The organism is Streptomyces sp. NPDC006235 (assembly GCF_040613735.1).
Classification (GTDB): domain Bacteria; phylum Actinomycetota; class Actinomycetes; order Streptomycetales; family Streptomycetaceae; genus Streptomyces.
The window spans coordinates 1-55767 of sequence record NZ_JBEXSR010000049.1; the positions used below are offsets into that span (position 1 = coordinate 1).

55 protein-coding genes and 1 pseudogene (1 of these 56 only partly in view) are annotated in these 55767 nt (G+C 72.7%); 26 read left to right on the forward strand and 30 right to left on the reverse strand.

Annotated features, from left to right (window positions below; genetic code table 11):
- Together ABZ192_RS37145 and ABZ192_RS37150 are read right to left on the reverse strand one after the other, a co-directional pair.
- On the reverse strand, nucleotides 1-611 hold a 611-nt coding region (locus ABZ192_RS37145), incomplete at its 3' end, for a maltotransferase domain-containing protein (protein WP_356928871.1).
- Nucleotides 612-905: 294 nt separating this feature from the next.
- A pseudogene (locus ABZ192_RS37150) lies at nucleotides 906-1130 on the reverse strand (DUF5133 domain-containing protein); the annotation flags it as partial.
- Nucleotides 1131-1490: 360 nt separating this feature from the next.
- Here ABZ192_RS37150 and ABZ192_RS37155 point away from each other — a divergent pair.
- Nucleotides 1491-2003, forward strand: a complete 513-nt coding sequence (locus ABZ192_RS37155) for a pep a2 (protein ID WP_356928872.1) — start codon at nucleotides 1491-1493, stop codon at nucleotides 2001-2003.
- Entirely contained in the window at nucleotides 2000-4147 is a 2148-nt protein-coding gene (gene glgX, locus ABZ192_RS37160) for a glycogen debranching protein GlgX (protein ID WP_356928873.1), read from the forward strand. The genes ABZ192_RS37155 and glgX overlap by 4 nt, the downstream gene beginning before the upstream one ends.
- Nucleotides 4148-4166: 19 nt before the next feature.
- Here the strand turns inward: glgX and ABZ192_RS37165 are convergent, their stop codons facing one another.
- Complete coding sequence (locus ABZ192_RS37165) at nucleotides 4167-4973, reverse strand: VOC family protein (RefSeq protein WP_356928874.1); 807 nt, start codon at nucleotides 4971-4973, stop codon at nucleotides 4167-4169.
- Between the two features lie 252 nt (nucleotides 4974-5225).
- Between ABZ192_RS37165 and ABZ192_RS37170 the strand changes: the two genes are divergently transcribed.
- Complete coding sequence (locus tag ABZ192_RS37170; RefSeq protein WP_174523400.1) at nucleotides 5226-5546, forward strand: ANTAR domain-containing protein; 321 nt, start codon at nucleotides 5226-5228, stop codon at nucleotides 5544-5546.
- Between the two features lie 34 nt (nucleotides 5547-5580).
- Here the strand turns inward: ABZ192_RS37170 and ABZ192_RS37175 are convergent, their stop codons facing one another.
- Complete coding sequence (locus tag ABZ192_RS37175; RefSeq protein WP_356928875.1) at nucleotides 5581-6372, reverse strand: RNA polymerase sigma factor SigF; 792 nt, start codon at nucleotides 6370-6372, stop codon at nucleotides 5581-5583.
- Between the two features lie 278 nt (nucleotides 6373-6650).
- Between ABZ192_RS37175 and ABZ192_RS37180 the strand changes: the two genes are divergently transcribed.
- From ABZ192_RS37180 to ABZ192_RS37195, 4 genes are all read left to right on the forward strand, one after another.
- Nucleotides 6651-7106: a MarR family transcriptional regulator gene (locus tag ABZ192_RS37180; protein WP_356928876.1), complete on the forward strand. Its 456-nt coding sequence runs from the start codon at nucleotides 6651-6653 to the stop codon at nucleotides 7104-7106.
- Nucleotides 7103-7960, forward strand: a complete 858-nt coding sequence (locus tag ABZ192_RS37185) for an ATP-binding cassette domain-containing protein (RefSeq protein WP_356928877.1) — start codon at nucleotides 7103-7105, stop codon at nucleotides 7958-7960. The genes ABZ192_RS37180 and ABZ192_RS37185 overlap by 4 nt, the downstream gene beginning before the upstream one ends.
- Nucleotides 7920-8780, forward strand: coding sequence for an ABC transporter permease (locus ABZ192_RS37190; protein ID WP_356928878.1), 861 nt, complete (start codon nucleotides 7920-7922; stop codon nucleotides 8778-8780). The genes ABZ192_RS37185 and ABZ192_RS37190 overlap by 41 nt, the downstream gene beginning before the upstream one ends.
- A 191-nt stretch (nucleotides 8781-8971) precedes the next feature.
- Complete coding sequence (locus ABZ192_RS37195; RefSeq protein WP_356928879.1) at nucleotides 8972-9496, forward strand: hypothetical protein; 525 nt, start codon at nucleotides 8972-8974, stop codon at nucleotides 9494-9496.
- A 24-nt stretch (nucleotides 9497-9520) separates the two neighbouring features.
- Here the strand turns inward: ABZ192_RS37195 and hemC are convergent, their stop codons facing one another.
- The 4 genes from hemC to ligD (ABZ192_RS37215) form a co-directional block, all read right to left on the reverse strand.
- Nucleotides 9521-10456 (reverse strand): hydroxymethylbilane synthase, encoded by a 936-nt coding sequence (hemC, locus tag ABZ192_RS37200; RefSeq protein WP_356928880.1) that lies wholly within the window; start codon nucleotides 10454-10456, stop codon nucleotides 9521-9523.
- Nucleotides 10457-10523: 67 nt separating this feature from the next.
- Nucleotides 10524-11546 (reverse strand): questin oxidase family protein, encoded by a 1023-nt coding sequence (locus ABZ192_RS37205; RefSeq protein WP_356928881.1) that lies wholly within the window; start codon nucleotides 11544-11546, stop codon nucleotides 10524-10526.
- A gap of 98 nt (nucleotides 11547-11644) precedes the next feature.
- Nucleotides 11645-12418 carry an NPP1 family protein gene (locus ABZ192_RS37210; protein ID WP_356928882.1) on the reverse strand — a complete coding sequence of 258 codons (774 nt, stop codon included), beginning with the start codon at nucleotides 12416-12418 and terminating at the stop codon, nucleotides 11645-11647.
- Between the two features lie 139 nt (nucleotides 12419-12557).
- Nucleotides 12558-13538 (reverse strand): non-homologous end-joining DNA ligase, encoded by a 981-nt coding sequence (gene ligD, locus ABZ192_RS37215; RefSeq protein ID WP_356928883.1) that lies wholly within the window; start codon nucleotides 13536-13538, stop codon nucleotides 12558-12560.
- A gap of 189 nt (nucleotides 13539-13727) precedes the next feature.
- On the opposite strand from ligD (ABZ192_RS37215), the gene ABZ192_RS37220 reads away from it, so the two are divergent.
- Entirely contained in the window at nucleotides 13728-14243 is a 516-nt protein-coding gene (locus tag ABZ192_RS37220) for a MarR family transcriptional regulator (RefSeq protein ID WP_356928884.1), read from the forward strand.
- Nucleotides 14244-14253: 10 nt separating this feature from the next.
- On the opposite strand, the gene ABZ192_RS37225 is transcribed toward ABZ192_RS37220, so the two are convergent.
- A complete protein-coding gene (locus ABZ192_RS37225; protein WP_356928927.1) occupies nucleotides 14254-15411 on the reverse strand; it encodes an MFS transporter in 1158 nt (385 codons plus the stop codon).
- A 90-nt stretch (nucleotides 15412-15501) separates the two neighbouring features.
- On the opposite strand from ABZ192_RS37225, the gene ABZ192_RS37230 reads away from it, so the two are divergent.
- The 4 genes from ABZ192_RS37230 to ABZ192_RS37245 all read left to right on the forward strand — a co-directional run bounded on the left by ABZ192_RS37230 (nucleotide 15502) and on the right by ABZ192_RS37245 (nucleotide 19562).
- Nucleotides 15502-16263 carry a helix-turn-helix transcriptional regulator gene (locus ABZ192_RS37230; protein ID WP_356928885.1) on the forward strand — a complete coding sequence of 254 codons (762 nt, stop codon included), beginning with the start codon at nucleotides 15502-15504 and terminating at the stop codon, nucleotides 16261-16263.
- Between the two features lie 50 nt (nucleotides 16264-16313).
- Nucleotides 16314-16694 carry a MauE/DoxX family redox-associated membrane protein gene (locus ABZ192_RS37235; RefSeq protein ID WP_356928886.1) on the forward strand — a complete coding sequence of 127 codons (381 nt, stop codon included), beginning with the start codon at nucleotides 16314-16316 and terminating at the stop codon, nucleotides 16692-16694.
- Nucleotides 16691-17158, forward strand: coding sequence for a peroxiredoxin (locus tag ABZ192_RS37240; protein WP_356928887.1), 468 nt, complete (start codon nucleotides 16691-16693; stop codon nucleotides 17156-17158). Before ABZ192_RS37235 ends, ABZ192_RS37240 begins: the two co-directional genes overlap by 4 nt.
- A gap of 61 nt (nucleotides 17159-17219) precedes the next feature.
- Nucleotides 17220-19562: a SpoIIE family protein phosphatase gene (locus ABZ192_RS37245; RefSeq protein WP_356928888.1), complete on the forward strand. Its 2343-nt coding sequence runs from the start codon at nucleotides 17220-17222 to the stop codon at nucleotides 19560-19562.
- Nucleotides 19563-19571: 9 nt separating this feature from the next.
- On the opposite strand, the gene ligD (ABZ192_RS37250) is transcribed toward ABZ192_RS37245, so the two are convergent.
- Genes ligD (ABZ192_RS37250) through ABZ192_RS37260 form a run of 3 tightly spaced genes read right to left on the reverse strand, consistent with a single transcriptional unit; the run spans nucleotide 19572 to nucleotide 22105 of the window.
- A complete protein-coding gene (gene ligD / locus ABZ192_RS37250) occupies nucleotides 19572-20603 on the reverse strand; it encodes a non-homologous end-joining DNA ligase (RefSeq protein ID WP_356928889.1) in 1032 nt (343 codons plus the stop codon).
- A gap of 5 nt (nucleotides 20604-20608) precedes the next feature.
- Nucleotides 20609-21220, reverse strand: coding sequence for a DNA polymerase ligase N-terminal domain-containing protein (locus tag ABZ192_RS37255; protein WP_356928890.1), 612 nt, complete (start codon nucleotides 21218-21220; stop codon nucleotides 20609-20611).
- Nucleotides 21221-21274: 54 nt separating this feature from the next.
- Nucleotides 21275-22105, reverse strand: coding sequence for an aldo/keto reductase (locus ABZ192_RS37260; protein ID WP_356928891.1), 831 nt, complete (start codon nucleotides 22103-22105; stop codon nucleotides 21275-21277).
- Between the two features lie 124 nt (nucleotides 22106-22229).
- Between ABZ192_RS37260 and ABZ192_RS37265 the strand changes: the two genes are divergently transcribed.
- Nucleotides 22230-23294, forward strand: a complete 1065-nt coding sequence (locus ABZ192_RS37265) for a LacI family DNA-binding transcriptional regulator (protein WP_356928892.1) — start codon at nucleotides 22230-22232, stop codon at nucleotides 23292-23294.
- On the opposite strand, the gene ABZ192_RS37270 is transcribed toward ABZ192_RS37265, so the two are convergent.
- The 4 genes from ABZ192_RS37270 to ABZ192_RS37285 are packed head-to-tail and all read right to left on the reverse strand — an operon-like array spanning nucleotide 23257 to nucleotide 27861.
- Entirely contained in the window at nucleotides 23257-24633 is a 1377-nt protein-coding gene (locus ABZ192_RS37270; RefSeq protein ID WP_356928893.1) for a glycoside hydrolase family 32 protein, read from the reverse strand. The two genes, ABZ192_RS37265 and ABZ192_RS37270, sit on opposite strands and share 38 nt — an antisense overlap.
- Nucleotides 24630-25484: a carbohydrate ABC transporter permease gene (locus ABZ192_RS37275; protein WP_356928894.1), complete on the reverse strand. Its 855-nt coding sequence runs from the start codon at nucleotides 25482-25484 to the stop codon at nucleotides 24630-24632. Before ABZ192_RS37275 ends, ABZ192_RS37270 begins: the two co-directional genes overlap by 4 nt.
- Before the next feature lie 14 nt (nucleotides 25485-25498).
- Nucleotides 25499-26455 (reverse strand): sugar ABC transporter permease, encoded by a 957-nt coding sequence (locus ABZ192_RS37280; RefSeq protein ID WP_356928895.1) that lies wholly within the window; start codon nucleotides 26453-26455, stop codon nucleotides 25499-25501.
- Nucleotides 26452-27861: an extracellular solute-binding protein gene (locus ABZ192_RS37285; RefSeq protein WP_356928896.1), complete on the reverse strand. Its 1410-nt coding sequence runs from the start codon at nucleotides 27859-27861 to the stop codon at nucleotides 26452-26454. Before ABZ192_RS37285 ends, ABZ192_RS37280 begins: the two co-directional genes overlap by 4 nt.
- Before the next feature lie 159 nt (nucleotides 27862-28020).
- Between ABZ192_RS37285 and ABZ192_RS37290 the strand changes: the two genes are divergently transcribed.
- From ABZ192_RS37290 to ABZ192_RS37300, 3 genes are all read left to right on the forward strand, one after another.
- Nucleotides 28021-29565 carry a glycoside hydrolase family 32 protein gene (locus ABZ192_RS37290; RefSeq protein ID WP_356928897.1) on the forward strand — a complete coding sequence of 515 codons (1545 nt, stop codon included), beginning with the start codon at nucleotides 28021-28023 and terminating at the stop codon, nucleotides 29563-29565.
- A 128-nt stretch (nucleotides 29566-29693) separates the two neighbouring features.
- Nucleotides 29694-30668 carry a TauD/TfdA family dioxygenase gene (locus tag ABZ192_RS37295; protein ID WP_356928898.1) on the forward strand — a complete coding sequence of 325 codons (975 nt, stop codon included), beginning with the start codon at nucleotides 29694-29696 and terminating at the stop codon, nucleotides 30666-30668.
- A 79-nt stretch (nucleotides 30669-30747) separates the two neighbouring features.
- Entirely contained in the window at nucleotides 30748-31311 is a 564-nt protein-coding gene (locus ABZ192_RS37300) for a dihydrofolate reductase family protein (RefSeq protein ID WP_356928899.1), read from the forward strand.
- Here the strand turns inward: ABZ192_RS37300 and ABZ192_RS37305 are convergent.
- The 5 genes from ABZ192_RS37305 to ABZ192_RS37325 form a co-directional block, all read right to left on the reverse strand.
- Nucleotides 31308-32336 (reverse strand): LLM class flavin-dependent oxidoreductase, encoded by a 1029-nt coding sequence (locus tag ABZ192_RS37305; RefSeq protein ID WP_356928900.1) that lies wholly within the window; start codon nucleotides 32334-32336, stop codon nucleotides 31308-31310. The two genes, ABZ192_RS37300 and ABZ192_RS37305, sit on opposite strands and share 4 nt — an antisense overlap.
- Before the next feature lie 89 nt (nucleotides 32337-32425).
- Nucleotides 32426-33931 (reverse strand): metallophosphoesterase, encoded by a 1506-nt coding sequence (locus tag ABZ192_RS37310; protein WP_356928901.1) that lies wholly within the window; start codon nucleotides 33929-33931, stop codon nucleotides 32426-32428.
- Between the two features lie 46 nt (nucleotides 33932-33977).
- Nucleotides 33978-34820 (reverse strand): MHYT domain-containing protein, encoded by an 843-nt coding sequence (locus ABZ192_RS37315; protein WP_356928902.1) that lies wholly within the window; start codon nucleotides 34818-34820, stop codon nucleotides 33978-33980.
- 131 nt (nucleotides 34821-34951) lie between these two features.
- Nucleotides 34952-35707 carry a dienelactone hydrolase family protein gene (locus tag ABZ192_RS37320; protein WP_356928903.1) on the reverse strand — a complete coding sequence of 252 codons (756 nt, stop codon included), beginning with the start codon at nucleotides 35705-35707 and terminating at the stop codon, nucleotides 34952-34954.
- Between the two features lie 145 nt (nucleotides 35708-35852).
- Nucleotides 35853-36473 (reverse strand): L-threonylcarbamoyladenylate synthase, encoded by a 621-nt coding sequence (locus ABZ192_RS37325; protein WP_356928904.1) that lies wholly within the window; start codon nucleotides 36471-36473, stop codon nucleotides 35853-35855.
- A gap of 173 nt (nucleotides 36474-36646) precedes the next feature.
- Here ABZ192_RS37325 and ABZ192_RS37330 point away from each other — a divergent pair, with 173 nt between their 5' ends.
- Entirely contained in the window at nucleotides 36647-38140 is a 1494-nt protein-coding gene (locus tag ABZ192_RS37330; RefSeq protein WP_356928928.1) for a helix-turn-helix domain-containing protein, read from the forward strand.
- 233 nt (nucleotides 38141-38373) lie between these two features.
- Here the strand turns inward: ABZ192_RS37330 and ABZ192_RS37335 are convergent, their stop codons facing one another.
- From ABZ192_RS37335 to ABZ192_RS37360, 6 genes are read right to left on the reverse strand one after another with little or no spacing between them, the layout of a single operon-like run.
- The gene (locus ABZ192_RS37335) at nucleotides 38374-39600 is read right to left on the reverse strand and encodes a cytochrome P450 (protein ID WP_356928905.1); all 1227 of its coding nucleotides are present in this window, start codon (nucleotides 39598-39600) and stop codon (nucleotides 38374-38376) included.
- A complete protein-coding gene (locus ABZ192_RS37340; RefSeq protein ID WP_356928906.1) occupies nucleotides 39597-40835 on the reverse strand; it encodes a cytochrome P450 in 1239 nt (412 codons plus the stop codon). The genes ABZ192_RS37335 and ABZ192_RS37340 overlap by 4 nt, the downstream gene beginning before the upstream one ends.
- The gene (locus ABZ192_RS37345) at nucleotides 40832-41455 is read right to left on the reverse strand and encodes an ATP/GTP-binding protein (RefSeq protein WP_356928907.1); all 624 of its coding nucleotides are present in this window, start codon (nucleotides 41453-41455) and stop codon (nucleotides 40832-40834) included. The genes ABZ192_RS37340 and ABZ192_RS37345 overlap by 4 nt, the downstream gene beginning before the upstream one ends.
- On the reverse strand, nucleotides 41427-41789 hold the full coding sequence (locus ABZ192_RS37350) for a DUF742 domain-containing protein (protein ID WP_356928908.1): 363 nt from the start codon (nucleotides 41787-41789) through the stop codon (nucleotides 41427-41429). The genes ABZ192_RS37345 and ABZ192_RS37350 overlap by 29 nt, the downstream gene beginning before the upstream one ends.
- A complete protein-coding gene (locus tag ABZ192_RS37355) occupies nucleotides 41786-42208 on the reverse strand; it encodes a roadblock/LC7 domain-containing protein (RefSeq protein ID WP_356928909.1) in 423 nt (140 codons plus the stop codon). Before ABZ192_RS37355 ends, ABZ192_RS37350 begins: the two co-directional genes overlap by 4 nt.
- On the reverse strand, nucleotides 42205-43806 hold the full coding sequence (locus ABZ192_RS37360; RefSeq protein ID WP_356928910.1) for an ATP-binding protein: 1602 nt from the start codon (nucleotides 43804-43806) through the stop codon (nucleotides 42205-42207). The genes ABZ192_RS37355 and ABZ192_RS37360 overlap by 4 nt, the downstream gene beginning before the upstream one ends.
- 342 nt (nucleotides 43807-44148) lie before the next feature.
- Here ABZ192_RS37360 and ABZ192_RS37365 point away from each other — a divergent pair, with 342 nt between their 5' ends.
- Nucleotides 44149-44385: a hypothetical protein gene (locus tag ABZ192_RS37365; RefSeq protein WP_020276938.1), complete on the forward strand. Its 237-nt coding sequence runs from the start codon at nucleotides 44149-44151 to the stop codon at nucleotides 44383-44385.
- Nucleotides 44386-44455: 70 nt separating this feature from the next.
- Here ABZ192_RS37365 and ABZ192_RS37370 read toward each other — a convergent pair whose 3' ends face one another.
- Nucleotides 44456-45070 (reverse strand): hypothetical protein, encoded by a 615-nt coding sequence (locus tag ABZ192_RS37370; protein WP_356928911.1) that lies wholly within the window; start codon nucleotides 45068-45070, stop codon nucleotides 44456-44458.
- A 96-nt stretch (nucleotides 45071-45166) separates the two neighbouring features.
- On the opposite strand from ABZ192_RS37370, the gene ABZ192_RS37375 reads away from it, so the two are divergent.
- Both ABZ192_RS37375 and ABZ192_RS37380 read left to right on the forward strand, forming a co-directional pair.
- Complete coding sequence (locus ABZ192_RS37375; RefSeq protein ID WP_356928912.1) at nucleotides 45167-46597, forward strand: hypothetical protein; 1431 nt, start codon at nucleotides 45167-45169, stop codon at nucleotides 46595-46597.
- 109 nt (nucleotides 46598-46706) lie between these two features.
- A complete protein-coding gene (locus ABZ192_RS37380; protein ID WP_356928913.1) occupies nucleotides 46707-48365 on the forward strand; it encodes a catalase in 1659 nt (552 codons plus the stop codon).
- Nucleotides 48366-48369: 4 nt separating this feature from the next.
- Here ABZ192_RS37380 and ABZ192_RS37385 read toward each other — a convergent pair whose 3' ends face one another.
- Complete coding sequence (locus ABZ192_RS37385) at nucleotides 48370-49224, reverse strand: fructosamine kinase family protein (protein ID WP_356928914.1); 855 nt, start codon at nucleotides 49222-49224, stop codon at nucleotides 48370-48372.
- 205 nt (nucleotides 49225-49429) lie between these two features.
- On the opposite strand from ABZ192_RS37385, the gene ABZ192_RS37390 reads away from it, so the two are divergent.
- The gene (locus tag ABZ192_RS37390; RefSeq protein WP_356928915.1) at nucleotides 49430-49753 is read left to right on the forward strand and encodes a hypothetical protein; all 324 of its coding nucleotides are present in this window, start codon (nucleotides 49430-49432) and stop codon (nucleotides 49751-49753) included.
- 42 nt (nucleotides 49754-49795) lie between these two features.
- On the opposite strand, the gene ABZ192_RS37395 is transcribed toward ABZ192_RS37390, so the two are convergent.
- Nucleotides 49796-50329: a hypothetical protein gene (locus tag ABZ192_RS37395; protein ID WP_356928916.1), complete on the reverse strand. Its 534-nt coding sequence runs from the start codon at nucleotides 50327-50329 to the stop codon at nucleotides 49796-49798.
- Nucleotides 50330-50604: 275 nt separating this feature from the next.
- On the opposite strand from ABZ192_RS37395, the gene ABZ192_RS37400 reads away from it, so the two are divergent.
- From ABZ192_RS37400 to ABZ192_RS37420, 5 genes are all read left to right on the forward strand, one after another.
- Complete coding sequence (locus tag ABZ192_RS37400) at nucleotides 50605-51132, forward strand: hypothetical protein (protein ID WP_356928917.1); 528 nt, start codon at nucleotides 50605-50607, stop codon at nucleotides 51130-51132.
- Nucleotides 51133-51447: 315 nt separating this feature from the next.
- Nucleotides 51448-52413 carry an NAD-dependent epimerase/dehydratase family protein gene (locus ABZ192_RS37405; RefSeq protein ID WP_356928918.1) on the forward strand — a complete coding sequence of 322 codons (966 nt, stop codon included), beginning with the start codon at nucleotides 51448-51450 and terminating at the stop codon, nucleotides 52411-52413.
- Between the two features lie 66 nt (nucleotides 52414-52479).
- On the forward strand, nucleotides 52480-54144 hold the full coding sequence (locus ABZ192_RS37410) for a carbamoyltransferase C-terminal domain-containing protein (protein ID WP_356928919.1): 1665 nt from the start codon (nucleotides 52480-52482) through the stop codon (nucleotides 54142-54144).
- Nucleotides 54141-55214, forward strand: coding sequence for a glycosyltransferase (locus ABZ192_RS37415; protein WP_356928920.1), 1074 nt, complete (start codon nucleotides 54141-54143; stop codon nucleotides 55212-55214). Before ABZ192_RS37410 ends, ABZ192_RS37415 begins: the two co-directional genes overlap by 4 nt.
- Nucleotides 55211-55767, forward strand: the 5' portion of a protein-coding gene (locus ABZ192_RS37420) for an HAD-IIIA family hydrolase (RefSeq protein WP_356928921.1). 208 nt of this gene lie beyond the right edge of the window; the window shows 557 of its 765 coding nt (coding positions 1-557); the start codon lies at nucleotides 55211-55213; its stop codon lies off the right edge, out of view. The genes ABZ192_RS37415 and ABZ192_RS37420 overlap by 4 nt, the downstream gene beginning before the upstream one ends.

Here is a 55767-nt window from a genome sequence, read left to right on the forward strand (position 1 = left end):
TACCAGGAGCCGTACAGGGCCCGCTCGCGCTCCACGAGCAGGGGCAGTGGCTCGGAGGTGGTGACCAGGTCCCGCAGCGGATGGCGGGCCAGGACCTCGTCCACCTCCGGCGTCAGCGCCGCCGCCAACCGCGCCGCCGGGGACAGCGAGTCGTCGCGCAGCGCCTCCGCGGCGTCGAGCAGCAGACCGCGGCCGGCTTCCCTGGGAACGCCGGCCGCCGCCCGCTCGTACAGATCGGCGCCCTCTTCGAGGACCAGACCGGGGTCGATGCCGGCCGGCACCTTTATGCCCGCCGTGTGGCGCCAGGTGGCCACCGGGTCGCTCCAGGCCTCCACCCGGTACGTCCAGCGGCCGACGGCGTCCGCGGTGACCTCGGCGCCCCAGCGGTCGCTGCCCGGGGCCAGCTCACGCATCGGCGTCCACGGCCCGGGACGGCCCTCCGGATCCTTGAGGACGACGTTGGCGGCGACCGCGTCGTGCCCCTCCCGGAACACGGTGGCGGTGACCTCGAACGTCTCTCCCACGACCGCCTTGGCCGGCCGGTTGCCGCTCTCCACGGCCGGCCGGACGTCCCGTACCGGGATACGGCCGATGGCCCGGGTCCTACTCATGGTCCTCACCTCCACCGTGCTCGAAAGCCGGGCCACGGGCCCGGTTCAGGGGACAAGGTCTGCGGAGGGCGGCTACCGTCCCGCGCGGGAACGCCGCTCTGCCGCCGGCGGTCTTCGCCGGACCGCGGTGGCCGGACGGAGCCGTTCGTTCTGTTCCTGCAGACGGGTGACCTGCGGGTCCTGCGCACAGGCGAGCTGCGATTCCTGCGCATAGGTGACCTGCGATTCCTGCGCAAAGGCCACCTGAGGTTCGTGCGCATAGGCCACCTGCGGTTCATGCGCATAGGCGACCTGCGACTGTTCCTGCGCAGAGGTGACCTGGTTCGTGCGCAGATACCGCTCGGCCGCGTCCGCCGCCTCCCGCGCGCAGCGCTTGCCCATCAGCACACAGAGCGTGTAGCCGGAGTCCTCGAATGTGGTCCGCACCGTGCGGTCGTTCGGTGCCGCGAGCATCACGCGTTCCCAGGCCCGGTAACGCCGCAACTGCCGGGCGACTTCGGCTTTGGCGGGTAGCAGCATGGCGCCGATCACCTTTCGGGCTTCGAGGGGCACGGTCTCCCGACGGTCGGACGGCGGCCGTGCACAGCGGCACGGACCCGTAACGGCGATCGAGTTCTTCACACATGGTGCACGGGTGACGACGCAGCGTCTTGTTGGATCCTCAACCAAAAGCGGCTCAGCCGCGCCGCTCAGGCCCCAAGGCTTGCTCACTTGGGCACTCAAGCACCTCAACTGTGCGCTCGTGTTGCACGAACGGGCTAGCACCCTCAGGCTGAGGGTGACTCAGAAGCGATACGCGCTCACGTTCCGTGTTCGGGGCTCGTCCCGCAGGACCGCGGGAGCGAGGAGGAGCTGAGCTTCGCGGTGAGGAGCCGACCGATGAAGACCGCAGTGCCCTGCTACTACCACCTCGACGTGGAAGTCAGCCCGGAACGGGTGGGACAGGTCAGCCGCATTCTGGCCGCTCACCTGAGGTTCTGGGACCTGGACAACCTGATCCAGCCCGTCTGCGGCGGTGCCGAGATGCTGCTCAAGGCCATCGACGAGCACGCCACGGACAAGAACACGTCGATCGAGATGTGGTGGAACGGCCAGCACCTGATCACCGCCATCGGGGACAACGACCGCGCCCTGCGCCCGGACCAGGAGCTGCGGGGCTGCCTGGAGCACCTCGCGGCGATGAGCGACGGCTGGGGGTGCTGCGCCACCGAGACCGGCAGCAAGGTCATCTGGTTCTCGCAGCGCGCCCGGGCCGGCGAACGCGTCCCGCTGGTGCCGACCGCGCCCGCCCCGCAGGAGAGCGAGGGCCTGGAGGTGCCCCGCGAGGTGCGCGTCGCGCAGCTGGCCGGCCCCGCCAATGCGCCGGGCGAGGTCCTGGAGGAGGCCCGGTGACGCGCCGGCAGACACGGAAAGGGGTGTCCGCGTGGAGCGGGCGCCCCTACCCGCTGGGCGCCGAGTACGACGGGGAGGGCACCAACTTCGCGCTCTTCAGCGAAGTGGCCGAACGCGTCGAGCTGGTTCTCGTCGACGACGACGGCAGCCACACCCGGGTGCCGCTGACCGAGGTCGACGGCTTCGTCTGGCACGGCTACCTCCCTGGTGTCGGCCCCGGTCAGCGCTACGGCTACCGCGTGCACGGGCCGTGGGTCCCCGCCCTCGGCCACCGCTGCAACCCGGCGAAGCTGCTCCTCGACCCCTACGCACGCGCGGTCGACGGGCAGATCGACAACCACCCCTCGCTCTACGAACGGAACCCGGACGGCCCCGACCCGGCCGACAGCGCCGGACACACCATGCTCGGTGTGGTGACCGACCCGGCCTTCGACTGGGGCGACGACACCCGGCCCTGCCGGCCCTACGCCGACACGGTGATCTACGAGGCGCACGTCAAGGGCCTGACCCGCACCCACCCCGAGGTGCCCGCCGAGCTGCGTGGCACCTACGCCGGGCTCGCCCACCCCGCGGCCGTCGAGCACCTCACCTCGCTCGGCGTCACGGCGGTGGAGCTGATGCCGGTGCACCAGTTCGTCCACGACGGCGTGCTGCACGACCGCGGTCTGGCCAACTACTGGGGCTACAACACGATCGGCTTCTTCGCGCCGCACAACGGCTACGCCGCCCACGGCACCCGCGGCCAGCAGGTCGCCGAGTTCAAGTCGATGGTGAAGACCCTGCACGCGGCCGGGCTCGAGGTGATCCTCGACGTGGTCTACAACCACACCGCCGAGGGCAACGAGAAGGGCCCCACCCTGTCCTTCCGCGGCATCGACAACTCCTCGTACTACCGCCTGGTCGACGGCGACTGGGAGCACTACTACGACACCACCGGCACCGGCAACAGCCTGCTGATGCGCCACCCCTACGTGCTCCAGCTGATCATGGACTCGCTGCGGTACTGGGTCACCGAGATGCACGTCGACGGCTTCCGCTTCGACCTCGCGGCCACCCTGGCCCGGCAGTTCCACGAGGTGGACCGGCTGTCGGCGTTCTTCGACCTGATCCAGCAGGACCCGGTGGTCAGCCGCGTCAAGCTGATCGCGGAGCCGTGGGACGTCGGCGAGGGCGGCTACCAGGTGGGCAACTTCCCGCCGCTGTGGTCGGAGTGGAACGGCATGTACCGCGACGCGGTGCGCGACTTCTGGCGCGGTGAGGATCACACGCTCGGCGAGTTCGCCTCCCGGCTGACCGGGTCCTCCGACCTGTACCAGCACAGCCGGCGCCGCCCCCGGGCCAGCGTCAACTTCGTCACCGCGCACGACGGATTCACTCTGCGCGACCTCGTCTCCTACAACGAAAAGCACAACGAGGACAACGGCGAGGACAACCAGGACGGCGAGAGCACCAACCGGTCCTGGAACTGCGGCGCCGAGGGCGCCACCGGCGATGCGGCCGTCCTGGAGCTGCGCGCCCGCCAGCAGCGCAACTTCCTCGCCACGCTGCTGCTCTCCCAGGGCATCCCGATGCTCTGCCACGGCGACGAACTGGGGCGCACCCAGCGCGGCAACAACAACGCCTACTGCCAGGACAACGAGATCTCCTGGATCGACTGGCGGCTCACCGAGGAACAGCGCGACCTGCTGGAGTTCACCCGGTACGTCATCCGGCTGCGCACCGGGCACCCCGTGCTGCGCCGGCGCCGCTTCTTCCTCGGCGAGACCATGACCCGCGCGGACCAACCGCTGCCCGACCTGGTGTGGCTGGCGCCGGACGCCCAGGAGATGACCGACGACGACTGGCAGCGCGGCGACGCGCACTGCGTCGGGGTCTTCCTCAACGGCGACGCCATCGCCGAACCCGACCCGTGCGGCCGCCCCGTCGTCGACGACTCGTTCCTCCTGCTGTTCAACAGCCACTGGGAGCCGGTCGACTTCCGCCTCCCGGACGCCGCCTACGGCGAACGCTGGACGGCCCTGATCGACACCGCCGCCCCGGAGGGTTCCCCCGACGAGGCGGAGCACAAGGCGGGCACGGTGCTGACGGTCGACGCACGCAGCCTGGTGCTGCTGTCGCGGCCCTCCCGCACAAAGGCCGGATGACGTACGAGGGCCGGATGACTTACGAGCGGCCCCGGCGCGCCGTCACCGTGAACTGCGCGCCGTCGTGGTCGCGCAGCACGGCCTCGTCGCTGCCCTTGGACAGCACGCTGCCACCGTGCAGCTCCGCGGCCCGGGTGCAGGCCTCGACGTCGTCGACGCTGAAGTGGACCTGCCAGTGCGGCCGGATCGTCGGGTCGGGGGCCGCCTCCAGCGCCCCCGACTCGATCCGTGCCACCACGTCACCGCGGCTGCGCAGCACGACCTCCCCGCCCTCGTAGTGGACCTCGCAGCAGCCGGGGCTCTCGGAGGCCCAGTCGAGGACCTCGCCGTAGAAGATGGCGGCGTCGAAGGCGTCCCGCGTGTGCAGCGTGATGAAGGCCGGCTGCGCGTTGCGCCAGGTCTCCCAGTCGGTGAACAGGTCACCCTCCCAGATCCCGAAGGTCGCCCCGTCCCGGTCGGCCAGCAGCGCCGCCCGCCCCGGCGGCAGCGAGATCGGCCCGACCGCGACCGTGCCCATGCGTTCCTGCACCCGCGCCACCGCATCGTCCGCGCTCCGCACGGCGAAGTACGGCGTCCACGCCACCGCCATCTGCCACATGCTGGCCACCCCCGCGATCCCGGCCACCGGCGAGCCGTCCGCCAGCGCGATCCGGAAACGGTCGCCGAGTTTGGCCGGCCGCCATTGCCAGCCCAGCACGGCTCCGTAGAACTCCTCGGTCGCCTTGACGTCCCTGCTGGTCAGACTCACCCAGCAGGGCGCGCCGAATACGGAGTGTGATGAGACGACGTCCTTGGTGCCGGAGGGGGTGGGCATGTCGTGGTTCATGGCAGTCGCGTCCTGATCTCTTCGGCCTGGCAGCCACCGGAGGAATGACACCAGTGTCCAACCGGAACCCCCGTGGGCGCCTGCCGAGTACCCCGGCGACGGCGGCAAAACGGTGTGGTGGACCGGCCCGGACCGCCCCGGTGGCACCGGGCGGGCCGAGTGACGACGATGGAGGCGTCGGACACTGCGTCCAGGCACTCAAGCACCCCACGAGGCCATGGGGACAGCGGCGCACCGGACCCGGAGGTGACCATGCCCACGGACGGGGGCTCGGAGCGGATCTTCGAGTTGCAGGAAGAAGTCCGGCAGCTGAAGGAGGCGGTCGTCTCCCACGCGGTCGTGGACCAGGCGATCGGGATGGTCGTCGTGCTCGGCCGGATCTCGCCCGATCAGGGCTGGGCCGTGCTGAAGGAGGTCTCCCAGCACACCAACATCAAGCTGCGCAACGTCGCGGAACTGATCCTCGTCTGGGGACGCACCGGCGTGATGCCCCGAGAGATACGGGCCGAGCTGGAGGACGCCCTCGACCGCGCCGGACCGACCCAGATCCCCGAAGCGCCGCCGGAGCAGTGACACTGCCCGGCGGCGCCGAGGTGAGGTCCGGCGGTCACCTGGCCTCGGTCAGCAGCTCCTCGCGCAGATGGGCGAAGCAGCTGCTGAGCAGCCGGGAGACGTGCATCTGCGAGATGCCGAGCTGCTCCGCGATGCGGCTCTGCGTCATGCCCTTGAAGAACCGCAGGTAGAGGATGATCCGCTCGCGCTCCGGCAGCGCCTCCAGACAGGGCTTGACGGCCACGCGGTTGACGACCGTGTCGAAGGCCGGGTCCGGCCCGCCGATCGCGTCCCCGAGGGCGTAGCCGTCCGTGCCGGGCATCTCCGCCTCCAGCGACAGGGCGGAGAAGCACTCCAGCGCCTCCATGCCGGTGCGCACCTCGCCCTCGGTGAGGTGGGCGTACTCGGCGATCTCGGCGACCGTGGGGGCGCGGCCGGGGGTGGTCTGGGACAGCTCCTTGGCGGCGTGCCGCACGCGGTTGCGCAGGTCCTGGACCCGGCGGGGGACGTGCAGCGTCCACATGTGGTCGCGGAAGTGGCGCTTGATCTCGCCGGTGACCGTCGGCACGGCATAGGCCTCGAAGGCGTTGCCGCGCGCCGGGTCGTAGTGGTCGACGGCCTTGACGAGACCGAGGGCGGCCACCTGGTAGAGGTCCTCCAGGGCTTCGCCCCGGCCCCGGAAGCGGACGGCGATCCGCTCGGCCATGGGCAGCCAGGCCTCGACCAGTTCGTCGCGCAGGGCCTTGCGCTCGGGCCCGTCGGGCAGGCGCACGAGGCGTTCGAACGCCTCGGCGGTGTCGGGAGCGTCGTCGTGGGGGTGCGTTCTGGTGCTGTCGGCGATACGCATGGTGCGCACCTCCCTGAGCAGGTGCCGAAAGGACAGACACCGTGGGAAGCACGGGCTCGGACCTCACGGAGGGCACCGGGGGCCCGGGCGTCTCCCACGGACGTGCCTCCGGTCCGAAGCACTTCATCGCCCATTCCCGGGCGGGGAGACCGCGAAACAATTCCGACAATACGCCCATTCGTGAGCATGGGCTCTCCCGGGAGCCGCTGCCGTTCCGGGTGCATCTCTTGACTCCGGCTTGGGCCGATTACCTCTGTCACAGAGCTAATCTCTGCCGCATGGAGCCGGAGACCTTCCCCGAAGAGCTGGCCGACGCGCTCGTCGGGGTCCAGCGGCTGATGCGACGGCGCCTGCGCCGTGAGATGCCCGACCCCCGGCTGCGCGGCGCCGAGGTGGAGCTGCTGCGCCTGGCCGTGACGCGGCCCGGCATCGGCATCTCCGACGCGGCCAAGGACCTCGGACTGGCGGCCAACTCCGTGTCCACCCTGGTCAATCAGTTGGTGCGGGCGGGCTATCTGGTCCGCGAGACCGACCCGGCCGATCGCCGGGCCGCCCGGCTGCTGCCCACATCGGCCGCCGGGGCACGGCTGCGCGAGTGGCGCCGCCGCCGCGCCGACCTCGTACGACGCCATGTGTCGCGGCTGGACGAGGCGGACCGCAAGGCCCTGCACGCCGCGATCCCGGCCCTGCGCAAGCTGGCCGGCACCCTGCACGAGGAGGCCGAGGAGTCATGACGCGGGACACCGAACCACCATCGGCCGACGCCGTCGCCTGCACCGGGCTCGTCCACGCCTTCGGCGCGACCCGGGCCGTGGACGGACTCGATCTCACGGTCCACCAGGGCGAGGTCTTCGGGCTGCTCGGCCCCAACGGCGCCGGCAAGACCACGGTGATGCGCTGCCTCACCACCCTGCTGCCGGTACCGGCCGGCACGGTCCGCGTCTTCGGCCACGACGCCGCAGGCGAGCGCATGGCCGTACGCCGGCTGCTCGGATACGTGCCGCAGCAACTCTCGGCGGACGCCGGACTCACCGGGCGGGAGAACGTCGCGCTGTTCGCCCGGGTCTTCGACGTGCCCCGCCGGGAACGCGCCGAACGCGTCGCCCAGGCCCTGGCCGCCGTCGACCTCACCGGCCCCGCCGACCGGCTCGCCGCCACCTACTCCGGCGGCATGGTCCGCCGGCTCGAACTCGCCCAGGCCCTGGTCAGCGCCCCGCGGCTGCTGATCCTCGACGAGCCCACGATCGGCCTCGACCCGATCGCCCGCACCGGCGTCTGGGACCACATCGAAGCGGTCCGCGCGGCCACCGGCATGACCGTGCTCGTCACCACCCACTCCATGGACGAGGCCGACCAGTACTGCGACCGGGTCGCCCTGATGCACCACGGCCGGATCCGTGCCCTCGGCAGCCCTGCCGAGCTCAGGGAAGGACTCGGCGCCCGCCGCCGCGCCGCGGGCGCGGCCACGGACACGCTGCCCACGCTGGAGGACGTCTTCCGCGACCTGGCGGGCAGCGGTCTCGACGACGAGGCAGGAGATTTCCGCGATGTCCGAAGCACCCGCCGCACCGCACGCCGTGTCGGCTGACCCCGCCCGCGGCCCCGGCATCGATCTGCTGCTCAAGCCCCCGCGACCCCGCTCGGGCTGGCGGCTCCTGCCCGCCCGCGTCGGCGCGATGTGCGCGGTCGAACTGCAGAAGCTGCGCCACGACCGCACCGAGCTCTACACCAGGGCGGTCCAGCCGGCCCTCTGGCTGCTGATCTTCGGCCAGACCTTCACCCGCATCAAGGCCATCCCCACCGGCGGCATCCCCTACGTCGACTACCTGGCGCCCGGCATCATCGCCCAGTCCGCGATGTTCATCGCCATCTTCTACGGCATCCAGATCATCTGGGAGCGCGACGCCGGCATCCTCAACAAGCTCCTCGTCACGCCGACCCCGCGCTCCGCGCTGATCACCGGCAAGGCCTTCGCGGCGGGCGTCAAGTCGCTCGTCCAGGCGGTCGTGGTCCTCCTCATCGCCGCCCTGCTCGGCGTGGCGCTGACCTGGAACCCGCTGAAACTGCTCGCCGTCGCCGCGATCGTCGTCCTCGGCTCGGCCTTCTTCTCCTGCCTGTCGATGACCATCGCCGGCATCGTCCTCAGCCGCGACCGTCTGATGGGTTTCGGGCAGGCGATCACCATGCCGCTGTTCTTCGGCTCCAACGCCCTGTACCCGGTGTCCGTGATGCCGGGCTGGCTCCAGGCGGTCAGCAAGGCCAACCCGCTCAGCTACGAGGTCGACGCCCTGCGCGGGCTCCTCCTGGGCACGCCCCACCACCTGGCCTCCGACTTCGCGGTGCTGCTCGTGGCCGCCGCCCTCGGCGTCACCGCCGCCTCGGCGCTGCTGGGCCGTCTGGCCCGTTGATCTTCACTCGGGGAAGTGATGTGCGGCACGCCGCCGCAAGCGCTTTCTCCCCTTGGTTCCGGATAACCGCTGGGCACGGCTTGATCACCGATCAAAACGGATGAACTGCCAGGCCACAGCGCATTCTGCTCATTTGACAGTGCGCTGAGACCACAGATAGGAAGCAGCTTCCAGAGGTCGAGAGGTGCAGCGTGTACGAGCCGAACGTGGTCGGGGACTGGCAGGAGTACGACGAGCATGCCGGTCTGCGCGTCCGCGTCCACCGTCTGGAACTGGCCGAGCCGCCCCGCGGCCGTGACGACGCCGCGGAGGGGCTGACGTACTTCAGCCTCCGCGTGACCGTCGAGAACCGCGGCAGCCGGCATCTCGGCATCCATCTCGAGGACGGCCAGATCGACGTGCGGATCGGCCCGGACGGGGAGAGCGCCTTCCTCGACTGGCGCAACTCGCAGTTCATCGAGGGCTTCGACGTCTACCCGCTGCGCCGGGCCACCGCCGTGCTGTACGCGGCCGGCGCCGAGGCGTCCCTGAGCCTCGTGGACGTCCAGGTCCAGCTGCGCGTCGAGGAGGAGTGGGCCGACCGCCGGCTGTGGTCGGGCGGCATCGGCGCGCACGAGGGGCCCGCCGGGGCCCAGCAGGGAGCGGCGCTGCGCGACAGCCTGGCCCACCAGGTGAGCGTCTTCCTCCAGGACCAGGCGGAGGAAGGCACCGCCTGATCCGGTGTCAGCGCGTCCCGGCGGTCAGTGCGGGATGCCGTCGATGATCTCGCGGGCGCCCTGGCGCAGCAGGGCCACGGCGACCGAGGTGCCGAGTGTGGCCGGGTCGAGCCGGCCCGCCCACTCGTGGGCGTTCAGCCGGGTCTTGCCGTCCGGGGTGAACACACAGGCCCGCAGAGACAGTTCGCCGCTGCGGTCCACCTGCGCGAACCCGGCGATCGGGCTGTTGCAGTGCCCCTGGAGCACATGCAGGAACATGCGCTCCGCGGTGGTCTCCCGGTGGGTGTCCGGGTCGCCGAGACCGCTCACCGCGTCGATCAGAGCGGCGTCGTCCTCACGGCACTGCAGCGCCAGTACGCCCGCGCCGATGGGCGGCATCATCGTCTCGGTGGAGAGGATCTCGCTGATCACGTCCTGGCGGCCGATGCGCTCCAGGCCGGAGACCGCGAGCAGCAGCGCGTCGGCCTCTCCGGCGGCCAGCTTCGCCAGGCGCCGGTTGGCGTTGCCCCGGAACGGAACGCACTCCAGATGCGGGTGCGTGGCGGCCAGTTGGGCGACCCGGCGCACCGAGGAGGTGCCGATCCGCGTCCCGGCCGGCAGCTCGTCCAGGGTGAGCCCGCCCGGGTGGATCAGGGCGTCCCGGACGTCGTCCCGCTTGAGGAACGCGGCGAACACCGTCCCCGCCGGGAGCGGCCGGTCAGCGGGCACGTCCTTCACGCAGTGCACGGCGAGATCGGCCTCACCGGCCAGCAGCGCCGCGTCGACCTCCTTGGTGAACGCGCCCTTGCCCTCGACCTTGGACAGATCACCCATCCACTTGTCGCCGGTGGTCTTCACCGGTACGACCTCGGTGCGCACTCCGGGATGGGCGGCGGCCAGCTCGGCCCGGACTCGCTCCACCTGGGCGAGCGCCATGGGGGAGTCGCGGGAGACGATGCGGATCAGTTCGGGGACGGACATGCCGACACGATAGACCCTCCGGGGGTACGTTCGTGCCGTACCTCCCCCGACCGCCCTTCGTCGTACGTCAGTTCGGGACGAGGGGCTCGCTCAGTTCGACCGCGCGCAGGGCCGCGGCCAGGGCCCGTTCGTCGCCCACGTCGAGGGCGGTGTCGGTGAGCTTGATGACGTGTTCGTCGCCGTGGGCGAGGGCCCGTTCCAGCACCTCCTCGGCGGTGCGGCCGGGCGCGGGGACGTGGGGGAGGGGCTCGGCGTGGGCGTACATCGCGGTGACCGCCGCGGACGCGGTCCACGCCGCGTGCAGGCTCGGTGCCCACAGCTCGCGCGGCAGGGAACCGAGGGTGCGCAGCACGGCGTTGGGCGCCGTCGCCGCGTGCACCAGCATGGTCTCCTCCCCGTGGCCGTGCGTGGCGTACCGGTGGGTCGCGGCCCGGACCAGCTCGGTCAGGCGTGCCCGGGCCGTGTCCGGGTCGGTCACGTCGCCCGCCCACAGCGGCAGTCGCCGTACGGCCGCGAGCCGGTCGGGAAAGCCGCCCCGGGGACCGGCGATCGGCGGCACGGCGTCCAGGGACCGCGCCGCATCCGGCGCGGCGGGCAGTACGGCGATGCCGGACACGGGGCGGTGCCGGGCCGCCCAGTAGCCCAGGCCGTGGGCGAGTTCCGCGATCCGCGGCGCGTTCTCGCCGGCTTCCAGCGCCCGTACGGCGTGGCCGACGCGGATCACCGGATGCGTGGAACCGCCGTACAGCCCGGGCAGCAGCCGTGGCCACCAGGCCGCGAGGACGTCCCGCCACGGCTGTTCCGCCAGGGCGTGGTCGAAATACCCGATCCAGTCGGCGGCCCGGCGCGGATCCCCCAGCGCCTCGCGCCAGTTCGCGTCGGTCACGGGGGTCACGGGCGTGGGGAAGTCCTCCAGCTTGGGCCGGTACAGATCCAGCCAGCGGTGCACCGCATCCGCCTGCCCGTGCGCGGCCAGCGCCTCCACGACCATGGGGGCGTGGTTGGTGAGCCGGCCGAGCCGCTCCGGCCCCGAGGCGTGGAGCCGTTCGAGGGCTTCTTCGAGTCTCCCTGTCGTGTCGTGCGCGTCCATGAGGGGACGCTATGCGGCCGCCCCGCGCCGATGGATCGGACGCGGGGCGGAAACGGGACCGGCCGGGGACCTAAGCCCCCGGCAGGAGCGAGCCCGGATCAGGCGTAGGGATCGAAGGCGATGCCGGAGGGCTTGGCCGACGCGAGGTGGTTGGCGAAGTTGCCGTCCTTCAGGCCGAAGTTGGCGCTTCCGAAGTCGTAGGACGTGAGCTTGTCGCGCACTCCGGCGGGGTAGCCGTTCCAGCCGACCAGCGGCGGGTACTGCCAGGTGCGCTTGTGGTTCTCCGGCGGCTCGTCGTTCGCGTTGGCGAGACGGAAGCAGTGGGTGCTCACGCCGTCCTTGTGGTAGACGATCTTCGGGTGCGTGCCGTCGAAGCGGACCTGCGAGGCCGCGTGCACGCTGAACGAGCCGTGCGCGGACGTCGAGACGTACTTGACCTGGTTGTCCTGCACGAACACCGCGACGTGCTCGAAGTCGTGCCGGTGGCCGCCGATGCCGCTGCCCGCCACGGCCTGGTCCTTCTCGAAGTAGAGGGCGTACAGGACGGCGCACCAGCCGTTGTTGCACTTGGAGCGCGCGTAGCCGTTGGTGTTGTCCAGGTCCGAGGCGTCGCGGCAGTCGCCGTTGAGGGCGCCGGTCGGGTTGAGGCCGCCGTTGACGGTGCCGTCCGCGCCGATGGCCGGCGTCGAGTAGCAGCCGTCGGTGTCGTAGTCGTAGGCGGGCTGGAACGTCTTCTCCAGCGACTCGGCGTTGGCGGGCAGCGCCCGCGGCGGGGCGGCGAAGGCCGTGGCGGGGAAAGCGAGGACGAGGGCGGCGGCGCCGGCCAGTCCGGTGAGCCATCTCCTGCGGGGTGCGAACGGGCGTGACGACACTGCGTCCTCCTCTTGGGCGCAGCCCAACGGCTGTGGGGGAAAGGGAGGTTCAGCTTCCAGGCTGAACGCGTCCATGCCAAGAGGGATGTGTGATCCCGTAGGTGAATCGCTGCCCAACAACCGGAGTCCCGGCGCCGTTTCAGACCATGTCGTCCGGGATGTCGGCCGCGGCCTCCTCGGGCGCGAGATCCGGCCGGAGCCGCAGCCAGGACGGCTGCCGCAGCAGGCCCTCCCGGGTGCGGGTGCTGTAGCGGACCTCGCCGACCAGCCGGGGCACGACCCAGTGGGCGCCCGGAGCGCGCGGGGCGGGGTCGAAGGGGCAGACGTCGGTCGCGGCCGCCCGCAGCAGCCCGGCGAGTTCCGTCCGTTCGGCCTCGCTCCAGCCGGTGCCCACGCTCCCGACGTAGCGCAGCCGCCCCGCGGCACGCTGCCCGACCAGCACCGCGCCGGGCAGGCCGGTGAGCCGTCCCTTGCCGGGCTGCCAGCCGCCGACCAGGACGTCCTCGGTGCGCATGTTGCGGATCTTGATCCAGGCCCGGGAGCGCACGCCCGGTTCGTACACCGAGTCCAGCCGCTTGCAGACCAGGCCCTCCATGCCGTGCTCGCGGGTGGCGGCCAGGGCCTCGGCGCCATGGCCGACGATCGCGGCCGGGGTCGACCAGGAGGGTCCGGCGAGGCCGAGATCCTCCAGCGCCGCGCGGCGCCGCGCGTAGGGCAGCCTGATCAGCGAGTGGTCCTGCAGATGCATCAGGTCGAACAGCACGAGATGGACCGGCACCTCCGCGGCCCGCCGGGCCGCCCTCGCGGGCGCGTGCGCCAGACCCATGCGGGACTGCAGCAACTGGAAGCTCGCCCGGCCCTGTTCGTCCAGAGCCAGGATCTCCCCGTCCAGCACGGCCGGCACGGGGCCGAAGGCTGCGCCCAGGGGCCGCAGTTCGGGATACGCGGCCGTGATGTCCTCCCCGGAGCGGGCGCGCAGCAGCACGCTGCCGTCCCCGGGGAGATAGACCACCACCCGCTGGCCGTCCTGCTTGGTCTCATAGGCCCAGCGCGGGTCCTGCGCGGCGGGCGGCAGGGTGCCGGGCGTGGCGAGCATGGGCGGGATCAGCGGCAGGTCCACGGGTGAGTTGTGGACGTCCCCGCGCCCGGTCACGCGCGTTTGCCGGGTCTTTCCCCTGAACGGCGTCGAGGCGGGCGCCGGCCTCAGCGGACCCGGGGGCCGAGGCGCCGGCGCGGGGCGAACCGCACCGGTTCGACCTCGGCGCCGTGAATTACTTGAGTTAGGCAACGAGATGGTAAAGTGGCCCGCATGGCCACACCACCGCTCCCCGACGCGCCCTCCCCGGAAGTGATCGAGATCGAGCGCGCGCTCACCCGTATCACGTACCTGAGCACCCGCGCCCGCCAGCACGACCGGCTGATGGCCCTCGCGGGCGTGCCGCTCGACCGTGCCGCCGTCGCGCTGCTGCGGCAGGTCGCCGACTCCGAGCCGCTGCGGCCGGGGGAGCTCGCCGCCCGGCTGGGAGTGGAGGCCTCCCACGTCACACGCACGGTGCAGCAGTTGCAGAAGTCCGGCTACGTCACCCGCGTGCCCGACCCCGACGACCGCCGCGCCCAGCGCATCGAGCTCACCGACACCGGCCGGCAGGCCATCGCCAAGGTCCGCGAGGCCGGGGTCCGCGGCATGCAGATGGCCCTGTCGGACTGGTCCCCCGAGGAACTGCGGCAGCTCGCCACGCTCTTCCACCGCATGGTCGACGACTTCCTCGCCCACGCCGTCGACGAGGAGCCCGAGGACCGGTCCGCCCCGGTGAGCCGGGCCTGACTCCCGCAGGTCAGCGTGCGGCCGGGTCGCGCGGATCCGCCCGCTCGGCGACCGCCGGTCCGGGCGCTGCGGGCTCGCGCAGCCGGCACAGCAGCAGCCGGCCCACCGCCGGCAGGGCGATGAGCGGCAGCAGAGCCGTCCGCAGGGACGTCGCGTCGGCCAACGCCCCGAGCAGGGGTGCGGCGAGGCCGCCGACGCTCACCGTCAGCCCGAGCGTGACCCCGCTCGCCGTGCCCACCCGTCGGGGCAGACAGTCCTGGCCCAGGGTGATGTGCAGCGAGAACGGCACGTACAGGCCCGCCGACGCCAGCGCGACGAACAGGTACACCAGCGGCCCCGGCACCAGGACCAGACCGGCCACGGCGAGCACCGTCAGGGCGTACGACCGGCGCACCACCGTCAGCCGCCCGTACCGCTCGGCCAGCCGCCCCCCGGCCAGCGTGCCCACCGCACCGCCGGCGTAGAGGACGAACAGCGCCGCCGTGCCGGCCACCTCCCCGCCCCCGGTCCGCTCCCGCACGTACAGCGAGCCGAAGGCGCTCAGGCCGACGAACACGACCGAGCGGCAGAACACGGCCCCGGACAGCCGCAGGAAGGCCGGCCAGTCGTCCCGGCCCGCGCCGACGGCCGTGTCCGCCTGCGCCGCGCCGGACGCGGCCGCGCGCACCGCCGCCGCGCACAGCGCCGCCCCCGCCACCGCCGGGACGGCCAGCAGGGGAGAGGCGCTCAGACCGCCGATCGCCATCACGGCGAGGACCAGCAGCGGTGCCAGGGCGAAACCGGCATTGCCGCCGAAGGAGAACCAGCCCATCGCCGTGTGCCGGCCGCGCGCGACGGCCCGCGCCACCCGGGCGGCCTCCGGATGGTAGGCGGCCACCCCGGCCCCCGACACGGCGACGACCGCCAGGGTCCACGCGTACGAGCCGGTCACCCCGCTCAGGGCGACGCCCGCCCCGGCCGTCAGCGCGCTGAGCGGCAGCAGCCACGGCATCGCCCACCGGTCGGTGAGCACGCCGAACAGCGGCTGCACCAGCGACGAGAGCAGGGAGGCGGCCAGCACGACGCCGGAGGCGGCGGCGTAGGAGTAGGCGCGCTCGGCGACGAAGTACGGCACCAGGGCGGCCACGGAGCCCTGGTACACGTCCACGCAGGCGTGTCCGAGGGACATCAGGGCGACGGGCCGGTTGCGGCGGGAAGCGGTCACCCGGAGATCGTCGCCGCCGGGACGCCTGGCCCGCTTCCGATAATCTGCCGGACTGTGCCGAACATCCGCCACACCCCGACGGCCCCGACCCGAGCCCAGCGGCTGACCGCGGGCGACCGCATCGAGGCGCACCGGCACGACGACCACCAGATCGTCTACGCGGGCTCCGGGGTCGTCGCCGTCACCACCGACGCCGGCACCTGGTTCGCGCCCGGCACCCGCGCCATCTGGGTCCCGGCCGGCACCGTGCACGCCCACCGCGCCCACGGCCGCCTCGACCTGCACCTGGTCGGTTTGCCCGCGGGCGACAACCCCCTCCTGCTGCACCACCCGGCCGTCCTCGCCGTCAGCCCCCTGCTGCGCGAGCTGATCCTCGCCTACACCAGCGACCCCGCCGACGACAGCCCCGAGCGGCACCGGCTGCGTGCCGTCCTGTGCGACCACCTGCGCCTCTCGCCGCAGCAGCCGCTGCGCCTGCCGACGCCCGCCGACCCGCGCCTGGCCGCCGTCTGCGCGCTCGTGCACGACGACCCGGCCGACGCGCGCACCCTCGCCGCCCTAGGCGCCGCGACCGGGGTGGGGGAGCGCACCCTCAGCCGGCTCTTCCGCAGCGAGTTCGGCATGACCTTCCCGCAGTGGCGCACCCAGTCACGGCTCTACCACGCCCTGCGGATGCTGGCCGACGGACTGCCCGTCACGACCGTCGCCCACCGCTGCGGCTGGTCCTCCGCCAGCGCCTTCATCGACGTCTTCCGCCGCTCGTTCGGCTACACCCCGGGTGTCCACCGACGGCGTACGCAGGGCCCGGCGACCTGACCTCTCTACCGTCCAGTAATATCGCGCGGCAGGCCATCAGAGGAGGAACCGTGTCCCGGTCCGAACGCTCGCCCCTGCTGCTCGCCGGCCTGCTGGCCACCGCGGGCATCGCCCACTTCGCCGCCCCACGCTCGTTCGACGCGACCATCCCGAGGGGACTGCCGGGCACGCCCAGGACCTGGACCTACGCCAGCGGAGCCGCCGAGCTCGCGCTGGCCGCGGGCCTGGCGCTGCCGCGGACCCGCAAGACGGCCGCGCTGGCCGCGGCGGCCTTCTTCGTCGGGGTGTTCCCCGCCAACGTGAAGATGGCGGCCGACTGGCGCCACCGCCCCGCGCCGCAGAAGGCCGCGGCCTTCGGGCGCCTGCCGCTCCAGCTGCCCCTCGTGCTCTGGGCCCGCAGCGTCGCACGGAACGCCGAGGGCCGGTCATGACCGCCCGCGTGGAGGCCGGGGACACGGTCGAGGACTTCGCCCTGCCCGACGAGACCGGCACCGTCCGCAGCCTGTCAGGGCTGCTCGCCGAGGGGCCGGTCGTGCTCTTCTTCTACCCGGCCGCCCTGACCCCCGGCTGCACCGCCCAGGCCTGCCACTTCCGGGATCTCGCCGCCGAGTTCGCGGCCGTCGGCGCACGCCCCGTCGGCATCAGCGGCGACACCGTCGAGCGCCAGCAGGAGTTCGCCGGACAGCACGGCCTCGGCATGCCCCTGCTGTCCGACGCCGACGGCACGGTCCGTGAGCGGTTCGGCGTGAAACGCGGCTTCTCCCTGGCCCCGACCAAGCGCACCACGTTCGTCATAGGGCAGGACCACACCGTCCTGGACGTCGTCCGCAGCGAACTGCGCATGAACGCGCACGCAGACCGGGCGCTGGCCGTCCTGCGCGCTCATCGGAGCTGACACTGTCACGAAAGCTCCGCCGCGGTTGATACAGGGCGGCAAAGGGAGAATCCTGGACGATATGGAGGACGCCTCCGCTGCTGCGATCATCGACGCCCGCGGCACCGTGACGGGGTGGAGCGAGGGCGCACGGCGACTGACCGGCTACCCCGCCGAGGAGGCCGTGGGCCGGCCCGTACGGGACCTGCTCGCCGAGGAGGTGCCGTCCAAGGCGCTGTCCGCGCGGTCGGGCACCGTCATGGTGCGGCACCACGACGGCTATCTGGTCGGGCTGCGCGTCACGGCCTGCGCCGTGACCGGCGGGGACGGGGCACCGGACGGCTACGTGATCACCGCCGAACAGCCCGGCAGCACTGAGACGTCCCTGGCCGGAAAGGCCTTCCAGCAGGCGTCCATGTCGATGTCCGTGTTCGACACCGAGCAGCGCTATCTGCGGCTCAACGACGCCGCCTGCCAGGTGATGGGCGTGTCCGAGGAGACCCTGCTGGGGCGGCCCTTCCCCGAGACCGTCGAGGAGGCCGAGCACAGCCTCGGCTTCAACTGGCACCTCCGCCACGTCGTCGAGACCGGCCGCCCGCTCCGCTACGAGAGCTACACGGGCGCCCCCGCCCTGAACCGGGAGCACGCCTGGGTCACCGAGATGTGGCCGCTGCGCGACCCTTCCGGTGAGCTCCTGGGCACCGCCCTCGCCGCGTTCGACAGCACCGAGCAGTACTGGGCGCGCCAGCGGCTGGCCCTGCTCAACGAGGCCGCTGCGGCCATCGGCACCACCCTGGACGTGGTGCGCACGGCCGAGGAGCTGATCGGGGTCGTGGTGCCCCGGTTCGCCGACTTCGCGAGCGTGGACCTGTTCGACTGGGTCCTCGGCGCGGAGGAGTCGCCGACCGTGCCCCACGACGAGATCGTGCTGCGCCGCGTCGCCCACGGCTCCGTCACCGAGGGCACCCCGGAAGCCGCCGTCCACCTGGGAGAAGTGGACGCCTACCCCGGGTTCTCCCCCATCGCGCGGGCAATGCGGGAGGGCCGGGCGATCGTCAGCCAGGCGGGGGAGCCGTCCTTCATGCGCTGGGTCGCGGAGCGCAACACACGCGCCCCGCAGGGCAGCCCCTACCGCCAGGGCGTCCACTCGATGATGGCGGTGCCGCTCCGGGCCCGCGGCATCACCCTCGGCGTCGCGGTGGCCGTGCGCATCCGGCAGGTGGACGACTACGCCCCCGACGACGCCGTGTTCGCCGAGGAACTCGCCAGCCGCGCCGCCGTCTGCGTCGACAACGCCCGCCGCTTCGCCCGCGAACGCACCACCGCGCTGGCCCTCCAGCACAGCCTGCTGCCGAAGGGACTGCCCGGCCAGGCAGCCGTCCAGGTCGCCCACCGCTATCTGCCCTCCGGTTCGGCGGCCGGCATCGGCGGCGACTGGTTCGATGTGATCCCGCTGTCCGGCAGCCGGGTCGCGCTCGTCGTCGGTGACGTCGTGGGCCACGGCATCCCCTCCACGGCGACCATGGGCCGGCTGGTCACGGCCGTCCGCACCCTCGCCGACGTGGACCTGCCGCCGGACGAACTCCTCACCCACCTCGACGACCTGGTCACCCATCTTGCGTCGGACGACGACGGCGACGAGGTCGCCGAGCTCGGCGCGACCTGCCTGTACGCCGTCTACGACCCCGTCACGCGCCGGCTGAACCTGGCCGCCGCCGGGCACCCCGCCCCCGCCCTGGTGCTGCCCGACGGGTCCGCCCGGCTGATCCCCATGAGCGCGGGGCCCCCGCTGGGCGTCGGGGGGCTGCCGTTCGAGGCGACGGAGCTCCAGCTGCCAGAGGGCTCCGTCGTCGCCCTCTACACCGACGGGCTCATCGAGGACCGCGACCGCGACGTCGACCACACCACGGACGAGCTGTGCCGCGCCCTGACGGTGCCCGCCGACTCGCTCGACGCCCTGTGCGACACCGTGCTGAAGGCCGTCCTGCCGGAGGAGTCCAGCGACGACGTGGCCCTGCTGCTGGCCCGCACGCGGGCGCTGGGCGCGGACCAGGTCGCCACCTGGGACGTGACGCCCGACCCCGCGCAGGTGGCCGCCACCCGCCAGGCCGCCACCGAGCAGCTCACCGCGTGGGGGCTGGACGAGACGGCGTTCGTCACCGAGCTCGTCGTCAGTGAACTGGTCACCAACGCCATCCGGTACGGCGCCGCGCCGATCCAGCTCCGGCTGATCCGCGACCAGACCCTCATCTGTGAGGTGTCCGACGGCAGTTCGACCTCCCCGCACCTGCGACGGGCCCACCAGGACGACGAGGGCGGACGCGGACTGCTGCTGGTCGCCCAGCTCACCCAGCGCTGGGGCAGTCGGCAGACCACCCGGGGCAAGACCATCTGGTGCGAACAGCCGCTCACGCCGCTGTTCTGACCGGCCCGCTCACGCGGCCGCGTGCCCCGACGGGCGTTCCCGCACCACGTCCCGTGGCTTCTTGTCGTCCCGCAGCCCCAGGTACCGCGGGTGGCGCAGCATGCCGTCACGGGTCCACTCGGCGAATGCGATCTGGGCCACCAGCTCCGGGCGCACCCACCGCGCGCCCGCCTCCCGCACCGGCCCGTCGAACGGCGAGCCGGACTCCCACAGCCCGTCGAGCCGCTCGCGCAGGTCGAGCAGCGTGCGCCGGCCGAAACCGGTGCCGACCTTGCCCGCGTACCGCAGCCGCCCGCCCTCGTAGTGGCCGAGGAGCAGCGCGCCGAGCCCCACCCGGCTCCCGGCGGGTTCGGTGAAACCGCCGATGACGAACTCCTGCCCCTGGGAGCACTTCAGCTTCAGCCAGTCCGCCGACCGGCGCGGCTCGTAGACACCGTCGGCACGCTTGGCGATCAGTCCTTCCCAGCCCCGGGCACACACGTCCGCCAGCAGCTCGGCACCGCCCGCGTTGCGATGCGGGGTCAGCCGGAGCGGGGAGCGGTACGCCAGCGCCCGCCGCAGAAGCGACTTGCGGGCCCGCAGCGGCAGTTCCCTGGTGTCGGCCCTGTCCAGCCGGAGCAGGTCGAACACGTAGTACGTCACGGCCACCCCGCTCGCCGCCACGTCCTGGGGCCGGGTCAGCCCCATGCGCTGCTGGAGCCGCGCGAAGTCCGTGCGCCCGCCCGAGAACGCGACGATCTCCCCGTCGAGCACGAAGTCGGCACACGACTGCGCCGCGAGCGCCTCCACGATCTCCGGGTAGGTGTCGTTCAGCCGACGGCCCGAACGCGACAGCAGCGTCACCCGTTCCCCGTCCCGGACCGCCAGCACGCGGACGCCGTCCAGCTTCCGCTCGAACACCCACTCCTCGTCCGCGTGCGAGAAGTCGCGCCGGTCGCTCAGGGTGGCGAGCATCGGGCGCGCGGCCAGTTCCGCCCCCGGACGTGCCCGGCCCAGCAGCCGCCGCTGTCCGTCGGGCAGCGCGTCGAGGAGACCGGGCATCGCCGTCACTCCCCGGCCGCGTCCGAGGCGACCTGGGCGAGGGTCCGCCCGGACATGGCCGAACGCGCCCGGCGCGGATCGGGAGCCCCGTGCGTACGGGCGCCTGAGGCCCGCTTCACCAGCAACCAGGCCTCCTCCCCGTCACCACTGCCGTCGCCGCGGAACCGGGTCAGGGCGTACTCGCCGCGCAGTTTCGCCCCGCTCAGCCGGAACGTGGCGTGCCCGCGCTCCAGTGACTTCGCGAAGTCGACGGGCCGCCCCCTGCGGTCGTGGCTCAGCGGCTCGTACGTGCCGTGGTCCCAGACGATCACCGTGCCGCCGCCGTACTCGCCGCGCGGGATCACGCCCTCGAACTCCTCGTACTCCAGCGGATGGTCCTCCGTGGGCACGGCCAGCCGCTTGTCCTTCGGGTCGGCCGAGGGGCCCTTGGGGATCGACCAGGACTTCAGGACGTCGTCCACCTGCAACCGGAAGTCGAAGTGCATGGTGCTCGCGTCGTGGATCTGCACCACGAACCTGGGGCGGTCCCCGGCGGACTCCCCGCTGCCCCGGGGCTCCGCGGTCCGGCCGAAGTCGCGCTTGCCGCGGTAGTCCCGCAGCCGGTCCCGCTCAGCCACCTGCGGCTCCTTCCTGCCTCGCGGGCAGAGCTCCTCGCGGGCCCCGGGTACCCGTCAGAACTCCTCGTGCACCTCGGGGTCCCCGCCGACCCGTCGCTGCGTCCGGTCGGCGACGGCGGTCATCTCGTCCTCGCTCAGCTCGAAGCCGAACACGTCGAGATTCTCGCGCTGGCGCTCGGGGTTCGCCGACTTCGGGATGGGCACCGCGCCCAGCTGCGTGTGCCAGCGCAGTACGACCTGCCCGGGCGCCACCCCGTGCGCCTCGGCGATCCGCGCCACGGCGGGGTCCTGAAGCAGGGACGTGCCCCGGCCCAGCGGGCTCCAGCTCTCGGTGAGGACGCCCTTGCCCGCGTGGAAGGCGCGCAGGTCCTCCTGCGGCAGGAACGGGTGCAGCTCGATCTGGTTGACGGACGGCAGCACCCCGGTCTCCTTCTCCAGCCGCTCGATGTGCCCGGCCGTGAAGTTCGAGACGCCGATCGACCGGACGAGCCCGTCCTCGCGCAGCTTGATCATGGCCTTCCAGGAGTCGACGTACCGGTCCACCCGCGGCAGCGGCCAGTGGATCAGGTACAGGTCGACGTACTCCAGGCCCAGACGGGCCCGGGACTCCTCGAAGGAGGCGAGCGTCTCCTCGTAGCCGTGGTGCCGGCCCGGGAGCTTCGTCGTCACGACGATCTCCTCGCGCGGCACCACGCCGGAGGCCACGGCCCGGCCGACCCCGGTCTCGTTGCGGTAGTTCGTCGCCGTGTCGATCAGGCGGTAGCCCGCTTCCAGGGCCGAGAGCACCGCCTGCTGCGCCTCGTCGTCGCCGAGCGGCCAGGTTCCGAGGCCCAGGGCGGGGAGCGTCGTACCGTCGTTGAGCGTGTGCGTCGGGATGCTGATCACCGTCGGACCTTCCCGTTGACGTGTGTGGTCTGCCTGTCTCGTCTGGCTGTGTCGTCCCTCCAGCGTCACGGATAGGGTGAGCAATGATCAACCGGACGGGTGGGGGATGAGGACGGCGGACGGCATGGGCAGGGCCGAGGAGAAGCCGGCGGCACGAGCGGGACGTCCCACCTCGCGGGACGTCGCCCGGCTCGCCGGCGTGTCGCACACCGCGGTGTCCTTCGTGTTCAACGGCCGCGCCGAGGGCAACCTCTCGCCTGCCACCCAGGAGCGCATCCGGCAGGCCGCGATCCAGCTCGGCTACCGGCCCGACCCCGTCGCCCGCGGCCTGCGCCGCAGCCGTACGGCCGTGATCGGCCTGGTCACCGACGAGATCGCCTCCTCACCGTTCGCCGGGAGGCTGCTGCGCGGCGCCATGGACACCGCCTGGGCCGGCCAGCACCTGGTCCTCACCGTCGACTCCGGCGGCGACCCGGCCAAGGAGGACGCCGCGGTCGCCGAACTCCTCGACCGGCGCGTCGACGGCATCATCTACGCGGCCATGTCCCTGCGCCGCGTCCGCGTCCCCGAGGGCCTGCACCGCACCCACTCCGTGCTGGCCAACTGCCTGCCGGAGGACGGTTCGCTGCCCGCCGTCATCCCCGCCGAGCGCGCCGGCGGCCGTACGGCGGCCCGGCTGCTGCTGGAGCAGGGGCACCGGCGGGTCGCGGTCGTCGGCGGGCACGACGACATCGCCTCGGCGGAGCGGCTGCGCGGCTTCCGCGACGCGCTGCGCGCCGAGGGCATCACCGTGCCCAGGGACTGGGTCGTCCGGACCGGAGGGGAGATCTCCGGCGGCTACGAGGGTGCCGTCCGCCTCCTCGACGGCGCCCCGCCCGACCTCCGGCCCACCGGGATCTTCACCTACAACGACCGGGTCGCGGCGGGCGTCCTGCACGCCGCGACCCGGCTCGGGATCCCCGTACCCGGCGACCTGTCGGTGGTGGGCTACGACGACCAGGAGCACATGGCCGCGTACCTCACGCCGCCCCTCACCACCGTCGCGCTGCCCCACCGGGAGATGGGCGAGGCCGCCGCCCGGCTCCTGCTGGACTCCATCGTCACCGGCCGGACCCCGCCCGCCACCGTGCGGCGTCTGGCCTGCCCGGTGATCAGCCGTGCGTCGGTGGGACCAGCTCCCATCCGATGACGGTCGCGCCGGACGGCACCGTCAACTCCCTTGTGTCGTCGGGCCGGTGGTAGACGCGCTCGGTGACGGTGGCCCGGTCCCCGACGAACAGCTCGTACAGCGAGCCGTCGACGAGAACGCGTACCGTGAGCTCCTCGTCGGGCGGCACGGGGACGACGACCGGTGCCCCGGCCTCCGCGCGGGGCCAGTCGCCACGGTCCAGGGTCACGGTGCCCTCGACCGGGTCAAGCCGGACCGTCAGCTCGCCGCCCGAGGCCGAGCGCAGCAGACTCACGGTGGTGCGATCGCGGGCGCTCACCGTCAGGTCGTAGGCGGCCGGCAGCGCAGCCCGGCCCGGGGCGGTGACGAACGGCTCGGCGGCACGCAGCCGATGCAGTTCCGGGGCCGGGGTCACCCGCAGCGCCCCGTCCGGGTGGACGTCGACGACCCGGGGCGCGGTCAGCACGCCGGCCCAGCCGGTCTCGCCCTGCTCGCGGGCCTCCCACGACCAGCCCCACATCAAGGCCCGGTCCGGCTCCTGGAGCACGGCGGGCGCGTAGAAGTCGCGGCCGTGGTCGAGCAGGCCGCCCGCCCGGGCGGTAAAGCGCAGGTCCGCATCCAGACGCCCCCTCAGATAGCCGGTGGTCCACGGGTCGCCGTCCCACAGGGACACGACCAGCACCCACTCGCCGCCCCGCGTCGCGAACAGCTGCGGGCACTCCCAGCCGGTCGCCCGGTCGTCGAACACCGCCGCGGCGGCCGGGTCCCGGCCGTCCAGGAGCACACCCGCGAAGCGCCAGCCGGTCAGGTCGTCACAGTCGTAGAGCAGGACCGACGGCGTACCGTCGGCGTGCCCCGCGCCGACCAGCGCCCACCGCCGGCCGCCGTGCCGGAAGACGAACGGGTCGCGGAACATCACCACGTCCAGACCCTCGGGCGGGCCCGTCACCACCGGCGTGGGCAGGGGAGTCCAGTCGGTCAGCGCGGGGTCGTCCGGATCCGCCGCCCGGGCCAGGCAGATCGTGCCGAGCCCGCTGTGGTCACGGTCGACCCCGGTGTAGACGGCCGTCGGCACGCCCCCGTCGTCGACCACGCACCCGGACCAGCAGCCCGCCTCGTCCGGGCCGCCCGGGGTCGGGGTGAGGGCGATCGGATGGTGCTCCCAGCGGGCGAGGTCGGGGCTGGAGGCGTGGCCCCAGTGGACGTTGGCGTGCACGGGGGCGTCGGGGTTGTGCTGGTAGAAGAGGTGGTAGCGGCCGCGCCAGCGGAACGGGCCGTTGGGGTCGTTCATCCAGTTGGCGGGCGGGCGGACCCGGAAGCGCGGGGCGTGGGGGTCGTGCGGGGGAGCGGCGAGGCTCAACGGTTGACTCCTGCGGACGTGATGCCCTCACGCAGAGGGCGCTGGCCGACGACGAACACGGCGACGGCGGGAATCATGGAGAGGACGACACCGGCGAGCACCACGGAGACGGAGCCGGTGCCGAGGTTGCCCTGGAGGGAGACCAGACCCAGCGGCAACGTGTAGTTCTGGCCGGACGTTTCGAGGATCAGCGGCCGGAAGAACTCGTTCCAGTGGTAGTTGAAGGCCAGGACGCCGACGATCGCGAGGCCGGGCGCGGCCAGCGGGGCGTACACCGACCGGAACGTCCGCCAGGGGCCGGCACCGTCGAGCATCGCCGCCTCGCCCAGATCCTTGGGCATGCCCAGGAAGTACTGCCGCATCAGGAACGTGCCGAACGCCGTCGGGAACGCCGGGATGATGAGCCCGAGCAGCGTGTCGGTCAGGCTCATCGACTTCAGGACCAGGAACACCGGCACGATCGTGACCTGCAAGGGCACCATCATCGTCGCCAGGACCAGGGCGAACAGCGGCTTCGTGAAACGGAACTCCAGGCGGGCGAAGGCGTATCCGGCCAGCCCCGCCGTGATCATCTGGCCGACCGCGATCAGACCCGTGACCAGCGTGGAGTTCAGGGCGAGCAGCCACACGTCGATCTGGCCGAACACCCCCCGGTACGCCTCGGTCGACGGGTCGGACGGGATGAGCTGCGGCGGCAGGTCGAACGCCTCGGCGGGTGTGCGCAGCGAGGTGGACACGGTCCACACCACCGGCCCGAGCGTGAGCAGGGCGCACACCGTCAGGCCGGCGATCCGCGCCCACGGCGCCAGCCCGTGGCGCGCACGGCTGTAGGACAGGGTTGCTTGGCTCAAGGGACTCACCCGGCTCACTGGTAGTGGACGAAACGCCGGCTGAGCCGGAACTGGAGGGCCGTGACCGCCATGATCAGCACGAACAGCAGCACACCCACCGCGGACGCCTCACCGAAGCGGAGCTGCTCGAACGCGGTCTCGTAGATCACCATCACGACCGTGCGGGTCGAGTCGCCGGGACCGCCGTTGGTCAGGACGTACGGCTGCTCGAAGACCTGGAGCGCGTTGATGATGCCGACCACCGAGGCGACCAGCAGCGTCGGCGACAGCAGCGGCAGCGTGACGGAGAGGTGCTTGCGCAGACCGGTCGCGCCGTCCAGGGCGGCGGCCTCGTGGATCTCCTTCGGGATGTTGTTCAGACCGCCGACGAACAGCAGGAACGAGAAGCCGAACTGCTGCCAGACGTACACCAGGACGACCGTCGCCATGGCCGCGTTCTCCGACGTCAGCCACGGCACCGGCGCGATCCCGACGAAGCCGAGCAGCCAGTTGATCACCCCGAAGTCCTGGTTGAACAGGTACTTCATCACCACCGAGATCGACGCGGCGGACAGCACCAGCGGGAAGAAGAACGCCGAGCGGAACACCGACCGCAGCCACACGGGCATCCGCCCGGTCAGCGTCAGGGCGAGCGCCAGCGCCACGAGCAGTTGCAGCGCCACCGCGAGCACCATGAAGACGAGGGTGTTGCGGAAGGACACCAGCACGGTCTCGTCACCGAACACCGCGCCGTAGTTGGCGCCGCCGGCGAAGCGCGGCGGGTCGATCACGTTCCAGTGGAAGAGGCTCAGCACCACCGAGCCGACGATGGGGACGACCGTGAAGACGACGATGCCGACGATCGTCGGGGCCAGGAACAGCGTGGCCAGCAGCCGGGTGCCGCGGTCCCGGGCCGAGGGACGCGGTGCCTTCTTGGCGGGCGGGGCCTTCGGCCGTTCGGCTCGGGCGGGCGGTATCCGGGTGTCCGTCATGCGTCACGCTCCATGGCCTTCTCCAGGTCGCCCTGCAACCGGCGCAGCGCGGGACGCACCGAGCGCGAGGAGGCCAGGGCCGTTCCGGTGTGCTTGAGCAGCAGCTGCTCGACCTCGGCGACCTGCGGCGGCGCCGGGATCGGTCCCGTGTCGGGGAACCGGTCGAGGGTGTCGTAGAAGACCTGCCAGTGCGCCGGGCCGGTCTCCGCGTAGCGGCCGGCGGTCAGCATCGAACGGCGGGCCGGGGTGGTCTGGTTCGTGGTGAACAGCTGGGTCAGGGTGTCCTTGCGGGCCGCGTACTTGATGAACTCCCAGGCCTCTTCCTGCCTCTTGGAGGTGCGCAGCAGCGCGTAACCCGCCGCGCCGTACTGCATGCGCTGGGTGCGCCAGCGCGGGAAGTACTGCACGTCGAACCCGTCCCGCTCCATCCCCGCCAGGTGCAGGCCGCCGGCCCAGAAGCCGCCCGCCGGGGTGACACCGACCCGGCCGGTGGAGAACACGCCGATGAGGTTCTGGCCGTTGCCGCCCTCGGGGCGGGTGCACAGGCCGTCCCGCACGAGGGAGGCGAGATAGTCGTAGACCTCCTCCACCCGGTCGTGGGTGGCCTGCGGCGTCGTCCACCGGAAGCCGCCCCCGCGGCCCGCGCGTTGGCCGGCCGGGTAGAAGGAGTCCCAGAGCCACTCGCCGCCGGGCGCCTTGGACTCCGCGAGCAGATTGGTGCCGTTCGCGAACAGCCAGGGCACCACACCGCCCCACAGCCGGTTGGTCCAGAAGTAGGGCGTGAAGCGGGCGCCGCTCGCCTGCTTCATGTCCCGCAGCAGCGTCGTGAAGTCGTCGCGGGTCCAGTCGGCCGGCGGGTACTGCGCCCCGGCCCGCCGCAACACCTGGCGGTTGAGGTACATGTCGGCGGCGTTGAACTCCACCGGCAGCTGGTAGAGGCTGCCCTCGTACATCATCGACTCGACCAGCGACGGATGGACGTCGGCGAAGTACTCCTTCAGCTCGGCCGCGTCCCGCTTCACCCACTTGTCCAGGGCCACGCCGAGCCGCTGCGCGAACAGCTGCACGCCCTCGGTGGCCACATACACCAGGTCCGGTGCGGTGCCCGCGGCCACCTGCGTGAGGATCTTCGCGAAGAAGTCCGACCAGTCCACGGCCTGCACCGCGTTGATCTGGAGCTTGATGTCGGGGTGCAGCTCGCGGAAGCCCTCGCGGAGCGTGCGGATGGCCTCCGGCCCGTAGGCGGGGCCGAGTGTGGCGACGACGAGGGAACCGTCGTCACGTCCGGGGATGTCGGCTCCGGCGAGCCGCTCCCAGCTCGCGGCGGTGCCGCCCAGGGCGGCGGCACCCGCGCCGTAGGCGCCGTACCGCAACAGCCTGCGGCGGGTGAGGTGCGAGTCGGTCATCGTGGGGCCTAACTCGTGTTAGTTGAGGACTGATGCCCCAGATGATGTGAGCGCCGCCCAGACGTGTCAAGACCGCGCGACCGCTTGACCTTTAACGAGTTAGGTCCCACAGTCCTGATGCACATGAGCCACCCTTTCCGACGAGAGGAACCAGGTGTGATGCGCGGGATCACGAGGAGAGCCCTGTTCGCCGGGTCGGCCGTGGGCACGGCCGGCGCGTTGCTGCCCGCGGCGGCGGGCACGGCCGTGGCCAGGCCACGCAACGGCTGCGCGAGCTACCGCGCGGCCTACCACTTCACCGTCCCCGAGCAGTGGAAGAACGACCCGCAGCGCCCGGTCTGGATCGACGGCGCGTATCACTACTACTACCTGCACAACGCCGACTACCTGTCCGGCGCGATCGGCACCGCCTGGCGGCTGGCCACCAGCACCGACCTGGTCTCCTTCACCGACCGGGGGATCGCCGTGCCCAAGGACACCACCCCCAACGGCGACGTCTGGTCGGGCTCCGCGGTGGTCGACACGGAGAACACGGCGGGCTTCGGGGCGGGGGCGGTCGTCGTCCTGGCCACCATGTCGCCGCACGACGGCCCGAGCGACCAGGCGCAGTACCTGTACTACTCCACAGACGGCGGCCGGACGTTCACCCCGCACGGCACCGACCCGGTGCTGCCCAACCCGGGCGTGCGCGACTTCCGCGACCCGAAGGTGATCCACGACGAGGAACGCGGCCGGTGGGTGATGACCCTCGCCGAGAACGACAAGGTGGGCTTCTACCACTCCGCCGACCTCAAGTCCTGGACGTACGTGGGCGGCTTCGTCAAGAGCGGCATCGGCGTACTGGAGTGCCCGGACCTGTTCCGGATCCGCGCCGCGGACGGCACGGCCACGTGGGTGCTCGGGGTGAGCGCCAACGGCAAGGGAGCCGGGCTGCCCAACACGTACGCGTACTGGACGGGCTCCTTCGACGGCAGCGCCTTCACGGCCGACGCCGACGAGCCGCAGTGGCTCGACCACGGCTGGGACTGGTACGGGGCCGTCACCTTCGAGAAGCGGACGGCGGACGGCGCCCTCGACGAGCGGACGCGTTACGCGATCGGCTGGCTGAACAACTGGGACTACGCCCACATCACGCCCACCATCGACAGCGACGGCTTCAACGGCACCGACTCGATCGTCCGCGAGATCACGCTGAAGCGCGCGGCCGACGGCACGTACCACCTGGCGTCCCGGCCGGTCGCCGCGCTCGACCGGTACGTCTCCCGCACGGTGCGGCTCGGCGACCTGGAGGTCGAGGGCACCCGCGTCCTCGAGTACCGGGGCACCGCCTACGAACTGACCTGCGAGATCACCTGGGACCAGCTCACGGGCGCGGGCGTGCAACTACGACGCTCCCCGGACGGCGTCCGGCACATCGACGCCGGCGTCCACCGCGACTACGCCTACCTCAACCGCCGCCCCTCCGTGTCACCCGACCTGTCGGGCCGATGGCAGGAGAGCCGGAGCCCCTTCGACCCGGCCCGGCGCACGGTGAGTCTGCGCATCCTGGTCGACCGCACCTCCGTGGAGCTGTTCCTCGACGACGGCCGGTACGCGCACGCGTCGGCGGTCTTCCCGTACCTGGTCGACACCGGACTCGCGTTGTTCACGGTCGACGGGAAGGCGGTGTTCCGGAACACCGTGATCCGGGAGTTCGAGGTGTGAGGGGCGCGGGCGCTGGTGCGGTGTCGCCCTGGGCGGGGATCGCTGTCACGATCTTCCGGAAGGCACGACCTTCCGGTAGGCACGACCTTCCGGTAGGCACGACCACGCCCACGACCAGCGGAGTGCGCATGACGACGGACAGCCCCATGACGGACGAGGCGGTGCGGGACGCCGGGGTGGAGGTGAGGCCGGTCGCCGGTCACATCGGCGCCGAGATCGGCGGGGTCGACCTGGCCGCCGACCTCGACGACACCGAGGTCGCCGCGATCAGGGCGGCGGTGCTGCGATGGAAGGTGGTGTTCTTCCGGGGGCAGCGGCTGGACCACGCCGGGCACGTGGCGTTCGCGCGCCGGTTCGGGGAACCGGTCGTGCTGCCGCGGCGCGGCACGGCATCGCCCCCGGACTTCCCCGAGATCGAGACGACCGCCGACCGGCTGGAGCTGGGCGGGCGGTTCGGCATGGAGCACGACGAGTGGCTCCGGCGCCGCCGCCACACCCTGCTGCGCGGCTGGCACTGCGACCACGGCGCCCGCGTCGACCCGCCCGCCGCGACGATCCTGCGCGCCGAGACCGTGCCGCCCTACGGCGGCGACACCACCTGGTCGAACCTCGCGGCGGCCTACGCCGGACTCTCCGCGCCGCTGCGGGAGTTCGTCGACGGCCTGCGGGCCGAGCACCGGCTCGGCGTCGGCTACCAGCCCCGGCCCGGTGACGACGCCTACGTCCGCCACCTGCTGGACCGCCAGGTCGCCTCGCTGCACCCCTTGGTGCGCGTCCACCCGGAGACGGGCGAGCGGATCCTCTACGTCAACGGCTACTACGTCGAGCAGATCGCAGGCCTCTCGCGGCCCGAGAGCGCCGCGATCCTGGAGATGCTGCTGGAGCAGGCGGTCCGGCCCGAGTACACGGTCCGGTTCCGCTGGGAGCCGGGCAGCGTGGCGTTCTGGGACAATCGCGCCACGATGCACCTGGCTCCCGGCGACACCGCGCACCTCGACCACCCGCGGATCATGCACCGGGTGATGCTCGCCGGGGACGTGCCCGTCGGGGTGGACGGCAGGGCGGCGGAGCCGATCACGGGGACGGCCCCCGGCCGCTGGTGACACGAACCGATCCGTGAGTCGCGATGAGTTTCGCGATGTCCCCGGGTCGTACTGTCGAACCCCTTACTCAGGAGGACCGATGCACAGCGTGACGTATTCGATGAACGTCTCACTGGACGGTTACATCGTCGGGCCGGACGGCGGCTTCGACTGGTCGGAGCCCGACCCGGAGGTCTTCCGCTTCTGGATCGACGAGATCCGGGACGTCGGCGTCCACCTGATGGGACGACGGCTGTACGAGACGATGCTGTACTGGGAGACCGCCGGCCAGGATCCCTCGCTCGGCGACGCGGAGCGCGAATGGACCGCGCTGTGGAATCCGCTCCCGAAGGTGGTGTTCTCCACCACGCTGTCGGCGGTGCAGGGCCATGCCCGTCTGGCCTCCGGCGGCCTGGGGGAGGAGATCGAGCGGCTGCGGGCCGAGCCGGGGGAGGGCGACATCGCGATCGGCGGCGCGACTCTCGCCACCCAGGCGGCCGACCTGGGCCTGATCGACGAGTACCGGGCCGTGGTCTACCCGGTGCTGGTCGGCGGTGGTATTCCGTTCTTTTCCCGGAGCGAGCGCCGGGTGGATCTCGAACTCGTCGAGACCCGCACCTTCAACTCGGGCGTCGTCTACCTCCGCCACCGCGTGGTCCGCTAAACGCCCGGTCGCCACCCCAGTGCCGGGCCGAGCTTCGTCGCCGTGTCGGTGAGGATCTGGACGTAGTCCTCGTGCTCGAAGGTGAACGGGAGCGCGAAGGCGACCTCGTCCACCTCGCGGAACGCCGCGTGCGCGTGCAGCCGCTCGGAGATCTCCTGCGAGGTCCCCACCAGGTCCGGCGCGAACAGCAGCCGCGCCGGGCCCTGCGGTGTCGCCGTACGGGGCATGCGCTCGGCGGCGTACTTCTCGTAGCGGGCGCGCTGCTCGGGCGAGGCGGAGTCGGTGGGGATGACGACGAGGCCCTGCGAGACGCGGGCGGCCTCGCCGTCGGGGTGGGCGGCGCGGAACGCCCGGATGTGGGAGAGCTGGATCTCCGCGAAGTCGTGGGGCCCGTCGGGGTCTTCGGCCTTCACGACGCTGCTGGTGAGGAAGTTCGTGCCGTGCTCGCCGGCCCACCGGGCCGACCGCAGGCTGCCGCCGCCGTACCACAGGCGGCGGCCCAGGCCTGGGGAATGCGGCTGCACCCGGTCGGAGAAGGTCTCGAACCCTTCCGTCCCGCTGAAGTCCGTCGCCGGCTCGCCCCGCACGAAGTCCAGCAGCCGCTCCACCCGCCCGTAGCCAAAGTCCTCGGCGTCGGCCGTGTCCGGGTACAGCGCGCCCTTGACCTGGCCGAAGTGCATCGGCGGACCCACACTGACGCCCGGGTTGAGCCGGCCCCCGGACAGCAGGTCGACGGTGGCCAGGTCCTCGGCGAGGCGCAGCGGGTTCTCCCAGCCGAGCGGGATGACCGCCGTGCCGAGTTCGATGCGGCGGGTGCGCTGCGAGGCCGCGGACAGCACGGCGACGGGGGAGGAGATGCCGTACTGGAGATGGCGGTGGCGCACCCACGCGCTGTCGAAGGCGAGCCGCTCGCCCAGTTCGATGATCTCCAGCGTGGACTCGTGGCCGCGCCGGGGATCGGCCTCGTCGAACAGCCCGATGGTCAGGAAGCCCAGCTTGCGCAGCGGTCGTGAGGTCGGTGGCACGAGCCCTCCATCGTTGAACCTTCAAGGGTCTATGGCGGTGCCAACCTGGCAGCGGCCGGCGCTGTTCCCGCCGCACCGGATCCCGCGCGTCAGCGCAGCGGGATCGTCACCTCGTCCTCGACAGGCGGGGCGAGTTCCTGGGCGCGGTTTCCGGTCGCCGCGAAGCAGCGCAGCCGGACCGACTCCGGGGAGACGTCCAGGCGCAGGAAGCACTTGAAGAACGGCGGGCTGTACGTCGCCGAACTCGGCGAGAACAGCGACGTGTAGATCTTGCGCACGGGCAGCCGGAACCGCCTGGCCCGGTCGGGCCTGCGGCCGGTGCCGAGCAGCCCGGCGACCAGCCGGACGCGCCGGGTGACACGGGTGTCCGCGCCCGGGACACGCGTCGGCGGGATGCCCAGGCGCTCGGCGATCACCGCCGTCGCCTCCGCCTCGGTGAGGGTGAAGAAGCGGGGCATGCGCAGCCGGCGGCCGTAGAGCCGGCTGTAGAAGGCGAGGGAGTCGCCGCGCAGCGGGTAGCAGCGGAAGTCCCGCTCGGTCACGTTCGCGACGTCGACGCGGGGGATGGTGTGGGTGGCGTGCATGAACGCCCCGCCGCCGCCCGCGACCACGTACTGGAGGGTGCGTCCGTCGTCCAGCCGGACCGGGTAGCGCTGGTAGTTGTGGATGTCGCCGCCTATCGCCGCCACATAGTGGTGCCGCGGGTCGCGCACGATGTCGTCGACGGTGCCGCCCCCTTCGATGGCGCACGGCTCGCGCCTGCCGTCCACGTACAGGGGCGACCCGGTGATCAGGATCTTCGGGCGCGGCCCTCGGGAGACCTCACGCAGCCAGGCACCCTGCTCGGCGTCCAAGGTGCCCAGCAGGCCGGTGTCGATGCCGATGATCCGCACCGGTCCCGCGTCGATCGCCCAGTACGGACCCGGCTGGACGGCCTGCTGGGCGGGCGCCGAGCGCAACTTCCGGGCCTCGTCCAGGTGATGACCGTCGTCCGGCCGCGGCCGGTGCCACAACAGGGACCGCAACCAGGCCCGGGTCAGCGGGCGCGGCCGGGGCTCGGGCGGCAGCGGCGGGGCGTCGTCGCAGAAGACGCGCATGAAGCCGCCGAGGTCCTCGTACCAGTCGTGGTTGCCGGGGATCGCGTAGATCGGCGCCTGGTAGTCCTGGTAGGGACGGAAGAACTTGGTGCCGTAGTCGTCCGCGCTGCCCACCGGGTAGATCACGTCACTGGCCAGCACGGCGAAGCGGGTGTCCTGACCGGCCTTCAGAAGGCCCGGCACGACGGCGTACTGGGGGTCGTCGCCCTCGCCGGTGTCGCCGATCACCAGGAACGAGAAGCGGTCCGGGTCGTCGCGCCGGATCACCTTGTCGGCCGGTGCGCCGGCGGCCGCGCGCCGGGCCACCCACCGGCCGCGGGTGCGGCCGGTAGGATCCCCGAGCCAGGAGGCCAGCACGCCGTTGCGGGCGGCCCACAGCATTCTCGGGTCAAGCCAGGAGATCTTCTCGACCTGCCGCGGCATCAACCGCCGGTACGCGCCGCGTTCGCCGGTGCCCCAGCCGGCGCCTTCGGCAGTTTGGCGTGAGGAGTCAGACACCGCTGCACCGTAACAATGATCCAAGAGCCGTCCGCGGGCGGGTCGTTCACCGGCCGCGGGCGTGCGAGTCCGTGTCGTGCCACGACGTGCGCGGGGCGGGAATGGCCGGGGCGGAAGGGGCCGGGCGCGGGGCGGGTTTCCGGTTCCCGGCCCGCTCGCCGTGGACCAGCAGTGGGTCGAACATGATCACGACCCCGGCCAGCAGCAGGAAGACGACCGGCCCCAGCAGCATCGGCAGCAGCAGCGACAGGGGCGAGTCGCCTTCCCAGGTGCCGCCGGCCGTGTCGTGCACATGAACGCTGACGGCGGCCATGCCCGTGTAGTGCATCCCGGACACCGCCACGCCCATCACCAGGCTCGCCCCGAGGCTCGTCAGCAGGCCGCGGATGGTGACGGCCGACCACAGTGCGGCGGTCGCGGCGACGATGGCGATCAGCACGGACAGCACGACGCCGACCGGGTCGTAGCCGATGTCGCCGTGCAGCCGCATGGCCGCCATGCCCAGGTAGTGCATGGCCGCCACCCCCAGTCCGGTGACGACGCCCGCGACCGCCAGGGTGACACGGCCCGGGCCGCGGTAGCCGACGATGAACACGCCGATGCCCACCACGGCGACGGCCACGACGAGACTGAGCACCGTCGTGGCCGCGTCATAACGGACCCGGGTCTCCTCCACGTGGAAGCCGGTCATGGCGATGAAGTGCATCGTCCAGATCCCGCACCCGATGGAGGCGGCGCCTAACGCCAGCCAACCCGGCTTCCAGGACCGCGCGTTCAGCAGCGAGCGCACGATGCACCGCAGCCCCAGCGCCCCTCCCAGACAGGCCATCAGATACGCCGCCACCGGGGTCACCGCACCGTAGCGGAACCCGTCGACCGTGCCTTCCATGAGCAAACTCCCCCCGAGTCATGCCTGATGTTCAGCAAGGTCTACGCGCAGGGATCGAGGGAAAGCAAGCCCTTACCGTCGGTAGGACGGCAACTCCTCGGCAACTCGTTTCGGCCAGGTGCCGATTGAGGTCAGAATGTGCGCTTCAGCAGGTCGAGCAGAGCCGCCCAGTGCCGGGCGTCGGCCTCCTCGTGGTACGACGCGGTGTCGGACTGCGTGAAACCGTGGGGCGCGCCCGTGTACACCTCGCACCGGTGGCGGACGCCCGCCGCGGTCAGGGCCTCCTCCAGACGCTCGATCTGCTCCCGGGGCAGCGAGGGATCCTGGTCGGCGTGGCCGAAGTACAGCTCGGCGGTGACGTTGCCGGCCACCAGGTGCGGGCTGTCCGGCGTGTCCGTCGCCAGCCGCCCGCCGTGGAAGCCGGCCGCGGCCGCGACCCGCTCCGGGTAGGTCCCGGCCGTGAGCAGCGACAGGCGCGCCCCCATGCAGTAGCCGGTCAGTGCGACCGGGCCGTCGGCCACCGCCGGCGACTTGGCCAGCCAGCGCAGATAGGCACCGGCGTCCCGCATGGCCCGTTCGGCCGTCAGGGCCCGCATGACCGGCATGATGCGCTCGAAGATCTCCGGCCGCGCCTCCGGGTCGATGAACTCGGGCAGCTCGAACAGCGGGGCGCGGCCGTGCCGGTAGAACACATTGGGCACGAGCACCGCGTAGCCCTCGCCGGCGAGCCGGTCGGCCATGGACCGCAGCCGCGGACGCAGACCGAAGGCGTCCATGTAGAGCAGGACCCCCGGATGGGCGGCCCCGTCCGCGGGGCGGGCCAGATACGCGTCGGCGGTGCCGTCCTCGGTGGGGATGTCGACGTCGGTTCCCTGTACGGCGGTCATGACTGGGCTGCCTCTCTGCGGGGTCTCGGCCAGGAACCCGTCCGCGTGACCGGGCGGATCACGGGCATCGTGACACGCCGTTTCCCGGGGCATTTCGCCCACCCCCCGCACACGGCACAGCCGTGAACGTCCCGTGGCGTGCCCTTTACTCGAAGCGTGAGGTGTCGCCCGCCCCGTGCCGCACGATCTCGGCCTCCCCGCCGGAGAAGTCGATCACCGTCGTCGGCTCCGTGCCGCAGTCACCGGAGTCGACCACCCCGTCGAGCACGTGGTCGAGCAGGTCCTTGATCTCCCAGCCCTGCGTCATCGGCTCCTCCTCGCCGGGCAGCAGCAGGGTGCTGGACAGCAGCGGCTCACCGAGCTCGGCGAGCAGGGCCTGGGTGACGACGTGGTCGGGGATGCGCACGCCGACCGTCTTCTTCTTGGGGTGCTGCAGCATGCGCGGCACCTCCTTCGTCGCGGGCAGGATGAACGTGTAGCTGCCGGGCGTCGACGCCTTGATCGCACGGAACACGTCGTTGTCGATCCGCACGAACTGGCCGAGCTGCGCGAAGTCCTGGCACACGAGAGTGAAGTGGTGCCGGTCGTCCAGCTTGCGGATCGTACGGATCCGGTCGATGCCGTCACGGCTGCCCAGGCGGCAGCCCAGTGCGTAACAGGAGTCCGTGGGGTAGGCGACAAGAGCGTCGGCACGGATGCTGTCGGCGATCTGGCCGATGGTGCGGGGCTGGGGGTTGTCGGGGTGCACGTCGTAGTACTTCGCCATCCGCCGAGCTTATGCCGCCCCGCGCGGTGCGGCTGCGCAGGGCGGGGTGTCGCCCCGCGGGCGGGCGCCGGGCGGATCCGTCCGGGACGCCCGGGAGGGGAGCGCGGGACATGTGGGGTAACGTCCCCGACCGGTGCGCCGCAGGCGGCGCGAGCGACGAGGGGAAGGCCGAGGTGGCTGGCCGAGAGGACGGGAACCGGCAGCAGCGGACAGCGGCCGGGCCGGGCCCGGCGTGGGCGGAGGAACTGCTCGGCCACCTGCGTCCGGCGGGGCGCGACGTCGGCCGGGTCGTCGGCTGGCTCGCCGGCGCCGTGGGCGGGGACGTGGCCCTCCAGGACGCCGCCGGGAACCTCCTGGCCGGGACCCGGCTCCCCCTGGACGAGGGCCTCGTCACGGACATCACCGCCGGCCGGATCGCCTCCGCCGCCTGGGAGAGCCGCGACCGCCACCAGCGCCTGGTCAGGGTGGAACACCCGTCCCACACCTGCGTCCTGGCCGTCTCCCGCGAGGCCCCCTTCGACCGCCGGGCCGCCGACGTCGTCACACACACCGCCCAGGTGATCGAGCTCCTGCTGACCGCGCGCGAGTCGACCGCGGCCGGACACCGGCTCCGGCGGGCCACCTCCGACCTGCGCCTGGCCATCCTGCAACTGCTGATGGTCGAGGACACCATCGCCGCCCGCCGCGTCGCCGCCGGGCTCTGGCCCGGACTGCTCGACGCCGACACGGCGTGCGTGTACGTCGTCGAGTCCGACGCCGCCGTACGCGACCGGATCGCCGAGGAGTGCCTGGACCGCACCGGGGAGGACGCCCTGGTCGTGCGCTGCCCTGCCATGGACGGCCATGTGATCGTCGTCAGCCCCCGCGACACCACCGGCGAGGCCCTGCGGTCCCTGGTCGGCCGGCACCCGGACATCTTCCTCGGCGGCAGCGTCCGGCAGAGCCTCGCCCGGACCGCCACCGCGTACGGACAGGCCGTCAGCGCCCTCGCCGTCGCCCACTTCCGGCCCGACAAGACGGCGGTCTACGCCGAGCGCACCCACCCCGAACGCCTCATGGACCCCGAGGCGCTGCGCGGCTGGACGGCCCGGGTGCTGCGCCCGCTCGACACCCTGCCGCACCACACCCGCGCGGAACTCCTCGCCACCACACGCCTCGGTCTGGAGTTCACCGCCGTCAACGCGGCCAAGGTCCTCGGCGTCAGCCGCAACACCGTCCGCGCCCGCATGGAACGCGTGGAGACCCTGCTCGGCACGAACTTCGCCGACCTCACGGTCCGGGCCGTCGTCCACCTGGCGCTCAACACCCAGATCGGCCTGCCCGACGTCCACGTCCCCGACGGCACGCGGAACTCCCCGCTCCGGCTCTCCGACCTGCTGTCCGGGCCCGCTGTACGCACCTGGGCCCAGGGCCTGCTGGGCCGGCTGGACGCGGACGCCAGGAACCCGCGCCGGACGCTGCGCGGCTGGATCACCGCAGGCGGCAACGCCGAACGGGCCGCGCAGACCCTGGGCATGCACCCGCAGACCGTGCGCGAGCACGTCCGCAGCGCCGAACCCGTCCTGGAACGCCAACTGCTCGCCGCGGGCACCGACCTGTACGAGGTCGTGCTGGCCCACCTGGCCGTCGGTGACCTCGATCTGCCGGATTTCCGCCGCCACGGCTGACCGGCTGTGCCGCACGGGACAACCGGTTGGCCAGGTCCCGGCGGGACGAAACCGGGCCATCCGGACTCAGCTGTGCACGGGTGAGCCCTGTTGAGCACGCAACGGGCATCGACGCGATTCACAAGGCCTCGGCCAGGGACGTAAGTTCAACGCACCGCGGGGGCTCGACCGGAACGGGGGACCGGTCGCGCTCCCGCGTGCCGTTCTGCGAGGCAGCGGCCCTCCGGGTTGTCTCAGCCGCGCAGCCGCACGGGTATCTCCCGCCACCCGAAGGCGATGAACGACGGCACCTGCCGCAGCTCCTCGTCACCCGCGGCCAGGCTCAGGCCGGGGAACCGGTCGAACAGCGCGGGCAGCGCGGTCAGCGCCTCCAGACGGGCCAGCGGCGCCCCGATACAGCGGTGCACCCCGATCCCGAACGCCAGATGGTCGTCGGCGGTGCGCGTGGCGTCGAAGACGTCGGCGTCCGGCCCGTAGTGCTCGGGGTCGAGCCCCGCGGCGGCATAGGTCGTGATGATGGCGTCACCGGCCGGGACCGTCACCTCGCCGACGGTGAGATCGGTGACGGCGAACCGGAGCGGCAGCGACGCGATCGACGGGTGCGCGCGCAGCGTCTCGTCGACGACGGCGTCCCAGCCGATCTCCCCGGACCGGACGGCCGCCAGCTGCTCGGGGCGGCGCAGCAGGGCCACCACCGCGTTGCCGATGAGATTGACGGTGGTCTCGAATCCGGCGCCGATGACCAACAGCAGCGTGTACAGCAGCTCCTCGTCGCCGAGCCGGCCGCCGTCCTCGTCCCGGACCCGGATCAGCTCGGTGGTCATGTCGTCGCCGGGGTGCGCGGCCTTGTGGGCGATCAGCGCGGGCAGCACCGTGCCGATCTGCCGCTGGACGGACGCCGCGTGCTCGGGGCTCGGGTCGGTGGTGTCCATGATGGCCGCGATCATCCGGCTGGTGTCCTCGCGCAAGGCGTCGGGGACGCCGAACAGTTCGCAGATGATCCGCATCGGCAGGGGACGGGCGATCCCCTCCTTGATGTCCACGACCTCGGCGCCGGCCGCGTCGAGCGCGTCAAGCAGCTCCGCGGTGACGGCCTCCACCCGGGGCCGCATCGCCTCGGTGCGCCGGTGTGTGAAGCTCGGCGCCACCAGCTTGCGCAGCCGCCTGTGGTCCGCACCGTAGGCGGTGAACATGTTGACCACGCCTATCCAGCTCACGATCCAGCCCCAGGACGGGTGCTCGCCGAGCTCGGGCCACAGCCGCCAGTGCAGCCGCGGGTCCTTGCTGACCCGCGGGTCGAGGATGAGTTCCTTGAGCGTGTCGTAGCGCGTGGGCGCCCAGGCGGGGATCCCGCCGGGCAGCTCCACCGGCACGATCGGGCCGAGGGCGCGCAGCCGGGCGCACTCGCCCGCGATGTCCGCGCCGAAGGGGTCGAGAGCGATGCGGTCGGTCACGGTCACGTTCGTCCTCCTGGCTGATCGGGGGAGCGGGGAGTGAAACGGACGGGCAGCGCCGTCAGCGAGCGGTGGAACGGGCCGGGCCGCCAGGTGAGACGCTCGCGGGGCAGCACGGGTTCCAGGTCGGGCAGCCACTGGGTGAGCCGTTCGATCGCCTCGGTGGCGATGAGCAGCGTGTGCTGCTTGACCGGGCAGGCGTGCGGGCCCGCCGACCAGGACAGGTGGGAGGCGTCGCCCGGGTGCCGGTGAGCGCCGCGCTCCTGCTCGGTGGCCTGCGCCAGCGCCCCGTACGAGATCACCACCGGCACCGCGGCCCGGATCCACACGCCGTGGAAGGTGACGGGCGTACGGGCGTAGTGGATGCCGTAGTTGGCGAGCGGCGTCTCGTGGTGCAGCACCTCCAGCACCGCGTCCGTCACCGGGCGGGCGCCGCTCGTGAGCGTCGAGTAGTAGGCCGGGTTGCCGAGGATCCTGGACAGCGCGTTGGACACCAGGTTCGCCGTCGGCTCGTGTCCCGCGCCGAGCGTGAGGAACACCTGCCAGGTGACCTCCTCGGGGGTCAGCCCCGCCGGGTGGTCCAGCAGCCAGCTCGGCAGGTCGTCGCCGCGCCGCTCGGTCTTGGCCGCGATCAGCTCCAGCACGTACCCGGCGTACTCCGCCTCGCCCTCCGCCGCCTGCGCGCCGCCCTCGATCAGCTTGCCGAGCGCGGCGTCGAGCCGGTCGCCGGCGGTGTCCGGCAGGCCGAAGAGGCTGTTGAACACCAGCGCCATCAGCGGCCTGGTGAACTCGCCGACCAGATCGGCCTCGCCCCGCGGCCCGATCCGGCTCACCAGCAGGTGCACCGCCCGGTGCACCCGGTCCCGCAGGTCGTGGGGCTCGACCAGGTCGAAGGCGTCGATCAGCGTGGTGCGGTAGCGGAGGTGGGCGGCACCGTCGGCGAACAGGGTGTTGGGCCGCCACCGCATCATCCCGAGGACGGGGGAGTCGTCGGGGACGGTCGCCTGCCAGGGCCGGGGATCGTGCGAGAACGTCTCCGTGTCGTGCAGCAGGTCCAGCGCCGCCCGCCGGTCCGTGACGACGTACGCCGGCACACCGGGCGCGAGTTCCGCCCAGCCGACCGGGCCCTGGGCGCGCAGGGCGGCGTAGTACGGGCGGGGGTCGCGGGCGAAACCGTCCTCCCACAGGCGGACGGGCGCCGCGCGGGAGAAGGCCTGCTCGGCAGGGGACGGGTGGGTCACCGGTACTCCGCGGGTCGGTCGATCAGGTGCTGGACCAGGGCGAGCAGGGCGTCGATCGAGGAGTTCGCCTCCCGCGCGTCGCAGGTCACCATCGGGGTCGTCGGTTCCAGGTCCAGGGCGGCGCGCAACTGCTCGGGCGTGTGGTGCGGGGGCGCGTCCGGGAAGGTGTTGAAGGCGACCGCGTACGGCAGCCCGCTCTCCTCCACCAGCCCGAGCACGTCGAAGGAGGCGTCGATCCGGCGGGCGTCGACCAGCACGAGCGCGCCGAGCGCCCCGTGGGCGATGTCGTCCCACAACGACCGGAACCGTTCCTGGCCGGGCGTGCCGAACAGATACAGCACGATGCCGCCCGGCAGGCTGATCCGGCCGAAGTCGATGGCGACCGTGGTGGTCGACTTGTCCCGGACCCCGGCGAGATCGTCGACCTGCGCGGACGCCTCGCTGAGCTGCTCCTCCGTGTGCAGCGGGCGGATCTCCGAGACCGAGCCGATCAGGGTGGTCTTGCCCACCCCGAAAGGCCCCGTGACCAGGATCTTCACCAGGTCGCGTGCGGTGTCCGGGAGATGGACGCCGTCGCCGCCGCGGGGGGAGTCAACGGTGCTTGAGGTCGCGGAGGCCATCGGCCACTCTCTTCAGCAGGTCGGGGTCGAAGCGCCGGGCGGGCGGGATCGGCGCGCGGGCCAGCGCCAGGTCACGGTCGATGAGGTCGGCGGCCAGCACCAGCACGGCGGAGACGGGCAGCCGCAACAGGGCCGCGGCCTCCACCACCGTCAGCGACCCGTACTCCAGCTCCTCCAGCAGGGCCGCCTGCGCGGCGGGCAGATCGGCGGGAGCCGGCTCGCCGCTGCCGGTGAGGACCGACAGCCGCTCCAGATGGGCACGGCTGGGCCGGGCCACCCCACCGGTCGACAGATACGCGGGAACCAGGGGACGGCCGCCTCGGCGGCCCGTCATGCCGGCGTGTCGCCGTCGGCACCTCGGGGCCCCGCGGCCATCGCTTTCTCGCCCAGCCGCGCGACCTGGGAGTGCACCCGGTGCGCGAGCAGGTCCAGGCGCACCTCGGGGTCGCCGTACGCGGCCACGCAGGTGCCGTGGTCCGTCGGCACGATGAGCACATAGCCGTGGTCCGACTCGATCACGACCTGACGGATGTCGGCCCGGTCGGTGTCGGCGAACGCCGCCGCCGCGGTTCGGCAGGCGCCCTGCACGGTACTGGTGATGGCGGCGACCCGCTCGGCCGACGGCCGCGACAGCGCGTCGGTGTAGCCGGTCACGAGTCCGTCCCGGGTGAGCAGGACGGCGGCCACGACGTGCGGCACCTCCAGAACCGGTTCGAGCACCCAGGCCGTGTCCCCCGTTGCGCGGCTGGTCATCGAGCCGTTCCCCCTTCGTCGTCGTCGTTCCGGTCTCGGCCGGTGTCGTCGGGCCCGTCGGCCGTGGTCGCGGCCGGGGCACCCTCAGGTACGGCTGGAGGGGCGCCGGTGTTCGGCCGGGCGGCGAAACGTGCGGCCGCCGTGCCGGACTGGAGGGCGCCGAGGGCGGCGGCGGACTCCTCGGGACGCCGCGGGCGGCGCTGCGGTGCGGGCGCGGCGGCCGGGGTGCCCGGCGGCGTGGCCCGGCTGCGGCGACGCCGCTGGGGGAGTCCGCCGTTGTCACGCGGGCCGTGGTGGCCCGGGGCCGGGGCGGCGGACTGGTCCTCCTGGTCCGTGCCGTAGCCGTGATCGTCGGACGGGGTGGAGTCGGCGGCGGTGAGGGTGGGGGTGGACGGCTGTTCGGGCTTCCCGGATGCGGGGGCCGCTGCGCCCGGCTCGTCACTGTGGGACTTCGGCACGACACCGGGGGACGGCGCGACACCGGGGTACGTGGCGGCGGAACCGCCCGCCGTGTCCCGCTCCGCCCTGCGGGTCGAGCGCGGGGCGCTGGCCGCCGGAGGCAGTTCGTCGGGGTCGATGCGGGTCAGCAGGTGGCTGTCGACCCGCAGCACCGCCCGCACGCCGCCGTACGGGGACGGGGAGGACAGGTCCACGCTCAGATCGAACTGCCGGGTCAGCTGCCCGATGGCGGCGAGTCCCATGCGCGGCGGGTCGCCGAGCTCGGTGAGCAGGATCGGCTCCGAACCGGCCACCATCCTCTGGGCGCGGGCCCGTTCGTCCTGCGTCATGCCCAGCCCGGCGTCGTCGACGGTGACGCAGACACCGTGGTGGACGGCCTCCAGGTTGACCACGACGTCGGTGTCGGGCGCGGAGTGCCGCAGCGCGTTGTCGAGGAGTTCGGCGACGATGATGGCGACCGGTTCGACGGCGTGGGACACCAGGGCGGTCCCGGCCTCCAGATGGTTGTGGATCCGGACGCGCTGGTAGCCCGCGAGCCGGGCCTGACCGCCCGTCACCGCGTCCACGAGATGGGACTCCTCCCGGGCCAGCCCCACCCAGGCCCCGCACACCACCGCGGCGATCTGCGCGCGCCGCAGCGACTGCTCGTTCTCGTGGTCCAGCGCGAACAGGGTCTGCGCCAACTCGGGGTCGTCATAGCGCTGTTGCAGACCGCGCAGGGCGTCCTGCAGCCGGTACAGCGCCGCCTGGATCTCCCGTGTGGCCCCGCGCATCCCGGCCTGCGCGGCGGCGTCGATACGGGTGCGCTGCGCGGCGAGTTCGGCGTGCAGCCCCTTCAGCACCTGCTCCAGCGCGAGACCCAGGGGCGAACCGGCGAGCTGCGGACTGAGCGGGCCGGGCACCGCGACGTGCGGATGAGCCGCCTGCCGGGCCGCGGCGGGCACGCGCCGCGCCGCCAGGTGCTCGACCTCGGCTGTGAACGCCCGTGTGGTCCCGTCGAGTTGCGCCCGCAGGGCGGCCGTCTTCGCGCGCTGCGCGGCCAGTTGCCGCCGTGAGCGCAGCAACCCGCCGCCGAGGGCGAACGCGGACAGCGTGCCGACGGCGAGACCGCCGACGACCAGGTCCGGTAATTCGATCATCGAGTCGAGTCCAGGGGGAGTCGGGCAGGGCGGAGTCCGAGGTGCTCTGACGAGCCACCCGCAGCACAGTACACACCGTCATCGACCGGTCTCGCACGGTGGAACGGCACTTCGTTCTGAAACTGACCAGCGTCTGTTCGCTTCTGTGGCAACTGTCGGTATTGCCGTACGGGGGAGGGGAGTTGGTGGTCCGTACGGGTCTGACCACGGGGTCGGCCGCCCGCTCGCCCAGGGTGTGACCGAACGGACACGCAACGTGATGAGGGAGGGCTGTGTGTCCGACCGGAGGACGGGTACCCGTCCGGCGCCTGAAGAGGTCCGCTCCGCAAGAAGGAGGTCCGAATGACCAGCGAGACGGAGACCGGCGGCGTGACCGGTACGCAGGACAAGGACTACAACCTGATCTGGTACGTCGAGGCGTGCCTGAACAACGCCCTGCGCCTGGAGAGCTACATCCAGGACGCGGAGCGTGCCAAGGACACCGAGGTCGCGGATCTGTTCCGCAAGGCCCAGGCGGACAGCCGCAAGGGTGCCGAACTGGGCAAGAACCTCTTGCGCGCACGCCTCAACGGCGGCTGAGGCCCCACCGGGGTCACACGGCCCGGACACCGCCGGCGGGCGGGGTCCGGGCCCTTCGCGTGGCAGGCGGTCAGAGCCGGAAGATCGCGCCCACCCGTTCGGCGAGTTCGTCCTCCGACATCGGGAGGTCGACCGTGATGGCGGGCAGTTGGAGGCGTGCGGTCTCCTCGCGGAGGCGTTCCGTGAACAGGTGGTCCCGTGCGGCGATGTTGCGGTTCGCCCGCTCCGGGTCACTGGTCCTCTCCGTGAAACCCGCTCCCCTCGTGGCCCGGCCCGTGAACGCGGCCTGCCGGAACCGCGGTGTGGGCAGGAGCCAGACCGCGTGTCCGGGCTCGGTGAGCAGGGGCTGTACGAGGTGCGGCAGCAGGCGGAATCCCTCGACGACGACACACGTCTCCCGCGGCATGCGCAGCAGGTCCTCGACGATCAGCCCGAAGCCCTCGCCGCGAAACCAGTGGAACGTGCTGAGCATGGTCTGCGGAGACCGGTCCACCCAGCGTTCGTCCATGTCCATGGCCATGAACTCGTGCAGCAACGGGGCCTCGTCGGGCGTGGTCCGGCGGGCGTGGTCCCCCATCACGTCGTCGGTCGAGTAGAGACGCCAGCCCTGCCGATCGGCGAGTCTGCGGGCGATCGTGGACTTGCCCGCGCCGCTCCCGCCCCCGATCCAGTAGACGTGCCGCATGCTTCCGCTCTCCCGTGATCGCGCTCTGATTGTCAGTGGTGGATGCCACGATGCCGACAGCTCACCATCCCATCCCCGGACGAGGAGGAGCTGATCGTGCGCAGGCCGGTCGAGGGAGAGGTTCATGTGCACTACGGCCAGATCTACGTCGAGACCGACCCGGACAGCTACGGACCCGGCCTCGAGGAGGCGTTCGCCGGGCAGAGCGCGGGCCTGTGCGGGGCTGCGACACCGGGCGCCCTGTGGCTGAACACCGGACTGCACACCGGCTCGGTGGGCTTCACGGTCGAGGTGCACGAGCAGGCGCCGCCGCTGGATCCGGACTGGGAGGACGTGGTGGAAGTGTCCTTCCGTCCGGTGTCGGAGGACAGCGCGCTCGTGGAATGGGGAGGGGGAGACTCCTGGCAGCTCGATCTGGAGGAGACCGACTACCGCGTGCGGTACTGCGCCCGGGGCATGGACCAGGCGAGCGAGCGGGACACCCGCATGGACGGCGAGCCCCGACTCGACTGCTACCTCCTGCAGTTCTGGCCCGCCCCGCCCGAGCCGGACCGTGTTCTGAAGCAGACCTCGCAGGTCGCCGCCTACTGGCACCGCTACGCCCGCGAACTGCCGCCACCTCCCACACCCGCCGAACGCGCCGAAGCCGAACGCCGGGCCCGCCTCGCGCAGGAGCGGGAGGAACGAGAACGCCGGCTCGCCTTCGAACGCTGGCAATGGGGCGGACAGCAGCCGAGCCAGGCCCTGCGGGACGTCGGCGGCAACGTCCGCGGCCTGCTCGAGTTCGACCCCTCCCTGATCCACGCCATCGACGCGTCCGGCCCCGCCACCCAGCGTGAGGTGGCCCTGTTCGCGGCCCGCCGGGCGTGTGAAGAGGCCGGTCTCACCGCCCTCGACTGGGTCGCCGACGCGCTCACGGCCCTGGCCGAAGGCCGTCCGCTGCCGCCGCCGTTCGACGACGACGTCCGCATGTGGGAGACCCTGGCCACCGACCCGGGTGTCCCGGACCGGACCGTCGGCCGGGCCGTCCCGCCCGAACGGCCTCCCTTCCGGCCGCCCGCGTCCCCGGGCAGCCCCGTGCCGCAAACCCTGGAGGCCACACAAGCCGTGGTGGGCCCGGCGGCCGCCGTGGCGAAAACACAGGCCTCCGGCTCCGGCTCGTCCGCCGCGGCGGTACGCCAGGTTTCCGGTTCCGGCTCGTCCGCTTCGGCGGAATGCCAGGATTCCGGCTCCGGCTCGTCCGCCGCGGCGATACGACAGGCCTCCGGCTCCGACGCCTGCGACGCGGCGAAACCGCAGGCCTCCGGCTCCGGCCGGTACGTCATGGCGGTCACCTTCGGCCCACCGGACCCGTCCGTGCGGATGTCGCAGCCGCACATGGCCCTCCCCGCGGTGACCGACGCCGCCGGACCCGACCCGCTCCGGGCGGCCCTCGACGCGGTGTTCGCAGCCGTCGTCACGTACGGCGAGAACCACCCGGCCCTGCTCGAAGAAGTCTGGTCCGTGGTGCGCGGGACCGGCAGGTGACTGAGCCCGCCCCTCCGGGTACCCGGGCGTTCCGCCATGACCGGCCGGGCGGCCGCTCGCGGCGCCGACCCGGTCGGCCGCCGGCCATGAGCCGAAGGAGCCCACGCATATGACGGACGTATCCGGCACCGGTCCCGCTCCGGGCGACGACCGCGAGGTCCTCACCAACCGCCAGGGCCATCCGGTCTACGACAACCAGAACCAGCGCACCATCGGCGCCCGCGGGCCCGCCACGCTGGAGAACTACCAGTTCCTGGAGAAGATCAGCCACTTCGACCGGGAACGCATCCCCGAGCGCGTCGTGCACGCCCGCGGTGTCACGGCCTACGGCCACTTCGAGGCCTACGGCACCTGGGGCGACGAGCCGATCAGCCGCTACACCCGGGCCAAACTCTTCCAGGAACGCGGCACACGCACGGACGTGGCCGTCCGCTTCTCCACGGTCATCGGCGGACGCGACTCCTCCGAGGCCGCCCGCGACCCGCGTGGTTTCGCGGTGAAGTTCTACACGGAGGACGGCAACTGGGACCTGGTCGGCAACAACCTCGGCGTTTTCTTCATCCGTGACGCCATCAAGTTCCCGGACGTCATCCACGCCCTCAAGCCGGACCCGGTGACCTTCGAGCAGCAGCCCCGCCGCATCTTCGACTTCATGTCGCAGACGCCCGAGTCCATGCACATGCTGGTCAACCTGTTCAGCCCGCGCGGCATCCCCGCGGACTACCGCCACATGCAGGGCTTCGGCGTCAACACCTACAAGTGGGTCAACGCCGACGGCGACACCAAGCTGGTCAAGTACCACTGGATGCCCAAGCAGGGCGTGCGCAGCATGACCGAGGAGGACGCCGCCAACGTCCAGGCCGACTCCCTCGGCCACGCCACCAAGGACCTCTACGAGGCCGTCGGGCGCGGCGACTACCCGGAGTGGGAGCTGCTCGTCCAGATGATGGACGACCACGACCACCCCGAGCTCGACTTCGACCCGCTGGACGACACCAAGACCTGGCCCGAGCAGGACTTCCCGCCGAAGCCGGTCGGCCGGATGGTGCTCGACCGGATGCCGAAGGACTTCTTCGCCGAGAACGAGCAGATCTCCTTCGGCACCGGTGTCCTCGTCGACGGCCTGGACTTCTCCGACGACAAGATGCTCGTCGGCCGGACCTTCTCCTACAGCGACACCCAGCGCTACCGGGTCGGCCCGAACTACCTCCAGCTGCCCGTCAACCAGGCCAAGAACGCGGACGTGCGCACCAACCAGCGCGACGGCCAGATGGCGTACCACGTGGACGGCGGCGGAGAGAACCCGCAGGTCAACTACGAGCCGTCGATCACCGGCGGCCTGCGCGAGGCCCGCTACCCGACCCACGACGAGCAGGGACCCGTGATCGAGGGGCGGCTCACCCGCAAGCGCATCCCCCGCACCAACGACTACATGCAGGCCGGCCAGCGCTACCTGCTCCTGGAGGACTGGGAGCGCGACGACCTGGTGAAGAACTTCACGGACCTGCTGTCGCAGTGCGACCGCCCCGTCCAGGAGCGCATGGTCTGGCACTTCCTGCTGGTCGAGAACGACCTCGGCCTGCGGGTCGGTGAGGGCCTGGGCATCGGCCCCGAGGACGTGGCCGGTCTGGAGCCGCTGGCGAGCCAGGACCTCACGGACGAGGACCGCGAACGCCTGGCCAACCTGGGCAAGAACCCGCCGCGCGACGTCGAGGGCCTCACCATGACCCACTGCGTGCCGGACGAACGGCACGTCGTCACGCGCTGACCGGTCACCCCGCCAACGCGCTCCGGGCCACGGCGAGGGCCTGTTCCGCGTAGCTCCGGCCGAACAGCACGGCGTGCACCAGCAGCGGGAACAGCTGGTGCACGCCGACGCGGTCCGCCCAGCCGCCGGCGAGCGGCGCCTTCTCCTGGTAGCCGTCCAGCACCCGCTCCAGGTGCGGGCAGCCGAACAGACGCAGCATCGCCAGGTCGGTCTCGCGGTGCCCGCCGTGCGCGGCCGGGTCGATCAGCGAGACATGCCCGTCGGCCGTCCACAGCACGTTGCCGTTCCACAGGTCGCCGTGCAGCCGAGCGGGCGGCTCGGCGGGACCCGCCAGCTCCGGCAGCCGCTCGCACAGACGCTCCACGTCGGTCGCCTCGCCGGGGCGGACGGTGCCCTGGTCGACCGCGCGCCGCAGATACGGCAGCACACGATGCTCGGCGTACCAGCCCGGCCAGTCAGTGCCGGGCTCGTTGCGCATCGGGGCGAGCCCGATGTACGCGTCCGCCGGCCCGTCCGGGGGCGGCGCGCCGAACGCGGGCGCCCCGGCGGCGTGCAGGGCGGCAAGGTCACGGCCGAAGCGCACCGCCGCCTCCCGGCTCGGCCGCCCCTGCCTGACCCGGTCCACGACCAGCCAGGTCCCGTCGTAGCCGTGCACGGCCGGTATCCGCACCGTGCCGGCGCCGGCCAGCCAGCGCAGCCCGGCCGCCTCCGCCCGCGCCGCCCCCGGATCGTCGGCGCCCTTGGCGATCACCACCCGCCCGTCGTCGAGCGTGACCTCGGCGAGCGCCCCGGACAGCGGCCGTTCCCCGATGACCGCCCGCCCGGTGAGCCGGGCCACGACATCCGCAGGGGCGGTCATACGTGTTCCTCCCTCGGATCGAGCTTGATCGGCACCCAGACTACGACCGCGCCCGAAGGGACGCGGGGAACTGCGCGACCAGCCGTACGGACCCGCAGACGGCACTCGTCCTCTCCGGGACATTCGCCACGCCCCGGTCACGCGGGACGGTGAAATCACGCCGCCCGCCGACAGAACCGGCCACCGCCGGGGGACCAGTCGGGGTATGACGAGCTCACCGTTCCAGCGCACCATCGCCCTGCCCGCCCCCGTGTGCGAACAGGCCGCACAGCATCTGGAGCAGGCCGCGCACCGGTCCATCGACGGGGCCGCGATCCCCCTGAAGGCGTTCCGCGCCGCAGCCGACAACGACTTCATCCTCCCCGTGCAGGTCGTGGAGCAGGCCGCGTCCTGCCTGCTCGTCCTGGCCACGGAGACCGCCCAGACCGTCCGTCCCTCCGCTCTGCGCGCCACCATCAGCGTCGCGCTGCGGCTGCGGGACGCGGTGGAACTGTCGCATCAGCCGGCTCTCAGCAGCAGGTTCTGGTAAGCCGGGACCGACGACGGAGCGGCCGACGACGGAACCCGCGCGTCAGGTCTCGCGGAAGGCGACCTGGACCTGCTTGCGGCGCAGTTCCTCCAGCGTGGTGCGCTGCCGCCGGGCCCGTTCGACGAGGTCGTCGAGGTGCCGCGGGTCGAGGCGCGCGTCCGTGGCCGCCAGATCGCGGAGCGTCTGCCAGCCGGCCATCTTGCCCTCCACCCCCAGCCCCATCGCCTCCAGCTCCCACAGCGTGCTCAGCGGGGAGCGCCGTACCAGGGTTCCGTTGCTCTTCAGCCGGCCTATCTGCTCGACCGCCCGGCCCGCGTAGACCTTGTAGCGCCGCACCGGGACGTCGAGCCGCCGCATGATGTGCAGCAGGCTCGCCCGGTCCTCGGCGATCTCGGCGGCGACCGGGGCCAGGGCGTCGGCGAGCGCCGTACCCCGGCACGAGCGCACCAGATGGCGTATCCGCGCCGTCCCGGCGGTGGCGCCGGCGAGATGGTCGTTGAGGTAGACGCCCAGCAGCGACATGTCGGTGGCCGGAGCACGCCGGGCGCCCGGCGGATCCGTTCGCTGTTCCGTCATGGCAGTGCTCCTGTCCTGCTCCCGGCCCCGGCCCACCCCACCCGAAGGCGGCCGGACCAAGGGTTCTCCGGACTTTCCGGCTTGCGGAAGGTGATGCGGGGCGGGTGCCCGGGCCCCTCCCGGCGAAACGGGATCGACGTGCCTGCTCACGAGCCCGGCTGCGATGTGGCCGAGGCCACAACCTGGACGAGGCCCCGATCACGTCCGGGTGCGCGGGGCGGCGGCTACCGTCTACGGGCAGATCCCCGCTTCCCACCCTTTCGGACGGCCCGGCAGTGCAAGCAGACCTCTCTCCTGTCATAGCGGCGACCGCCCAATGGCTGACGCGCGCCTTCCCCGCCTCCGGTGGCGCGCTCGCCTCCGCGCTGTGCGAGATGCAGGCCCGCCAGGCCGTCACGGTCGCGGCGTGGCTCAGGTACCCGACGGAGATGGACGCCGCCCTGGTCGGTGTGGCGGGCCCCGGCGGCTCCGCGCGGCTGGACTGGCTCACCGGAGCCGACGCGTCCCTGGGCGACGACGTGGACGCGCACGCCTGGCGCACCTGGGTGGACGAGGTCGTGGCGAGCTGGGCGGCCAGTCTGCTCACCGACCCGGAGCTGGCCTCCCTGGCGGTGGCCGCGCTCGCCGAGGGCAGCCACAGCACCGGCACACCGGCCGAGTTCCGCCGCCTCGTCGCACCCGACGACAGCGACCGGCGCGCCGCCGCACTCCTGCGCCACCCCGACCTGCTCGCCCCCGTGGCCGACCTCCACCACGACCAGCTCCTCGCCCGCCTGCACCCGGGCCGCACGCTGATCGCCTGACACCGCCGGCCGCCCCCGCGCCTGCGGCGGCACCCGGGTTTCTCCGCTCGGTCTGGGCCCTGTCCCGCACGCCCCGTCGCAGGCTGGACGAGCACCCACCTCCCCTCTCTCCGGTCCTGCCCCGAACTGCGCGAAGAGCCGGTAACCCCAGTCCCTCACCCTCCGTGACTCACCGGTTTGCCGTACGCGGCCGTGCCGCCGTCGCACCGGCGGCGGACGCTGAGCGTGGGCTCGACGGCCTCCGGCCACCTTCGGCGGCGCGAGGCGTACACCGTCGTGCCGGGCCGTGACGCCGCTGACGGAGGAGAGACCGAGATGACCACCGCCCTCTCACGGAGCTGGGAACACGCCGTCGTCACGGGCGGCGCCGGATTCGTCGGTTCCCACCTGTGCGCCGCCCTGCTGGACGCGGGTGCGGCCGTCACCTGCGTGGACGACTTCTGCACCGGCCGGCCCGAGAACATATCCCCGCTGCTCGAACGGCCCGGCTTCACGCTCGTCCAGGCCAACGTCGCCGAGGGGCTGCGCATCAAGCGGTCGCCCGACCTGGTCCTGCACCTCGCCTCCCCGGCGTCCCCCGCCGACTACCTGCGGCTGCCGCTGCACACCATGGAGACGGGCAGCCTCGGCACCCGCAACGCCCTGGACCTCGCACGGTCCTCCCGCGCCCGTTTCGTCCTCGCGTCCACCTCCGAGGTCTACGGCGACCCGCAGCAGAACCCCCAGGACGAGCGCTACTGGGGCAACGTCAACCCGGTCGGCCCGCGCAGCGTCTACGACGAGGCCAAACGCTTCGGCGAGGCGCTGACCACCGCCCACGCCGACACCCACGGCACCGACACCTGCATCGTGCGGCTGTTCAACACCTACGGCCCCCGGATGCGCGGCCACGACGGACGCGCGGTGCCGACCTTCGTGCGGCAGGCCCTGGCCGGCGAGCCCCTCACCGTGACCGGCGACGGCCGCCAGACCCGGTCCCTGTGCTACGTCGACGACACCGTGCGCGGCATCCTCGCGGCGGCCGCCCACGGCATGCGCGGCCCCGTCAACATCGGCAACCCGACCGAGATCACCATGTTCGACCTGGCCCGGCTGGTCGTCGAACTCGCCGACTCCCCGTCGGAGATCCGCTTCATCGAACGCCCGGTGGACGACCCGGCCGTGCGCTGCCCGGACATCACGCTGGCCCGCGACAAGCTCGGCTGGGAGCCGCAGGTGCGCGCCGAGGAAGGGCTGCGGCGCACAATCGCCTGGTTCCGCGAGGACGGAACGGACGACTGACCCGACCCGCCTCCAGGCACCGTGCCACGACGGACCCAACCCACCCGCCGAAAGGCCGCCACCCCCATGCGCATCCTCGGAATCAACGCCCTCTTCCACGACCCCGCCGCCGCCCTGGTCATCGACGGGCGGACCGTCGCCGCCGCGGAGGAGGAGCGGTTCTCGCGGCGCAAGCACGGAAAGCGCCCCCTGCCGTTCTCCGCCTGGGAGCTGCCCGAGAAGGCCGCCGCCTGGTGCCTGAAGCGGGCCGGGCTGCGCCCGCAGGACCTCGACGCGGTCACCTACTCCTTCGACCCGGCGCTCGCCCGGCCCGCCGAGGACATGGGCCTGGACGACCCCTGGGACCACCTGCGGCTGATCTACGCCCGTGAGGCGCCCGGATTCCTGCGGACGGCCCTGCCCGGCCTCGCCCCCGGCATCGTCCGCTTCGTGCCCCACCACATGGCCCACGCCGCCTCCGGCGCCTTCGCCGCACCGGACGTCGGCGACTCCTCCGTCCTGGTCCTGGACGGTCGCGGCGAACGCGCCTCCCACCTGGCCGCCCGCCGCGTCGGCGACCGGCTGGAGGCGCTGCACGCCCAGGACCTGCCGCACTCGCTCGGCCTCGTCTACGAGGAACTCACCGAACACCTCGGCTTCCTGCGCTCCTCCGACGAGTTCAAGGTGATGGCCCTCGCCTCCCACGGCACCCCGCGCATGCTCACAGAGCTGCGCCGCCACGTGTACCCGACCGGCGACGGCGGCTTCCACGCCACCGGCGTGCCGTGGCAGGAGCTGTGCGCGCCGCGCGGGCCCGACGAGCCCTGGACGCAGGACCACGCCGACGTCGCCGCCAGCGCCCAGGCCGTGCTGGAGGAGACGCTGCTCGACCTCGTGCGCTGGCTGCACGGCCGGACCCACGACCGGGTGCTCACCCTCGCCGGAGGCGTCGCCCTCAACTGCGTCGCCAACTCCCGTATCGCACGCGAGGGCCCCTTCTCCCGGGTGTGGGTGCAGCCCGCCGCCGGCGACGCCGGTACCGCCCTGGGCGGCGCCCTGCTGCTGTCCGCCGGCGAGGGCGACGAACCGGAACCCATGACCGGCGCCGACCTCGGCCGGGACTGGTCCGACGCCGAGCTCGGAGCCTGGCTGAAGACGGCCGCCGTGCCCTTCGAACGGCCCCCGGACATCGCCGCCACCGTCGCCCGCGCCCTGGCGGACAACGCGATCGTCGCCTGGTTCCAGGGCCGCTCCGAATACGGCCCCCGGGCGCTCGGCCACCGCTCCCTGCTCGCCCACCCCGGGCACGCGGGCAACCTCGAACGGCTCAACGACGTCAAGGGCCGCGAGCAGTTCCGGCCCGTCGCCCCGATGGTGCTCGCCGACCGCGCCGCCGAGATCTTCGACGGGCCGCTGCCCAGCCCGTACATGCTGTTCGTGCACGACGTCGCGCGGGAGTGGCGGGACCGCATCCCGGCCGTCGTCCACGTCGACGGCACCGCCCGCATCCAGACCGTCGACCCGGCCCGCGAACCGCTCGTGGCCCGCATGCTCGGCGAGTTCGAGCGGCTCACCGGGCTGCCCGTCGTCGTCAACACCAGCCTCAACACGGCCGGCCGGCCCATGGTCGACGACCCGCGCGACGCCCTGGAGTGCTTCGGCTCCTCGCCCGTCGACCTGCTGGCCATCGGCCCGTACGCCGTCCGCCGCGGCGACCTGTTCCGTTCCGAGGACACCGGAGGCCTGCGATGACCGAGCCCGACGCCCGCACCCGGGACGCCGAGTACGCCGTCGTCGTCCCGACCCTCGGCAGGCCCAGTCTGCGCGTGTGCCTGCACGCCCTGGCCGAGGCGAGCGGACCGGGGCCGGTCCGCGTGGTCCTCGTCGACGACCGGCCCGGCCCGGCCCGCCCGCCCCTGACCGCCGACATCCCGCCGTCCCTGCGCTCGCGCACCATCGTCGTACCCGGCGGGGCGCGCGGCCCCGCCGCCGCCCGCAACCTCGGCTGGCGGGCGGCCGGTGAAGTGCCCTGGATCGTCTTCCTCGACGACGACGTCGTCCCCGGCCCCACCTGGGGCGACGACCTGACGCTCGACCTGTCCGCGGCGACCGAGCGGACCGCCGGGATCACCGCCCGCATCGAGGTGCCGCTGCCCGCCGACCGCCGCCCCACCGACTGGGAACGCAACACGGCCGGACTCGCCGACGCCCACTGGATCACCGCCGACATGGCGTACCGCCGGGCCGCGCTGGCCGCCGTCGGCGGATTCGACGAGCGCTTCCGACGAGCCTTCCGGGAGGACGCCGACCTCGCCCTGCGCGTCCTCGACGCCGGCTGGACCCTCACCACGGGCCGGCGCACCACCACCCACCCCGTGCGGCCGGCCGGGCGCTGGACCTCCGTCCGTCTCCAGGCCGGCAACGCCGACGACGTGCTGATGACCCGGCTGCACGGCCGCCACTGGTGGCGCCGGGCGGAGGCACCCCGCGGCCGGCTGCCCCTGCACCTCGCCCTGACCGGGGCGGGAGTGACGGCGCTCGGCTGCGCCCTGCTCGGCCGGCACCGACTGGCCGGGGCCTGCGGCGCCGCGTGGCTGGCCGGCACGGCCGAGTTCGCCCTGGCCCGGATCCTGCCCGGGCCGCGCACCCGCGACGAGGTGCTCACCATGGCCGCGACCAGCGCGCTCATCCCGCCGGCCGCGACCTGGCACTGGCTGCGCGGGCGACTCGCACACCGCACGGCCCGGCCGCTCACCCCGCTCGGGACCGGCGAACCGGCGCCCGCGCCCCGCCCGGTGGCCAGGGAACGGCTGCGGTCATGACCCGCCCCACCGGCCCATGGCTGCTCTCCGGGGCGAACGGGCCCACCGGCGTACGGCAGCCTCCGCACGAGCCCGGCGGCCCGTTCCCCGCGGCTGTCCTCTTCGACCGCGACGGCACGCTCGTCGCCGACGTCCCCTACAACGGGGACCCGGCGCGGGTCGCGCTCATGCCCGGCGCGCGGGAGGCCGTCGGCGCCGCGCGCGCCGCCGGGATTCCCGTCGGCGTCGTGACGAACCAGTCGGGCGTGGCCCGTGGGCTGCTGACCCCTCGCCAGGTCGATGACGTGCGCCTGCGCGTGGAGGAGCTGCTCGGGCCGTTCGCCGTCTGGGCCGTGTGCCCGCACGGGCAGGGGGAGGGCTGCGGCTGCCGCAAACCCGCCCCCGGACTGATCCTGGCCGCGTGCCGCCGGCTCGGCGTGCCGCCCGCACGCGCCGTCGTCATCGGCGACATCGGAGCCGACGTGGAGGCCGCGCGCGCCGCAGGGGCCCGCGGCATCCTGGTCCCCACGCCCGCCACCCGCCCCGAGGAGACCACGGCGGCCGACACCACGGC

Coding starts and splice junctions, on each gene's coding strand:
- ABZ192_RS37295 (WP_356928898.1), top strand. CDS start 29,694: ATGACGACGGACAGCCCCATGACGGACGAGGCGGTGCGGGACGCCGGG.
- ABZ192_RS37190 (WP_356928878.1), top strand. CDS start 7,920: ATGTCCGAAGCACCCGCCGCACCGCACGCCGTGTCGGCTGACCCCGCC.
- ABZ192_RS37365 (WP_020276938.1), top strand. CDS start 44,149: ATGACCAGCGAGACGGAGACCGGCGGCGTGACCGGTACGCAGGACAAG.
- ABZ192_RS37370 (WP_356928911.1), bottom strand. CDS start 45,070: ATGCGGCACGTCTACTGGATCGGGGGCGGGAGCGGCGCGGGCAAGTCC.
- ABZ192_RS37170 (WP_174523400.1), top strand. CDS start 5,226: ATGCCCACGGACGGGGGCTCGGAGCGGATCTTCGAGTTGCAGGAAGAA.
- ABZ192_RS37360 (WP_356928910.1), bottom strand. CDS start 43,806: ATGATCGAATTACCGGACCTGGTCGTCGGCGGTCTCGCCGTCGGCACG.
- ABZ192_RS37325 (WP_356928904.1), bottom strand. CDS start 36,473: ATGGCGAAGTACTACGACGTGCACCCCGACAACCCCCAGCCCCGCACC.
- ABZ192_RS37390 (WP_356928915.1), top strand. CDS start 49,430: ATGACGAGCTCACCGTTCCAGCGCACCATCGCCCTGCCCGCCCCCGTG.
- ABZ192_RS37245 (WP_356928888.1), top strand. CDS start 17,220: ATGGAGGACGCCTCCGCTGCTGCGATCATCGACGCCCGCGGCACCGTG.
- ABZ192_RS37345 (WP_356928907.1), bottom strand. CDS start 41,455: ATGGCCTCCGCGACCTCAAGCACCGTTGACTCCCCCCGCGGCGGCGAC.
- ABZ192_RS37225 (WP_356928927.1), bottom strand. CDS start 15,411: ATGTCCCTCGGACACGCCTGCGTGGACGTGTACCAGGGCTCCGTGGCC.
- ABZ192_RS37300 (WP_356928899.1), top strand. CDS start 30,748: ATGCACAGCGTGACGTATTCGATGAACGTCTCACTGGACGGTTACATC.
- ABZ192_RS37175 (WP_356928875.1), bottom strand. CDS start 6,372: ATGCGTATCGCCGACAGCACCAGAACGCACCCCCACGACGACGCTCCC.
- ABZ192_RS37405 (WP_356928918.1), top strand. CDS start 51,448: ATGACCACCGCCCTCTCACGGAGCTGGGAACACGCCGTCGTCACGGGC.
- ABZ192_RS37220 (WP_356928884.1), top strand. CDS start 13,728: ATGGCCACACCACCGCTCCCCGACGCGCCCTCCCCGGAAGTGATCGAG.
- ligD (WP_356928889.1), bottom strand. CDS start 20,603: ATGCCCGGTCTCCTCGACGCGCTGCCCGACGGACAGCGGCGGCTGCTG.
- ABZ192_RS37280 (WP_356928895.1), bottom strand. CDS start 26,455: ATGACGGACACCCGGATACCGCCCGCCCGAGCCGAACGGCCGAAGGCC.
- ABZ192_RS37355 (WP_356928909.1), bottom strand. CDS start 42,208: ATGACCAGCCGCGCAACGGGGGACACGGCCTGGGTGCTCGAACCGGTT.
- ABZ192_RS37155 (WP_356928872.1), top strand. CDS start 1,491: ATGAAGACCGCAGTGCCCTGCTACTACCACCTCGACGTGGAAGTCAGC.
- ABZ192_RS37320 (WP_356928903.1), bottom strand. CDS start 35,707: ATGACCGCCGTACAGGGAACCGACGTCGACATCCCCACCGAGGACGGC.
- hemC (WP_356928880.1), bottom strand. CDS start 10,456: ATGTCCGTCCCCGAACTGATCCGCATCGTCTCCCGCGACTCCCCCATG.
- ABZ192_RS37290 (WP_356928897.1), top strand. CDS start 28,021: ATGCGCGGGATCACGAGGAGAGCCCTGTTCGCCGGGTCGGCCGTGGGC.
- ABZ192_RS37410 (WP_356928919.1), top strand. CDS start 52,480: ATGCGCATCCTCGGAATCAACGCCCTCTTCCACGACCCCGCCGCCGCC.
- ABZ192_RS37415 (WP_356928920.1), top strand. CDS start 54,141: ATGACCGAGCCCGACGCCCGCACCCGGGACGCCGAGTACGCCGTCGTC.
- ABZ192_RS37205 (WP_356928881.1), bottom strand. CDS start 11,546: ATGGACGCGCACGACACGACAGGGAGACTCGAAGAAGCCCTCGAACGG.
- ABZ192_RS37185 (WP_356928877.1), top strand. CDS start 7,103: ATGACGCGGGACACCGAACCACCATCGGCCGACGCCGTCGCCTGCACC.
- ABZ192_RS37350 (WP_356928908.1), bottom strand. CDS start 41,789: ATGACGGGCCGCCGAGGCGGCCGTCCCCTGGTTCCCGCGTATCTGTCG.
- ABZ192_RS37395 (WP_356928916.1), bottom strand. CDS start 50,329: ATGACGGAACAGCGAACGGATCCGCCGGGCGCCCGGCGTGCTCCGGCC.
- ABZ192_RS37240 (WP_356928887.1), top strand. CDS start 16,691: ATGACCGCCCGCGTGGAGGCCGGGGACACGGTCGAGGACTTCGCCCTG.
- ABZ192_RS37265 (WP_356928892.1), top strand. CDS start 22,230: ATGGGCAGGGCCGAGGAGAAGCCGGCGGCACGAGCGGGACGTCCCACC.
- ABZ192_RS37380 (WP_356928913.1), top strand. CDS start 46,707: ATGACGGACGTATCCGGCACCGGTCCCGCTCCGGGCGACGACCGCGAG.
- ABZ192_RS37385 (WP_356928914.1), bottom strand. CDS start 49,224: ATGACCGCCCCTGCGGATGTCGTGGCCCGGCTCACCGGGCGGGCGGTC.
- ABZ192_RS37165 (WP_356928874.1), bottom strand. CDS start 4,973: ATGAACCACGACATGCCCACCCCCTCCGGCACCAAGGACGTCGTCTCA.
- ABZ192_RS37180 (WP_356928876.1), top strand. CDS start 6,651: ATGGAGCCGGAGACCTTCCCCGAAGAGCTGGCCGACGCGCTCGTCGGG.
- ABZ192_RS37315 (WP_356928902.1), bottom strand. CDS start 34,820: ATGGAAGGCACGGTCGACGGGTTCCGCTACGGTGCGGTGACCCCGGTG.
- ABZ192_RS37285 (WP_356928896.1), bottom strand. CDS start 27,861: ATGACCGACTCGCACCTCACCCGCCGCAGGCTGTTGCGGTACGGCGCC.